Raw genomic sequence first — 57,671 nt, 5'->3', positions numbered from 1 at the left:
GTTTCCATATAAAGGTGTGTTTGATTATCAAAAAGCTCTTGAGGAGGTTAGGTATTTTGTTAAAAATATTTTGAAAATGAGTATTATGGAGCATTGGTTGGTCATCAGAGAAAACACCTATCCTCTTTGTACTAAACGAAATCTTGATCTTGTAAAGGTTCAAATTGAAAAAGCAAGCGCATCAAAAGTTATCCCTATGGGTAGGGCTGGCGTTCACGCATATATTTCAAAGGATACTTGCATAAGAATGGCAAAGGTTATGTACGAAAATTTTGATGATGTTACATCTGCTGATAAAGAGAAAAAACAGAAAGTTTTGTATAAAATGAGAGAAAGGTTAAGTTGATTATGGAAACTAAAAACAATTTACCTATATGGGCAAGTATTGAAATTACAGATATTTGTAATCTAGAATGTCCCACCTGTCCCAGAACTGAAATTATAAAAAGAGGTGATACTTTGACTGGATATTTAACTACCGATAAGTTAGATATAATAAAATCGCAACTACCTGATTTGAAAGAAATAAAATTTCAAGGTTTAGGTGAGCCTTTTCTTACGCCAAAAGCTCATGAAAAATTTCATTACTTGAAAAAGCTTTATCCTAACACGCAAGTTTTGTCAATTACAAATGCAGCTTGGAAAGATAATGTTGAGGTGGAAAAAATTCTACAAAATGTAGATTATCTATATATATCAATCGATGGACATGATTATGAAACATTTGAAAAGTTCAGATTAAAAGCAAGTTTTGAGCAAATGGTGAGAAATGTAAAAAGAATAAAAAAACTAGCTCCTAAAAATTTAAAGATTTCAATAAATTCGACTTTTAATAATGATACTGCTGCGGATTTGTATAAATGCATCATTTTAGCAAAAGCTTTAGGTATTGATAATATTAGGTTTAATTTAATTCAAAATTGGATTACTGAATCGGAAACTGATGCATTGAAATCCAAGAGACGAGATTTTATTAATAATATAAGTTTAAGTAAATTAGAAACCGAAAGCTTAATAGCATCCGTAAGAAGGATGTCGGATTTAGCTAAGTTGTTAAATGTTAAAGCGCAAATTATTGGAAACTCAGATTTTAAGATTTCAGATTGTCATTGGGGAGATAAAATGATGTATATGACACAAAAAGGTGAAATTCTTCCTTGTGGAATGCGTTGTGATCCAAAATATAGTTTTGGAAATATTTTTAAAACCAATATTGAAGAAATTTGGAATTCCGATAAAATGGTTGATTTTCGTGAAATGAAAAAAAGCGACACGCCACCAAAAATTTGTATGGATTGTCCATATTTAGTTAATAGTAAAATTTTAAAGTTATTAAACGATACTACATCTGAGAATTTAAAAAGTGATTTCCTTTACCATAAATTATAAATTATGAACATACAGATTAACGATGTAAAAAAATCTAATATTGAATTCCATGACCAAATACTTGACAGTATCAATGAAGTCATTCTCTCAGGTGAGTATATTGATGGAAAAAATGTTAAAAAAATTGAAAACTCTTTTTCCAGTTTTTGTGGCGCTAAACATGGAATTGGTGTTAATTGTGGAACAGATGCATTGATATTTTCTTTAGATGCATTAAACTTGCCTAAAGGTTCTTGTATTTTAGTTACTTCATTAACTTTTCCAGCTACAATAATGGCAATTTATGCAGTAGGAATGATTCCTGTTTTTGTAGATATCGATGAAACTTTAAATATTTCGGTATTAGATATGAAAAAGAAGTTAAATGCAGACGTGAAAGCTGTTATTCTAGTACATTGGGCAGGGTTATTATGTAATGTTGACGAAATTTTATATATTTGTAAAGAAAATAATCTTTATGTCATTGAAGATGCTGCGCAAGCCCATGGAGCCTCATATAAAAACCAAAATGCTGGATCATTTGGGCATTTAGGTTGTTTTAGTTTTCATGCAACAAAAACAATTTCATCAATTGGAAATGGAGGAATAGTCGTAACAAATGATAATGAATTTGCTGAAAGTATACGACTTTTAAGGAATTTTGGACGCATAGATAGGGAGGAATTTATTACATGGGGAAGAAATTCTGTTTTGGATGAAGTTCAGGCAGCAGTTCTAAATATAAAATTTGAAAATTTAGAGAAGATAAATAATGACCGCATCTCTATTGCTAATAATTATAATGCGTCGCTTGCTGACCTTGTGAAAATACCTGTGGTGCCACAAGATTATAAACATGTGTATCATTTGTATTCGATACGAATTGAAAGAAATAGAGATAAGATAATGTCATATTTAAATGAAAATAATATTGGGGCAGTTCCTCATTACAGTATTCCATGCCATCAACAAAAATTTTTAAAAAAAAGCATAATTAAAAATTTAGATAATACTAATCTTTATTCTGAACAATTGCTCAGTTTACCAGTAACAGTAAGTTTGGAAGAGCAGGAATATGTTATCACAAAGTTAAAAAAAGCATTAAAAAAGTACAATTAATGAAAAATTTCATAGAAGAATTGGAATGGAGAGGTCTAATTCAAGATAAAACAAATCAAACTGATTTTAAGTATTTTAATGATTCTCTAATTGTTGGATATGCTGGTTTCGATCCTACATCTGATTCTTTGCATATTGGAAATTTAGTTCCAATAATGTTATTAACGCATTTACAGAGATGTGGACACAAACCCATTGCACTAATTGGTGGAGCAACTGGTAGGATAGGTGATCCTTCCGGTAAATCAAATGAAAGAATATTGTTGGATAGTAACATAATATCCACTAATATGAAATCAATTAAAGTACAACTATCTAAATTTCTAAGATTTGATGATTCAATAAGTGGGGCGTTGCTATTAGATAATTATTCTTGGATAAAAGAAAAGCTTTTTCTTGATTTTTTAAACGAAATAGGGACTAATATTTCAATTAATTATATGGTTTCAAAGGATTCAGTAAAAAATAGGATTGACCGAGAAGAAGGGGATGGAATTTCATATACTGAGTTTTGCTATCAACTATTTCAGGGATATGATTATTTATATCTAAATAGAAATTACAACTGTAGCCTTCAACTTGGAGGAAGTGATCAATGGGGGAATATTATAACTGGTCTAGATTTAATCAAAAAAATTGACAAGAAAAGTGTTCATGGAGTAACAGCACCTTTAGTGAAAAAAGCAGATGGTTCTAAATTTGGTAAAAGTGAAAAAGGTAATATTTGGCTTGATAGTAAAAAAACAACACACAAGGAGTTTTATAATTATTGGTATAGTTCAAGTGATGAGGAGGCCGAAAAATATATGAAAATATTTACGCTACTTGAAAAAGAAAAAATCGAAGATGTTCTTATGATTCATAAAAGTGATCCAGCCAAAAAAATACTACAGTTAACCCTTGCGAATTATGTAACCTCTTTTGTACATGGTGAAGCAGCGTTAAATTTTAAATAGAAAGCTTATTAGAATGAATCAACAACGATTAATCTATAAATTTCAAGAGAATAACTTCTAACAAATAAAAACCCGTTACGCATCTTGATTTAGTAATTTAAAAAGTCGTGGAAGCTGCTAAAAAGAAGTAAATAGTAGTTACCACACAAACAATTCTATGCACAACTTTACAGCAAATTAAGAGAAAATTTTAGAAATTTTGTATAACATCTCATTAGAAAATATTTTACAATAGCAAAGACGCAGTCCTAAGTTAAAAGATATAGAGGTTGTTAACCTTTGTCTTTCAGTCGAGTACGTAAGTAGTGATAGCGAAAATCATTTGTTTTGATTATTGCTTGATTTTTTAAAGTTGAATGTTAAACTTATTGTATATGACAGAGTGAAGTGTAAGTTTTTTCCTTATTTATAGAGTCTGAGACAATGTTTGTCAAACTGTTTTAATTAATTTGAAGATTGCTTTGTTGTGGACAGTATGTTATTAGAGATATGTAAATTATCACGTTCAACAGAGAGTAAGATTTGTAAAGAATTTTCTTTGGGTCATCCCAATAAAGGATATTTCGCAGTACAATCGAATCGCTATTGTGGGTATAATTTACATGACGTGTATTCTTTTAGAGGAGTAATTAAAAGCCTTGATATTAAACCAGATTCAGTACTTGCATACATTATATTAAAAGATACTAAAGATCAAGTTTAAAACTATATATTATTGGGTGATAGAGGGTATTTGTCATCAGAACAGCAGCTTAAGCTTTTTTAAAATTGCCAAATAAAGCTGGAAGTTCCAATGCGTAGAAATTAGCATAACTATAAAGCACAGCCTTATGTGTTTATAAAATCAATAATAAAAAATAGAAACATTTTTTTCAAAACTATGCGGCCAGTTTATGATACAAAGAAATTATTTAAAATCCTTTGAGGGATATAAAACGAGGACCCTAGTAAAAATAAGTGCTGTAATTTTAGTTCAGTAAATCAACAAATTTATCTTTGAAAGGAATATTAATAATATTAAAATCAGCATTATTTAAAATGCACAACGAGTAAATAAATAAAAAATATATGAACATAGGTTGTAATTTAAGTTTGTACAATGATAATAATAAATCAGATTTTTTATTATATGAGGATTTTTTAAAAATAGCAGTTAAGGTTGAGGATTTGGGTTTTGATTCTATTTGGACAGTGGAACATCACTTTTCAGGGCATTCTCCTGTTCCTAATGGAATTACATTATTGAGCTATCTCGCAGGAGCAACCAAGAAAATTATACTCGGGACATCAGTTATTGTTTTACCTTGGCATAATCCAATTAGAGTCATTGAGGAAATGTTCATGCTTGATATTTTGTCTAAAGGAAGAGTTATTTTTGGGTTTGGGAGAGGAACATCCAGACTGGAGTATGATGGATTTGGAATCAATATGGAGGAGTCAAGATTAAGATTTAAAGAAATTATTGAAATTATAAAAAAAAGTATTCTGAATGAAACTATTCAATATGAAGGGCTATATTACAAAATACCATTACTCTCCATAAGGCCTAGACCTTTTTCAATGAATCTTATCGATAAATTATATGCAGCTGCAGAAAGCCCTGAGTCTGTGGCAATAATGGCAGATTTGGGACTAGGATTATTTATGACACCTAAATTTGATAAGATAAAAGAGCAATCAGAGGTTGTTAAAAATTATAACCATTTGATGATTCAAAAGCATAATAATTTTTCAAGTCCAATTTTAAGAGCATATATATGTATTAATGAGAATCATGAAAAAGCAGTTGAAAACGCAAAAAAATATTCTGAAAAAATGTTTGATATTTTAGATATTCATTATCAATTTTCAAAAAATAATTTAAAAGGTGTGAAATCTTATGAATATTTTGCTAATTCAGTTGTTCCCTATGGTGATGATGTTGATCTTAAAAATAATGCACTGTCAAATTTCTCTAAAAATCATATAATTGGAAATCCTGAAGAATGTGTAAAGCAAATTAAGAAATTATATGATGCTACTCATATGGATCATTTGATACTTGATTTTTGCTATGCAGGCATGGACATTGAAGATTGTATAGAAAGTATGAAATTGTTTTCAGAGAAAGTTCTTCCGATTCTAAAAGATGAAGAAAAATTCTCTTAATTATAAATTTTGATTTTAAAATAGTTTTGAAATAAATTAATAAAAAACGCAATATGCATAGCTTTAAAGAAGAAGTACTAAAATCAGCACAAAAATATCCAGATTCAATAGCTATTCAAGATCAGTCAGAGGAAATAAATTATCGAGAGTTTAAAAAAAAAATCGATTTAGTATCAGGATTTTTAATCAAAAATAAAATAAAGAAAAATGATGCAGTGGTAGTATTTGGAGAAAGGTCCTCAGATCTAATAATAAGTATTTATTCTATTAATTTCATCGGAGCAATTTATGTTCCAATATCAATACAAACACCGATAGAGCGTATAAATAACATTATTAATGATTGCAACCCCAAAATTATACTTGCTGACAAAATAAAAAATACAGAAAAACTTGTGCCACTGAACAATAAAATAAAAATTGTTACTACGGAGATAATTCTCAGAAGCAAGAATGATTCTTTATTTCAATATCCAAAATTAACCAACAAAGAATTTTCGTATATTATATATACATCGGGGACAACTGGTTTGCCAAAAGGTATTTTGATTGATAATTGTTCACTGGTGTCAAAAATAAAATTACTTCAGAAATTATATCCACTAAGAAAAAATGACTGCTTCTTATTTAAGACTAATATTATGTTTGACGTGTCATTAACAGAAGTTTTTGGTTTTATTTTTAACGGTCGTACGTTAGTAGTGCTTCCTGAGAGCAACGAGAAAGATATTAATTATGTAATCGATCATATTAGGATTAATAAAGTTACGCATGTTAATTTTGTCCCAACAATATTTTCAGTATTTATTGAAACATTAGAGATGAATTTAAATACAAAGGAAAAATTAACTTTAAAATTTGTTTTTTTGGCGGGTGAAGAATTAGATGTTAATCTTATCAACAAAGCATTAGAATTAATGCCGAACACAAAGTTTGTAAATTTATATGGACCGACCGAATCAACAATATATGTAAGTGCTAATAATATAAAATCAAAAGTAGAAACTAAACTCGTGCCTATAGGAAGGCCTTTAAAAGGAAGTAAGTTTTATGTTATAAAGGATAATATGCTGCAGCCAATTGGTATTATAGGAGAATTATATATCGGAGGTGAAGGATTAGCAGTAAAGTATTTAAATAAAATAGACCTTACAAATGAGTTTTTTATTCAGAATCCGTTAGGGATTAAGGAGAGAGTATATAAAACAGGAGATTTGGTTCATTGGAATAATAATGGTGAATTGACATTTATTGGAAGAAAGGATAGTCAGGTAAAAATTAACGGTTATCGGGTTGAGCTTTCAGAAATAGAATTTGCTTTAAAACAGCATCCTTTGGTAAGAAAGGCAATTGTAATTTTCAATAAAGAAAAAAATATGATAATTGCTTATTATAACTCAGAAACTGAAATTTTAAGAAATGAATTAGAGCAACATCTGTCTAAAACACTAATGAAATATTCACTTCCACATTATTACATCTTACTAAAAACAATTCCGGTAACTAATTCTGGTAAAATTGATAAATCCATGTTGCCTTCTCCTTTTATAAAACCACGCAAGATAATAAATGTACCAAGCTCTAATTTAGAAAATATGATTAGGGAACTATGGTCAGAGGTTCTAGATATTGATGCGGAAACAATTGGTAACAATGACAGTTTCTTTCTATTAGGGGGGGATTCAATTAAGGCTACTAAATTTATATTAAAATTTAAAAAACTATATGAAGTAGATATCCCGTTTTTGGCGATAATTGAAAAAGAAACAATTACGAATCTTGCTGATTTTATTGATAAAAAAGACCACTAGTGTCCACTTAAAATAATTTGAAAACTAGTTAGTTAATACAAAATCCATTAACATTATTGTAATTTAGTTTCATAAGTGAATTTATTTAGAGGTGTTTTATAGAGTAACTATGCTGATAAAATTTATAGGATTTCATATACTAAACGGTTTGTTTGTAAGCTTTTTGAGACTATTGAATCTAAACAATAGGCTATAATTGCAAATTGATTTGAATGTGAAGGGCATTCTCTGTTGTTTCTCAAAAGGTCTTCACTTTTAGTTTTTTTTTTTTTTATTATTTACTTTTTGAATATACATTCATTTAAAATTTGCATTAGATTTTGCTCTCACTACAAAATAGGTATTAGTGTTTTAGTATTTGTAATTCTAAAAAGTCTGTCATAATCAACGTAAGCACGGTCAAAAATGTAGTATGTGAATGCTTCATAATCTGCATCCATTATATTAACATCTTAAATATTTGGCTCAGTGATGTGAAGAAACACACTGATTATTGGTTTAATATCAAAAAGAGTGTGTAATTTTATTTTTGCTTTTGTTTTTTTAAATGAACTCAATAAAACATACTCAAATATAAGTCTGTTGTAGAAGAATCAAGGTATAAATATTTCCTTTTATTTCAAAAGCATCATTGCGCTTTTTATCTTGAGTATTCATTATTAAGTGAAGAATTATCTAATCAAATATTTTAAAATTACGGTTTTCATTACTGATAGATTAATTGCTACCTACGGGTTACATTTTTTGCAAAACGCAAATGATAAGATTTTCATTGTTTCGTTTTTCAAATTATTTTCAGATTTCTCAAATTTTCTCTTGCTGAAAGTTGACCAAATAGCGTACATAATAATTTATAGCAATAAGTAAAATACTTATGTTATTTATTGCCTGAATATTTAGCTGTTACTCTATCAAAAAACTTTTAAAGGAAGAAAATCAATTAATTGGGAGAAAGTATATTTACCGTGATTCATATTCGTAATGTTGATTTACGAATATTTCGAATCGTCACGCTCAAAAACTACACTTAAATACAATTTTGCAATAATTCAGGAGAACTTTTTGTGTTCTTTAGTGGACACTAGTGAAAAAAGACAAAAAAATAAAAAATGGAAGAATTTATAGAAATCATTGAGGGTTACGTGAAAGAAGATAAAATTTCAGGTACAATTTGCGGAGTTTATAATGGCAATACTGAGTTATTTAACTTCTCGGCTGGATATCAGGATATTGATAGTGGAATTTGTATCAATGAAAATTCTATTTTTTCTCTTGCTTCTTTAAGTAAGCCTTTAACAAGCTTTGCGTTCCTCCTCCTTTGTGAAGAAAAAAATATTCCACTAGATTCAAATGTAAGTGCATATATACCAAAATTTAGTGATCTGAAGATTTTAAATGAAGATGGAAGTTTTTCAAAAATATATAGAGAAATAAATTTTATTGACTTATTAACTCATACTGCTGGTTTTAGTGATTTTGTGTATGTTGACAATTCGATTGATCAAATGTATATTGATCTGTATGTCAATGTAATGCAGTCAAATGAAGAAATTTATTTGAAAGGTTTTGTAGATAAAATTTTAGATTTACCATTGGTTTCCCAACCAGGTGAAAAATGGAGGTATAGTATTTCAATAGATATTATCGGTTTACTTATTGAGATTATTTCAGGATTAAGCCTAGATGAGTTTATGTCGAAAAAGTTTTTTTTACCTCTTAAGATGAATAATACTTACTTTGATTTAACAAAGGCAGATCCAAACTTACTATGCAAAGTATATTTTATAGATACCCAAGAAGGAAAGTTAAGTGGGAAATCTCAAGTTTTACCAAGAGAATCTCCAAAATTATATTCAGGAGGCAATGGTATATACTCTACATTTTCAGATTATAGAAATTTTTCAAAATTACTACTGAATGATGGAGTATTTGAAGGAAAAAGAGTTTGTTCAGAAAATGTGATAAATTTATTCAAAAAAAATTACTTAACTGATAAACACTTGCCATACAAAATTCATAGCTATAATCCTATTGTCGACTATGGATTTGGTTTGGGAGTTCGAGTTAAAATTAGTAAAGGTAGTGAAGAAAAAATATCAGAATATGGATGGTTCAATTCGCTTAATTCTTCATTTTGGATTAATGATAAAGATAAGACAATGGGCCTAATCATGAGTAATTACTCGCCTCCTGCCTATTACAATATAAGCAATATTTTTAAGATCTATTGTGATGAAAATTTCTAATAATATTTTTACGTTTTAACAGGAAAAAAAAATACTAAAATATTTTTTTTATTAAGTAAAATATTATATATTTGGACATCACTAGTGATTTAAGAGATGGCGGTAACCGAAAAGCCTGAATAGAGTAGGTAAAAATTAATAATTTATATTTTATGGATTTTTTAGAAAATTTAAAAAAAGCAGATTTGTCGAATGATGAAAAAGTTTTTACAGAAGTAGTTGGATCTTTAAAAATTTATGAACTTGAAGAATTGAGTATTTCTTCAATCAGTTCGTTGAAAAATGGGGCTTTAAAGGATTTGCTGAATGACGCTTTAACGGATCGTTTAAGGTTTCATATTGGAGGTTCTTATACTACTGCGCCAGACAAAATATAAGATAAGCTAATGGATTTAACCAGAAAAAATTTTCTGGTTAAATTTTAATTGCTTATTTATCTATAATAATCGGAAATATCGTAAAATTCAATGAAGATTAATACATTTATTTTTAAGGTAGCTAGTTTGTGTAATTTGAATTGTAAGTATTGCTATGTTTATAATAAAGGAGACAGTAGTTTTAAAAAACAACCTAAACATATGTCTGCTTTTACTTTTGAATTAGCATTAAACAAAATTATTGCTTATGCTGAAGAAAATAATATAAGCACTGTAAATATTAATTTTCATGGTGGAGAACCATTATTAATGGGGTATGATAGAGCTGAAAAGTTTTTAGATATACTGAGAAAAACTTTTAGTAATTCGAGAGTAAATTACTCGTCAACAATTCAGACAAATGGACTTTTACTCGACGAAAAATTTATAAATCTTTTTATTGATAAAAATATTGGGATTTATATTAGTTCTGATGGGACTTCTGAAATGAACGATAGGTATAGAGTTGATTTTTCAGATATTGGTATAGGAATGAGACTGGAGAATAAGTTAGATCTAATTTCTACGACACCTTTAAATAAAAATTTCAGAGGCTTTTTATGCGTAATTGACCTTCAAAATGATCCAGAAGAAATATATTTTTATTTTAAAAGGTATAATCCTTTTTTAGTTGATTTTTTGCTGCCTCTTAACAACTATAAATCTCCTCCAGCAGAAGAAATAAAGTTCTATGGCGAATGGCTAATAAAATTATTTAATGTATATATGAATGATATTTCAAATAATTTTCGTATTCGCTACTTTGACGACATTATATTAAAAATTTTAAAAAAAAGTGCTTCCCATACTAAGGAGTTACTTATTCCGATAATAATTGAAACCAACGGTCAAATTGAATTAGACGATACTTTAAAAGTAGCAAATGGTGCTGCTTTAAACATGAATATTCAAGAGGAATCTATTAATTCTTTATTAAAGAATGAAAGGTTTAATTTGATAGAAAAAGAGATGACTAATTTGCCAAATGCATGTCAGGCGTGTCCAGTAAATGATATTTGTCATGGAGGGCATATCAGTCACAGATATTCAGATAATAATAACTTTGATAATCCCAGTATTTTCTGTGAAGCATTATATATGCTGATAGAACACGTTAGTGTTCATTTAGAGCAAGTTATTGCTGCTAGTAAAAAAAGTAGTAGTGAAAATTTAGTCTAAAATATTGCTTTCAATGGATTGTGATTTGTCTTAAAAATTCAAGATTTTATCAATCTTGAAAAAGAGTTTTATAAGCAACAATTTATCATCTTAAATTTTTTAAATTACGAAATGAAAAATAAATCTTTCAGATTATGGGATGATGAGTATTGGAGTAGTTCACAAAGGTCAAGATCAAAAGGAAGGGTGGATATTTTTTACCCCGATGAAAAGGCCATGAAATCACAAATCCACCTAGTAATATTTCCTGGAGGAGGTTATGGGACGATTTCTCTAGAAGAGGGCATAAAAACAGCAAATTTTTTTTCAAACCAGGGTATCTATTGTTATGTAGTGTACTATCGTGTCTTACCTGAATTTTACCCAGCCCCCTTAATGGATGCATGTCGCGCAATGTTTTTAATAAAGCAATTTGTACTAGATAATTTTGAGAATGAAAGATCAAAAATAGTTACTTTAGGATATAGTGCGGGAGGGCATTTGTCTGGGTTGCTTTCAGTGTTAAAAAAATTCCCAGATTCGCCTATAGGTAATTATTTCTTAAATTACGATAGTTTTAGGCCAGATGCATTCATTTTGATTTACCCTATATTGTCAATGATTAAGGAATATCATATGACGTCTTTAAAAAATTTCTTAACGAGCATAGATGATTTAGATTTAAGAAACTCACTAAGCATAGAGAAAAATTTACATTCAGGAATCGCCCCATGCTTTATTGTTCAAGCAATTGATGATCGAGTGTCATCATTAAAAGTGTTAAATAAATTTATCAAAGAAGCTAAAAAATACAACATTAATTCTACTGTATTACTCTCATCTCACGGAGGTCATGGATTTAATATTGGTGATACATCTAAAGAGTTTCTATTACATGAGTGGCCAAAAATAGTATTGAATTGGTTGAACTCGCTTTAAATTAATGTAATTCATAGATAAAAAAAAATAAAATATGATGAACGAAGAAAAAATTGTTGTAGAGTATAATGTTGATAGTATGTTTTTAGCAACAATAAGATTCAGTTTAATAATTAGCAGTATATTATTTATCATAAAAAATAATTTAAAATCCTTAAATTCAAATGATGAAGAATTTTTTTCGGACGAGGTAGCTCAGCTGATAGAAAAAAATGCCAATGAGTTTTTTGCTTTCTATGATAAAACAATTACCTCAGAGATACTATCCGATTCATACCTATTTGAGATAGTAAAAAGAATTCCATTACTCACTTCAAGTAAGGCAATATTGCTTATTAGTAAAATTAAAAATTTAGAGCAAGACGGAATTCTGAAATTAAATGCATCAGAGATGAAAATTACTTATTTAATATTGCATTTATCATGTACCTCTTTCAGTTTAAATATAGATGATTTACATCGAAGTCATTTTAAGGCGAACGAGGACTATATAAATAATAGAAAGATAATTTTTATTTCAATGAAATATTTCATGGAAAGTATCTATAGTTTTATGGTTGATGATAAATCATTTATTGATTTTATTAAAAAAATAAAAGAAATTGATTAACAAGTTAAAATAAGTGCAGAAAGTTAATTACTTGATATAACAATATTATAAGTGAATTTTACTGAAAAATCAAAATTTATACAATATACAAGTAAGTATATTGAATCACTAACGGTCGTAGATAGACAAATAGTTGATTGCTTAAATAATGCAGGAGTTGCGGGGGATACAATAATTTATGATCAAAACAATAAGCACAATCTTACAATAAAAAAGCATTTAGAATTCATATATTTCAATTTTTCAATTAAATATTCATCAAACAAATCATTTATTTTATTTGAAGAATTTCTTTTTCAATTTTGGTACTTTAAAGGTATTTATGATACTAATGGCTTGAAGCTGGAAACTAAGTTTAATATCTGTTTTTTGGAATTTTTAATTTCAGAATTAGATGATAAAAATATGACTAAGTTAATTAAAAAAGAATTGTTCCCCCTAATATTTAGCTTTGTATATATACCGAAAAAAGATTCAATTTTTAAAAACTTTTACTACAACGTTAATAAGGATCAAATTCGTGCCTTTTATAACGATATATTTAATGAGACTGAAAGATATTATCCTTTTGGCTTTAATTCTAGATTGACTATTGAAAATAAGGTATTCATTGAAACACTCTATAAACAATCGGGGCTTTACGATAGTCAGATTAGAGCAATTATCTTATGGTTAAAGGAGGCTGCTTTTCTTACAACAAATGAAAAGTTCAAAAAGTTAATTAACTATTTAGTTGAATTTTATGTTACTGGGGATGTAGATTATTTTTTTTTATACATTGAAGAATGGATTGAATCAGAAGAAAAGATAGGCTTTCTGAATGGTTTTATAGAAAATTATTCAGATTTTTTTAACGTAAAGTGCACTTGGGAATCAATTGTTTATGTTGTGAATGATGAGGAAGTTTTAAGAAGTAATATAATTAGGAATAATATTACTTTTTTTCTTGAGAAAGATTTTCTTTTCAAATACTCAAATTTTGATGAATTGAATAAAGCAAAATTATGTCCATGTGATATTATTTCATTTTATGGAGATTGCTTAAGATTTATATCAACAGGTAAAAATTTGCCGAATCAAGAAAATTTAAAAAATAAATTTGGATCTAAATCCTTAATTTATGTAAATGTTATTAAGAGTTATCTGAGATCAGGATTTGTGATAGATATTTATAATGAATTTTGTAATGATAAGAAACAAATAAAATTATTGAGTTACTACGACTATAATTCAGAATTGGTTCACGTTTATTTTCATGAATACTTAGGGCATGGGACGTCACAATTTGAACAAAAAGGAAAAAAATCACTTCTTGAGTTTAAGTCGATTTTAGAAGAAACAAGAGCGGATTTAGCCTCCTTATATTTTCTTTTGGATGATAGTACAATTAAATTAAAGTTGCTTAAGAGCAAAGAAATGGGGCATTCGAAAGTTTTAATTTATTTGTTAGATGGACTCATAGTACAACTGAGGAAAGTAGGCAAAATTAATAATTTGGTAAGTGAGCATATGATAGCAAAACAGTTAATAGCAAACTGGTGTTACTATAAATATGAAAATTTAATAGAAAAAACTGTTATTAACGGTAAGGTTTACTTTAAAATAGATAGCTATCAAAAATTGCAGGTTGCCATTAAAGATCTTTTTGTGTTGGTCGAAAGAATAATGGCATTTTCTAGTTATGAAGAAGCAAAATTGCTTGTTGATACGTATGGTTCAAAAATAGATAAAGCATTGTACAAGGAGGTTAAAAGGCGTCTAAAACGGGATGTGAATTTTTCGTTGATTCCTGTTAATGGAGATATAAATAATGAGAATTTAATAGCCCAACAATTATTTATAAGTCAGAATTTCCCTAAAACTAAATAATTAAAAATGCAACCTAAATACATAAATAAAATAAATATGCTTTGTTTTTCATTTGCTGGTGGTAATAAATATTCTTTTCAAAAAATAGCGAAGAACATTGATAATTTTATTGTTTTAGATTATCCAGGTAGAGGTATGAGAATGAAAGAAAATATAATAATTGATATTGATTTACTCATCGAAGATTTACTTCCAAAAATTAAAAAGGAAATAATTGTTACAGAAGATTATATAATCTATGGTCACAGTATGGGAGCTTTAATTGGATATTTAATCTGTCAAAAAATAGAAGAATTAGGACTTAAAAAACCACAAAAATTAGTGGTAAGTGGTAAGAAATCTCCCTCTATAGGAAGGGAAGTAAAAATAGCTCATTTACCAGATGAAGAATTCTGGGAGGAAGTTATAAAATTAGGTGGTATTCCAGTTGAATTACAAAACCATCCTGAATTAATCGAATTTTACATCCCAATTCTAAAGGCAGATTTTACCGCTATAGAGAATTATCAATATGTAAAGAAAGTAAAATTAACAATCCCCATTGATGTTTTCTATGGTTCAGAAGAAGCGACAGAAGAAGAAATGCAAGATTGGAAAGATGAAACAACAGCTGAAGTTACCTTAACCAAAATGGAAGGCAATCATTTTTTTATTTACAGACATATTGATTTTTTTAGGAATTTGTTTAAAAAAAGTTTTAAAAATTATAATGAATGCAAAGATTTAATATTAAAAGATAGTATTTGAAAACAGCCCGTATCTTTTATTCAAAATTAAAAAAAGAACTTCCAAAGTATTTGTATCAAGACTATTTAAGTAAATTGCCTTTGGAATTGCAAGAAAAAAATCAAAGATTTATAAGATGGCAAGATCGACATGCCAATCTGTTTGGAAAGCTTTTACTACTTGAAGCATTAAATAAAAATGGATATGATACTTTTTCTTTAAGTGATTTAAAATACACTAGTTATAAACGTCCCTACTTCGAACAAGGTTTTGATTTTAACATTTCACATGCTGGCGAATATGTAATTTGTGCTTTTTCCAAAGATGTAAACCTTGGAGTGGATATCGAAAAGATATCTAATATCAATTTTGATCATTTTAGTAAAATCATGACACCTAATCAGTGGAGTAGTATTCATGCCTCAACCAACCCAACCACAACTTTTTTTGATTATTGGACTATGAAAGAAAGTATTATTAAAGCCGATGGACGAGGACTGTCAATTCCTTTGCTTCAGATTCAGGAAAAACATAGGGAGGTTTGTTATGAAAATAAACAATGGTATATACAACATATTGAAATAAACGAAGCCTATAGCACATGTTTAGCTACAAATGTTTCAGATGTTCAAATCTCAAAATGTTATGTCGATTTTTATGAGAATAAATTTAATATTATTTAATACTTTAGAATGATTTCAGCAAAAAATATAGTTATGCAATACCCTATACCCAAAAGGTATATAGAATATATTACAAAACCTTTTAGTACTAATTATTTTAAAGCTTTAAAAGGTGTAGATATAGAAATTAGACCAGGAGATCGTATTGCTTTTTTAGGTGCCAATGGAGCAGGAAAAACAACATTTTTAAAAATTGTTGGAGGTTTACTTTATCCTTCATCAGGAACACTCATGGTAGATACATATGATACTTCTAAAGACAATTTAAAAGCGAGAAAACATGTTGGATTCGTTTTAAATGAAGAACGAAGTTTTTATTGGAGGTTGACAGGAAAAGAAAATTTGTTGTTTTTTGGAGCGTTGGATAATTTACAAGGAAAAGAGCTGTATGTAAAAGTAGAAGAATTAATAAAGATGGTTGGATTAGAGTCATCTAAGAATAAGATTTTTGCAGGATATTCTTCAGGTATGAAACAAAGATTGGCAATAGCCAGAGGCTTATTATCAAACCCGGATATTTTAATTTTGGATGAGCCTACGAGAACATTGGATCCTATTTCAGCCAAAGACATAGCAACTATTATTTCAGAGCGGGTACATGAAAGTAAAGAACGCACCTTATTAATCGCTACACACAGTTTGGCTGAAGCTAAAATTTTATGTGATAAAATATGCTTCATGAAAGATGGGCAAATAATTGATTTTTGTAGTATAAAAGAAACAGAAGTGAAATTTAATTCTCTAGAGAATTATTATAAAATCATGACGAACATTAAAAATAAACAATACCATTTAGCCCAAGTAAAATGATGAGATTATATAAACTACAAGCATTTATAAAAAGAGATTTTACCATTTTTTTAAGTTATAAAATGGCATTGATAACAACGACTTTTGGAACTGTTTTTCCTCTTTTGACCTATTTTTTTATTGCAAAAATGGTTCCATCTAAAACAGAAGCGAGTCTTGCTTTATATGGTGGTGATTATTTTTCATTTACATTAATTGGAATTGCATTTACAACTTATTTTATGATGGCGGTTCAAGAATTTTCAGCAACAACTCGAAGAGATCAAATGGCAGGTTGTTTGGAGGCTTTATTGAGTTCTCAAACAGATACCAAAACGATTATATTTATGTCAGCCATTTTTAAATTTATTCACAATGGTACCGTATTGGTATTTATGTTTATCGTTTCGGCTTTATTTTTGGGTTTTGATATGTCTAATATTAATGTTTTATCCACATTATTGACTTTAATTTTGTCGCTTGGCGTCTTTATTAGCTTAGGGATTTTTTCAGCTGGAGGCACCATTATTTTTAAACAAGGGGAGCCTTTTAGTATTGTTTTTGGTGCTTTGAGTTCTTTGTTGGGAGGGGCTGTGTTTCCAGTAGCAATATTACCTGATGGACTTCAAAAACTTTCCTATCTTGTTCCAATTAAATATTCTTTGGATGCTTTAAGATTGTCAATTTTAAAAGGGTATTCAATTCAAATGTTATCCAATCAATTAATTATTTTGTTTTGTATAGCTATAGTTTTATTTCCTTTAAGTTTGAAATTTTTTGAATGGGCAGTCGAGAAAGGGAAAAAGTCAGGAACATTGATGCAATATTAGTAGCAAAAATCAATCATAAAATTATAAATTGAGAATTATATAGTATGGGAATGGATAAGAAAATTCAAAAAAAATCTTGGATTAGAAGAAATTTAGTATATCTGATTTTAGGTGTATTATTGTTGGTATTTGTTTTTTATAATTTTATCAGCTATGATGATAGTTCTACATTAAACGTAGTAAAGGATAAAGTTTCAATAGCAACTGTAAAGAATGAAGAATTTAAAGATTATATTGCTGTTACAGGTACTGTAGAGCCAATTCAAACTATATATTTAGATGCTACCGAAGGAGGGAGAGTAGAGAAAATATTTATAGAAGAAGGAACAAAAGTAAAAGAAGGTGATGCTATTTTGTTATTGAGTAATGACAAGTTGATGTTGGAAATCTCTAATAATGAAGCTCAGGTAGAACGAGCTATTAATGATTTAGAACAAGCAAGAATGAACTTACAAAATCAAGATATAAATAATAAAAACAGATTAAACGAATTATATTATGGATTGTTTCAGTTAAAAAGAGATTTTAAGAATAATGAAACTTTGTTTAAAGGTGGTTATATTTCCGAAGAAGAGCTTTCTATTTCCAGAGAGAGCTACAAAAAAAATTCTAATGAATATAAACTGTTAAAAGAAAAAACGATTCAAGATTCTGTTTTTAGATTGCACCGAATTTCGTCTTCCAAAAAATCGATAAATAACATGTATGAAAATTTAGATTTAGCAAGGAAACGTTTAGAAAAGCTAACGTTAAAATCTTCTGTAAATGGTGAATTAGCAAGCCTGAATCCTAAAGTAGGAGAAGTCATTAATTACGGAATACGTATTGGAAGTATCAACATATTGGATTCATACAAACTTAAAGTGGACATAGATGAGTTCTATATCGCTAGAGTTTATAAGGGCTTTAAAGGAAACTGTGATTTTTCCGGAAAGAATTATTTAGCAAAAATATCAAAAATTTATCCAGAAGTAATAGAAGGGAAATTTTCTGTAGATATGACTTTTGAAGTAGAAAGGCCTGAAGATATTAGAATAGGACAGACTACACGTATAGGCTTAGAGTTGGGAGAATCGAAAGAAGCTTTATTAATTCCTAATGGAGGATTTTACCAAAGCACAGGCGGACAGTGGGTATATGTTATTGATAGTTCAGGTACATATGCAATCAAAAGAAATATAAAGATAGGAAGACGAAACCCAAAATATTATGAGGTGTTAGAAGGATTGGAAAAAGGAGAAAGAATCATCACATCTAGTTATGATAGCTTTGGAAAAGTAGATAAAATTATGTTAAAGTAATTAAAAATAAGTAGTCTAAATCCTCAATCATTTACATATTTAAATTAAAAAAATGGTCTTATATTTCATAAGACAAAAAGCTAAATTACTTTGTTTTTTGTCAATATTTTTATTTCCTAGTCTGTCTATTTCTCAGGAGAAGGTTTTTACTTACGAAGATATTTTATCTATAGCTGCTGAGCATAATGTTGAAATTAAAAAAGAAAAGAATAATCTTAAAATAAATAAAGCTATTAAAAATCAGGGTGTGGCAAATTTATTTCCAACCCTAAATCTAAATGGAAATGCGTTTAAGACCGAAGGACTCCAATGGTCAGACCAAGATGCAAGATTGTTAAATACTACAATTTCTAGCGTCAACTATGGTATTAATTCTGAACTAACCATTTTTAATGGATTTAAAAAGTTAAGTCAACTTAAGCAAAATAAACAACTATTAATTGCCCAAAAGGAACAAATTGATCAGAGCGTCCAAGATATTCTTTTAGAAACCTCTCAGCAATATTTGCAAATACTACTAGATAAAGAAATGCTAAAATTGGCTGAGACAAATTTTGAAGTACAAAAACAAATCTATGAGCAAATCAAACTGTATGTTAGCTTGGGTAAACGTGCTTCAATTGACTTGCTATCGCAAGAGGCCTTCTATAAACAAAGTGAGGCAAGCTTGATAGAAATGCGAAACAAACTTCAATTAGATAAAGGACAATTATTAAAATCCTTGGTATTGGAGTTAAATGAAGAATTTGATATAGCTCCATTATCTTCGAATGTCAATGAAATAATGGCTATCTCATATGATTTTGACCTTTTGTTAAAAGAAGCACTCAATAATCGTTCTGATTTAAAGAAAATAATTGCAGAAAAAGCAGCTGCTTTTTCTGAGATTAAGATATCAAAGTCCGATAATTCACCTTCTATATCTTTATTTTATAGTTATGGTTCAAATTACTCTTCAAATAGGACAAGAATTGATAAAATAGATAATATTTCTAAAGAGATTTCTTTAGAAGATCAGTTGTTCAAAGAGAATAACTATAGCAGGTATGGTGTAAACTTAAAAATACCTGTTTTTAATGGTTTTCGTAATAGAACCAATATTGTGCGTTCTAAAGTCTTATATGAAAATTTATTATTGTCCCATTTAAATTTAGAGAGAAGTATTTTTATTGATTTACAAAATGCTTTTCAAAACTTTAATTTATTTAGGGAAAATTATATAATAAATGCTTCGAGTGTAGAAGTTTCTCAAAAATCTTTTGAGAAACAACAAGAATTATTTCGATTAGGAAAGGGGAGTTTATTAAACTTAAATATAGAAGCACAAAGAAATCTTCAAGCACATTCTCAACACATTCAAGCACTATACACTTTATTATTTCAAAAAATGGTTGTGGATTATCATCTTGGTAATATAAAACAGCATTTTTAAGGACTCTTTATTTTTCTCGTAATAATATTTCATATATTCTCATACGTACATAATAATAAAATAGTATCATTTCGTACATAATGAAAAGAATCTTAATTATAAGCTCATCTCCTTTTTTTAGTGGTGCTGAAATAAGTTTGGTACAATTACTCGAAAAAATAGATACAAAGTATCAATTAATGTTAATAACAGGAAATATAGATCACTTTGAGCATATAAAAATGACTAAGTATTTAGAGATTGATTCGATTATAGATAAAATCTCATGGTATTCTTTTTTAAGAAAAACATTTGTAATTAATTACAAATGTTTTCATCAGATAGTGAAGTTTAAACCAGAGATTATTTATTTTAATACAACGAATTCTTTTTTGAATTTTCTTTGGTTGGGGATTTTATTTTTTAGAACAAAAAAGATTTGGCACGTAAGAGATAATTTAAAGTGTAAGAAATTTATTAAAAATTTGAAACTTTTTTCAAACTTAATTGTTTGTAATTCAGTATTTATAAATAATCAACTTAATGCTCCCTTTAAGGGAAAGGTCATTTATGGAGGAATTGATATAGATAAGTATAAAAACACAAATAGGCAAAAAAAACTTAAAACAGTAGCGTGTATAGCACAGTTAACATTATGGAAAAATCAAATAGATTTTATAAAGGCATCCCAAATCATACATAAAAAAAATGCTGAAGTTGAATTCCTAATAATTGGAGATATTTTGAATCCCAAGGATGTTAAGTATAAAGAGCTATTAATAGAATATGTTAAAAATCAGGATTTAGTTGATGTCATTAAGTTTGTAGGATTTCAGAATGATGTTATAATGGTTTTATCAGAGATTGATGTTTTAATTCATCCAGCCATTGAAGAACCTTTTGGGAGGGTTCTGATAGAAGCCATGTCTATGGAAATACCTGTTGTAGGGTATAAATCAGGAGGTCCCCAAGAGGTTATAGTTAATAATGAAACAGGGTATTTGGTAGCCCCGTATGATTATGCATTATTAGCAACTAAGACTACAGAATTATTAGAGAATGATGATTTAAGATTAAAATTTGGTCAGCAAGGCAGAAAAAGAGTTTCAGAAAAGTTTTCTATAGAAAAACATGTGAATGATATGGAAAAATTATTTATGTAATTTAATTACGATTATGAAAAAAATTCTTTTAAATGGATTGCAATTAGGGAAACAAAACTCCGGAGTTCAATATTACACAGAATATTTACTTAAAGCATTACAACAAATAAAATCATTGGATTTTGAGTTTGATATTTTAGAAAATAACAGCATTAATGGAAAAGGCGGAAGTAGTTTAAAAAGAATTTTTTTTGAATTTTTTTTATTGAAATTCTACATCAAAAAAAGCCATGTTAATTTATATCATTCACCGCATTATATATTACCCAATAGATTTAAAATACCAGCAATTGTAACCATTCATGATCTTATAACTTTAGATTTCCCGGACTTATGTAAATATCAATCGGTATTTTATTTTAATTTTTTTTTAAAAAAAACAATTCACAATGCAGAAATAATAATAGCTGTATCCCATACAGTCAAAAAGGATATTATACGCCATTTTGATGTTGATGCCCATAAGATTAGAGTCATATATCTTGGTATTGATCCTATTTTTAAAAGAACTATAGATATTCATATACTAAAGAAATATAATTTACCAGAAAAGTATATCCTTTTTGTTGGAAATATTGAAGGGAAAAAAAATTTGACAAGTTTGTTGTTAGCCTTTAATGAACTCATCAATCAAAACAAAATTGAACATAAATTGGTGTTAGTTGGTAAAAAAGGATGGAAAAATAAATCGGTATATAAAACCATTTCTAAATACAATTTAAAACAATACATTTTATTTACAGGGTATGTCCCTAAAAAAGATTTACCCGTTATTTATTCTATGTCTGATTTATTTGTTTTCCCGTCCATTTATGAAGGGTTTGGAATTCCACCTTTAGAAGCCATGGCCTGTGGAATACCAGTAATAGTTTCAAATCAAGGAGCTTCACCAGAGATTTGTGGTGATGCATGTTTGCTAGTCAATCCATACGATACCCACGAAATGGCAAAGAGTATAGAGATGCTGCTTAATAATAAAGAACTTAGACAAAACAAAATTAATTTAGGTCTCGAAAGAGTAAAACAATTCAATTGGGAAAAAACAGCAAAAGAAACATTAAAAGTATATGAAGAAGCAATTAGTATCTAGTTTTTTTAAAAATGACTTACTAAAGTCTTCTTTTGGGCTTTTAGTTATCACACTTATTGTTAAGGCGCTAGGGTATATTGAAAAATTAGTTCTAGCTAATTATTATGGTACAGGCTATGAAGTTGATGTATATACAGTTGTTATTACAATAATTTTAGGTTTTTTCTTTTTTTTTAGAGAAATTATTGAACCTGGTTTTTTACGTGTCTTTTTGGAAGCAAGACAAAAAGAGAAAGTAGAAAATCAAGCTTGGGGTATATTTAATTTGGGAATACGTATTATTTTAGGAATTACTATTACAATAACCATATTCGTAATCTTCTTTTCAGGTAGTTTTCTATCGATTTTTGCTCCTGGATTTGGTGGGAATCAATATGATTTAGGAAAAGGATTAATTCGAATAGGCATACCAGCAGCCATTTTTTTAGCATTGTCTACATTAACAAGCATTATATTAAATGCAGATAAAAAATTTATTTTACCAGCATCTGGAGAAATTGTGTTTAAAGGTGCGATAGTTTTGTCAATGATATTATTATTTGGTAGTTATGGTATTTATGGAGCTATTCTAGGTGTTGTTTTAGGAGCAATAGGGAGATTGGTATTACATCTTAGTAAACTTTATAAAAAAATTAGTTTTAAAAAAGTTGAAGTTAAATCAGTATATAAAAAGCATATATGGGTATTGACCTGGCCTTTGTTGTTAGGAGTAGGATTCTCCCAAATAAGTACATTTATAGATAATGGGTTTGCATCTTATTTACAAGAGGGGGCTATTGCGGCACTTAGTTATTCGAAGAAAGTTGTTGAATTACCGGTTGTTATGTTTCCTTATATATTGAGTATTGTTGTATTTCCTTATTTTTCACAATTGGCAATAGAAAAGAATATAAATAAATTGCAAAACTTATTTGCAAATTGTTTAAAATGGATTTTAATTGTATTCATCCCAATTACTATTTTCTTTTTGGTATATGGTTATTTTATAATAGAAATTATATTTCAGCGAGGTGCATTTGATGTTAATTCAACCCAACTAACAACAAAACCCTTTCTAATCTATTCAATAGGATTGGTTTTTTTTGCAATAGAGACTATCTTGGTTATTTATTATTATGCGATTGCGGATACAAAAACACCTGTTTTTGTTGGGATGGGTTGTGTTGTTCTTAATATTATTCTAACATGGATATTTGTAAATAAAATTGGATATATAGGAATAGCTTGGGCATTTGTAATTCAAAAGATAGTAAAGAATTTTATTTTATTATATCTTTTAAAAAATAGAATTGATTATTGTATAAAAGATGTAGTCTCTTTTGTAATAAAATTATGTGGTGCTACTATTTTATTTGGTTTTCTTATGTATTTTGGGAAAATGTTTGTTTTCGAAAGTAGTAATCACAGCCTACTTTCTAAGATAAGTTTCATGTTATGTAACTTTATAGTTTCAATAGCACTATTTATATTTTTTCTAGTAATTACAGGTTCAATAAGTTTGAATAAAAAGGTGTTTTTTAGACAATTTTTAATTTTTTAAAAATGAATTCTCTAACGAATACATTCTGTTTATTCTTTTGTGAATTTATTCCAATTATCTATATGATAAAGCTTTCTGAGAGCTAACATTTTTCTTAATTATTTCGTAAGAATAGTTGTCACTATTTTTAAGTGACATGGTATTATTTGTGTCAGTTTTAATATATTTAAAAATTTTAAAATCATTTTAAATTAGGCAAAATTTATGTTTTCAAAAATCAAAAAAATCTTAGTTGTATCAATTGGAATAGTAATTTTCATTGAATTGTTCTTGCGGATTTGTTATCATCAAAAATTGGCTACTAGTCATTTTCCAATGATATATGAAAGAGATTCTATATTAGGCTATAAATACATACCTCATGCTCAAGATTACAATCGTAGACCAATTTTTTATAGTGATAATATTAATATCAATAGTTTTGGTTACAATGATTTGGAATTTTCTCATCAAAAGAAGAAAGGGGTTTTTAGAATAATCATAGTTGGTTCCTCTGAAGAATGTGGATTTGAAACAGGTGCACCACAAACTTATGTGAGTTTATTGAGGGAAAAAATGAAAAAAGTCAGTAATAAAATTGAGATTATTAATTGCTCTATTGACGGTATTTATTCAACAACAAATTTGATAAACCGTATAGAAAAGGAAATAATAGGTTATCAACCTGACGTAGTATTATTAACAACTAGTCTAAAACTATATGAAGCTTTATTATATCGTACCCTTTATAAAGACTTTATACTTGTTTACCAAGATTCAAAAGATTTGGTAAATGCTAAAAAATACGTAGATCAACTACATTATCATTTTTCTTATAGTAAATGGTTATATGACTATTTATATTCTTTTCGGGCTATATGTAGATATTATACAAATAATGAAAATGATATTACAGATTTATTATCCAAAATGGATTTATTTCAGGATAAAAAAAGAATAAATGATTATACTACAAACCTGATTAAATATGGAAATTTTAGTCGAATAAACTTTACTTATGAGGAGTCCTTGGAGATTTTTAAGGAATTAAGTGATTCATTAAAGTCTATTAATTCAAAACTTGTTATCTATAATAGATTTAGAAATAGTCATATAGAAAAGGATTTTCTTAAATCCGCTGGAGTAGGGTATTTGGGTATGAATTCTAAATATAATGATCAATGTACATATGGAAAAGAGGATGGTCATTCAACTCAGGTTGGTCATGAAAAGTCAGCAATTGCTTTTTATGATGCATTAATAAAAAGCAACATTATACCTGAAGAATTTCTTAATTTAAAAGATAAACCAGTATTAAGAGAAGAAGATTCAACGAAAGTTTATTTGGATTTATTTGATTTTGAGGGTTTAAAGGCAAGTTTGTTTCATGAAAATTTTATTTTAAAGAAAACGAATGTTACAAAAATAGTCAGTGTTGATTTTAATCCTGTTGAAAATTCAGAAGTTTATTACCAATTATTTAATAAATATTATAAGTTAAGCGGTAATGATATTACTATTGATAGAAAAGAAATGTTGAACATTAAGTCGGTTAAAGAGTTGATTATAAGGCTCAATAATTTAATTATTAATGAACAACCAAGATTGATAGTAACGCCCATACCCATTAGGGTATTGGAGGATTATCCAAAAGAATCCATTGATCTTTTACATAAATTTGAAAGTTATTGCAGAATGAGGGGAATAGATTTCTTGTTTACTTATTTTGGGGAACATCCAGATTTATCAATTCTGGAAAGTATGTTTAAAGAAAGGTCTATGTATTTTGAATCTGTTAATGTGAACACAAATAACTCGATTTTTGAGTCTTTTACAGAAGAAAAACTGGTTAGGGTTGTTGCAATAACAAAAGCTGATTTTTTATATAAGAAAACAAAGGAGTTGCTAAAAAACAAAGGAGAGTTTTTGAAAGAAGGCTTAGATTTAGCGAGAGGGAAATTAGTAAGAGTCTCCAGTTTGATAAAAACAAATAAATTTAATTCTGATTTTATTACGAGTAATCGAAAAGTAGAGGTTTATGGAACTACAGGGTGGCTAAGTGAAACACTAAATGGGTATTCAAATCATAAGGAATGGATTAGTATAGACTTGAATAATATGTTAGAAATAGATAGAGTCATATTGTATCCCATTTATTCTTTAGATATGAACATGGAACCCAATGGTTTTCCGGTAGGGTTTAAAGTTCAAACTTCAAATGATGGAATTATTTGGAAAACTGTTAAAGAAGTGAAAAATCATCCTGTTCCAAAAGTTTATGATCCTCAGGTATTTAACTTTAAAAAATGTTATACTCGTTATGTAAGAATTTTAGGAACTGATCTTCAAAGAAATGATTATGATGAGGGAAGTTTATTTAGAATGGCATTATCTGGAGTTGAGATTTATAATACCCAGATGAAAGATTAATTGTATCCTTTCATTCTTTAGAATTAAACCTAAATAATCCTTTGAGACTTTCTTACATGTTGGATTTGGGTTGTTATTGACTAAATTTTGTTTAATGTATATAATTAAAAAAGACCAATTATTATGATTTTAAATAATGGAAAGCTTATACTGATTATAAGCTTTATTCTATCAGCGATATTTGTTTACTTGTTTTTATAAAGAGACGAAAGAAAAAAAATGTCTCTTGGGAACACTTACTTATAGTGGGTACTTATTCTTTTTGGGAATTATTATTTACGTTTTTTATGCATTATCTTATAATGCGACCATGAATAATTATCCAAATAGGGAATTTACAAAAAAAGAATGGTCAAGTAATAAAGAAAAGCGATATGAACTTTACAGAGATCTCTCAGAAAACAAAAAAGACCTTCTCTTACATAAAAGGGAAAATGAATAATTAACCAATTGGGGCTTTCTCTATTTACTAATGATTCAACGGTCTTCTACTATTTGGGTATTATACCTTTTCTTTTTGCTATAGATCCTGAATTGTTGGTAGTTCAGTTTGATGAAAATAAAATATGTTTTAATTTTTTACAAAAAGGCAAAGTTAACTAACTGATTTTAAGAGCTATTGTTTAGTGTCAGACTAGATGTTAAAAAAGGTTAATCAATTTAATCCATAATAATAGTTAAATAATTTTAAGAAATGTCAGAATATATTAAAGATCTGTAAATATTTAAGCCTTACTTGTTTTCTGCTCACAATATTTCTGGAAGTAGCATTGAGAATAATCCGAAAGGAGACAAGTGTTATAAAGTTTTATAATAAAAAATAATATTTAAAAAAAGTAGTACATTATTAATAATTTCCAGATCTAATTTTGAATAATATTCTAGAATTAGATAAAAAGGAATACAAATTTACCTTCATATATGAAAAAGTTAAAAATAATAAGTTTTGTTATCGTTTTAATTATAGTTTTTGTTGAAATTGGATTAAGAGTTTTTGCATATAAAAAATTAAGAAAATTTGAACATTTAGAGTATGTAGCGAATAAAGAATTGGGCTATACTTATAAGCCTAATTCTGAAGGAATTGTAGTCACAGCTGCATACAAAAATGCCATGAAGATTAATAGCAATGGTTATTGTTGGGATGAATTTGAAGAGACAAAAAAAAAAGATATATATAGAATTATAATTATTGGAGATTCTGATGATACAGGAATTTATACAAATGGACCAAATAGTTATGTAAGGTTATTACAAGAAAAATTTTTAAATAATAGAGATAAAATAGAAATTATTAACTTTTCTATGGATGGTAGTGAGCGAGTATTCGACCGTTCAAATTTAGCTATAAACTGCATCAAATACCAACCCGATTTGATATTATTTAATACCGATTTTCCTATAACCTTACAAAAAAGATATAGGACTACTTATAAAGGATACCAACTTAAATATACTGATTTTGATAACAAATTGACTGGTGTGAAAAAGTATATTGATAATGAATTAAAGGATAATTCAATATTTAATTCAGTATATGGAGTTTCTTATATATTTCGTTATTTATGTAAATTTCATGTTGAAAATCCCAAAAATATTATAAATAAATTCATAAGCAAAAATATAATTGGTAAATATCCTTACATAAAATATTATATAAGAAGACAAATAGATGTTTCAGAAATTTTTTTAAAATATGAAAATACTCTTAAGGGAATTAATGACAAAGTTGTTAAAGATATTTCTGATAGTAACGATAATAATCCATATATAGCAAAAAAGAGACTTAGTGAAACTGAGTCAATAGCTATGTATAAAAGTCTTAGTGATTCACTATTAAAATCAAAAGTAACCCTATTGTTATATAATAAGTATCAACAGGAAAAAAGTTTTGAAGTATTGAGCAGCGTAAATCAACTTAACTATATGCCTTTAAATATAAAATATAGGGACGAATATGGATTTGGTAAAGCTGATGATCATTCCTCTCAACTAGGGCATGAAGTAATAGCGAAAGAGTTTTATAATAAGTTGTATTCTAGTGGGTATATTCCTCGTAAATTCTATGGTTCTAGTAAAGAATAGGAATATTAAGTAATTATATGAAAATAGTTTATATTATAGAGAAGTTTCCTTCTCCTACAGAATATTTTATATTGAATGAAATACTTGAGCTTCAAAGGAGAGGGATAAAATTAGATATTATAGTATTAAGGAAACAGAAACAATTTTTTGATATACCTGCATTAAAGGAATTGAAGTGTTCGCTTTTTTATTTACCCAAAATCTATTTATACCTACCTTTTTTAATTTTTTTTAACGAACCAATTGCTTTTATTAAATCATTAGCGTTGTTCTTTAATGATATTAGTAGAAAACAGTCATTGAAAACATTTAGGGATTATTGCATTTCCATTTATTTCGCATCAAAATTGGAGAAAAATCAAAAATTTCATTTTCATGCACATTTTGCTTTTCTAGCGGTTGATATTGCATCATTATTATCTAAAATAAATAAAACAAAATATAGCCTGACAATGCATGCGCAAGATATTTACACCAATGAGGAAAAATTAAGACGGGTAATTTCTGATTGTAATTTTTTAATTACGTGTACGGAATATAATAAAAAGTATTTAAATGAAATAACATATCACAAATTTGAAAATAAAATTCATCGGATCTATCATGGAATAGATACGTCGAATTGGATATGTAAAAAGGCAAAGCCTCTGGAAAATTCTCCAACTAAAATACTTTGTATTGCTAGATTGGTAGAAAAAAAAGGGTTGGTCTATTTGCTAGAAGCAATGCATAAATTAATTAATGAAGGACTTAATATTCAATGTACTATTATTGGAGAGGGTACTTTAAAAGAAGAGCTCGCTAATTATATTGAAGATAACAATTTAGAAAAATATATTGTCTTATTAGATTTTCAGCCACAAGATATTGTAAAATACATTTTATTAAAATCGGACATCTTTGTTCTTCCAAGTATAATTGCTGAAAATGGAGATAGGGATGGCTTACCCAATGTAATTGTAGAGGCTATGACTTTAGGAATCCCAGTTATTTCAACAGGGATTTCTGCAATTCCAGAAATGATAGAGAATAGACATACCGGATTATTGGTGAAAGACAAAGATGCAAATGCCATTGTAAATGCTATTAAAGAATTAATTAGTGATGAAAACTTATATACTTCAATTGTTGAAAATGCTAAAAAGAAAATAAAGTCTGAATTGGAAATTCGACACTGTACAGACTATCTTATTAATGTTTATCAAAATAACGTAGAGATGTATTAGATGTGTAAGAGGACTAAAATTTTATATGGTATTGAATCAGCTGGCGGAGGTTCATTAAAGCATTTAGTGTATCTAGTAACAAAATTAAGCAAAGAAAAATTTGAAATTACAGTTATTTATTCAGATGCCAGAAATGAAGATATTCAGATTCAATTGGATGATATGAAAAATAGTGGTGTGAATTTAATTCATCATTCCATGTCTAGAAACATCCACCTTTTAAAAGATTTCAAATCCTTATTTTATTTATTAAAATTCATAAATAAATCGAAGTTTGATATTGTACATGCACATAGTTCAAAAGCAGGTTTTTTATTTCGTCTTGCTGCTTATTTAAAAGGAGTTGAAAGAATATTTTATACTCCTCATTGTTTTTACTTCCAAAGTAGAGAAGGAATCAAAAAGTGGGTGTTTATTTTTTTGGAGAAAATTTTAGCTAAGGTATCAACTAAAATAATAGTCTCTGAAAGTGAATATAGAGCCGCTATCGATAATAAAATTACTAATGATTCCAAGCTTGAAGTTATAAATAATGCAATTTCCTTTGAAATGTATAAAAAGAATAACCAGATTAGTCAAACATTAATAAAATATAACATTAATGAGGGGGATTTTATTGTTGGTTCCATAGGAAGGTTATCGCTTCAGAAAGATTGGGAAACTTATATATATACTGCCAATGAAGTTTTGAAAAAATATCCTAGAACGGTTTTTTTGATAGTAGGAAGTGGGGAACAAGAAAAGGAACTCCGAAGACTAATTCTGGAATTAGGTTTAGAATCTAAAATAAAATTAACAGGTTATGTTACTGATATACATAATATATATGGCATAATAGATGTTTTTGTAAGTACTTCTTTGTGGGAAGGTCTTCCTTATGTGTTTTTAGAAGCCATGCAATATAAAAAAGCCATTGTAGCAACTAATTCTACAAATCAAGATATGATTTTTAGCAATGATAATGCATTCCTATGTCCAGTAAAGGATTATAAATTTATTTCGAACAAAATAATTAGTTTGATAGAGAATAAGCAATTGACAAAAAGAATGGGTGAGCAAGGAAGGGAATTATTGGAAAAAAAGTATTCTTTCGAGTTATTTGCCAAAAAACATTCAAAATTATATAACTAAAAGGTATTTGTAAATGAAAGTATTGATAATTGATCCTATAAGTGAAAACACTATATATCGTTTAAAGGAAATAATAGTTTTGGAAATCAATTACTTACCAGGTCTTGATGAAAACGAAATCTTGAAAGAATTAAATGATACTTCAATCTTAATTATGAGGACTTCTTACATTTTTTCTGAAGAATGGTTAAAATATGCACCTAAATTAATTGCGGTTGTTGTGGCGGGAAATGGTACAGAAAATGTTCCAATTAATTTGTTGAAAAGCAATAATATAATTTTCAAAAATGTAAAAGCAGCATCCGTTTCATCAGTTGCTGAATATGTAGTTTGTTTAATGTTGATGGGGCTGCGTAATATAATGGAAGGGATTAGGTCTGTTGAAGAAGGAAAATGGAAAAAACCATCACTTATAGGCAATGAAATTAAAGAAAAGACAATTGGATTAATTGGATTTGGAAATATAGGGAAATCGATTGCTGAATTATTAGATAAGTTTAATGTAAAAATTATCTACAATAATGAATCAGGTCCAGTTGAAAATTCATTATATGAATATGTTGAATTAAAAGAATTAGCAAAAAGATCTGATATTATCAGTATTCAAGTGCCATTAACAAATAGCACTAAACATTTTATCAATAAGGATTTTTTTTCTAACATCAAAAAAGATTGCGTCTTGATTAATGCGTCAAGATATGAAGTGGTAAATATGGATCAACTAATAGATAAGTTAAAACAAGGCTTTTTTAAACATGTTTATATTGACCCTATTGAAATAAGACATTTAAAGGAAATTTCTAAAACAGAAAATCTTCCCATAAGTTTTTTACCTCATTTAGGAGCCAATACTTACGAAGCTCAAGAAAGAATTGGTGGAGAAGTCATAAAAATAGTAATTCAATTAATGACTAAAGGAAGCATAGTTTAATTGTTTTTTATTGATACAAAATTTTAAATGCCTATTCTATATTTTTATTCTTTATTAATATTAGAATTCCACCCTTATAATGTGTAATCTATAAATTTTAATATTTTGAAAAAACTAAAAATTTTATTTTTTGTTCTAATTAGTTTGTTTTTTATGAGTGAAATATATCTTAGGGTATTTCATTATGAAACTTTAAAGAAATTTAAACGTGACCTGGCATATATTCCAGATCCTTTATATGGTTATAGGTATGAGGCTAATTCAGAACAAGAATTTATTTGGCCAGATATAAATAAAAAATTCAAGTTTAATAATCAGGGTTTTTATGGTCCAGATTTTTCAAAAATAAAAAAGTCCGGGAGCTGTAGAATAGCGTTTGTAGGCAACTCAGTAACATTAGGGATAAGAAGCGACGGTGACGATAATTTTGTAATGAAATTACAAAATTTGTTTAATCAAGCTAATTATAATGTTGAGGTAATAAATTGTTCTGTTGATGGAAAGGATAATGATCTTGGTAATTTAAATAGGATTAAATATCAAGTTGCAGAATTCAATCCAGATCTTATTATGTACCAATATGTCTTTCCATTTAAAAAAAGGAAAATAGTGAGAGGGGTTTATAGAGATATTATGCTCAAGTATGATTATGATATGCGAGACTCACTCCCTAAACTTTATTCTGAGCTTGATAAGATATATTCAGCAAATATTTTAATAAAGATATATGATTATTCATACAATGTTAGAGCATTATGTCGTTGGATGCTTAATAATAAGAAAACAAATTTTTCAAAATTTTTTGATAAAAACATTCTTGGAATTAAATGGATTAATACCTATGTTACAAAGGGAAAGAATTGGGGTGATTGGAAAAATAAAGATGAAAGCTTTACGACTAGTGAATCATATAATATGTATTTAGATGTAAAAAGACGTCTTGATAGCTTAAATATACAATTAGCAACCTTTGATTTAGGACCTAAGCCTGAAAAATTTTATCCCATTAATCCAGATTTCAATCTTGATATAAAGTGGAAAAAAGAATTAATCCTTCCAAATGAGGGACATCCAAACGATAAAGCTCAGAAACTTATTGCTAAAAAAATGTTTTATCTTTTGATAAATTCTTCAATTCCTTTTGAAAAATATAAGAGAAATTAGGAGTAAATATTGTTTGATAATGTATTTGAGATGTTTGTAGTTAATTGTTTACAATAATATTTGAATATATTTAACAATTTAGAGTATTATAATATTAAAATAGGCTGTCCCAAAAGTAATTTGCGGGCAGTTTTTTTATAAAATAGTCAAAGTTTATTATTTTTAAAGTATTATTAATAATACAAGCTATTTTCATATCCCTGAATATGCAGATAAAAGTTTTCAAAAAAATCCTCTTGGGTAAATAAAACAATTTGTAATGCAGAAAAATGATTTTATTAATACATCATATTTACAAAAATCAACAGAATGTCTAAAATTATCTGATAAATTATGCTCTTAATTGTATAGAAATCATTTTGAATAAAAAATTGTCAAATTAACTTATGGTTACTATTTAGAAATAGTTTGCTAATAATAGCGGAGAAATAATTATTAGATAATAAGTTGTAGTTATTTTTTTACTTTGTATAACAATAAAATGTGTAAAAATGTGTTAAGTAAGATATATAAGAATTTACAACGCTTTTTTTAAAAAAAATTAAAACTAATGAAATTGTTTTAAGTCTTTATTTTTAAAATTTAATAAAAACATATGATCTTTTAAAGGCCTAGCTTTTAGTATCTCATTTTGGATTCATTTATTAAAAGTACTACTCATCGAGAAAGTTGATTTTGTTTTGTAGGCTATATTTTTATGAGATTAAAAATAAACGTACAATGAAAAATACTTTAAATGATATACTTGTTCAAATAAAGAAGTATGAAAAAAAAGTTTCTGACGAAGCAACTAACTTAATAGATGAATCTTATAAAATAAGTACCTATTTAAGGGAGTTATTATTCGAAATGAAAAATCAAATTTTAAAGGTGGGTTTTGAAGATGATTCTGAAGAGATAAATTTTTTTAAGAATATAAAACCTCAAATACTTGGCAAATTAATTTATTACAATAAAGTATTTCGAATAGAGACTTCTTGTCCGGTAAACGATGGAAAAATGTATCATAATTTCTTTTCTAATGAACTAGAAGAATTAAAGCTAGAATATAAAGAACACATTTGTAACTCAGATTTTCACAGGTATTATCGTTCTGGAAGGACAGATAGAGACAGTGAATATTTTATGTTGGGTAAAATAAATTATCATAATGGACTCAACAGTTTTGTATTTGAAATAGATCCTAGTTTTTCTACCTATTATGATTACAAAGTTGCCCGAATCATTGCTAACGAACTGCTTTATACTTATTTGTTGGAAAAAACAAATCCGGATCAAAATTCAAATTCTATTTTGCAAAATCCGGAATCGGTAAAAGATATTTTTTGGACAGATTCTAAAAATGCGCTAATTGAACTGATTTATGCTTTATATGTTTCAGGAGCTATTTCACATGGGAAAATTGGGATTCGAAAAATTAGTCTTGCTTTTCATATTTTGTTTCGTACTCCTTTAGGAGACATTCATCATGCTTTTCATCGAATGAAAGAAAGAACTGGTTCCAGAACAGTTTTTTTAGATAAACTTAAAGCAGCGTTGGAAGAATATATGGATAAGGATTTATAATTATATTACAACTTAATAATTAAGAACAGCGTTTTTACCACGCTGTTTTTTTATGCCCATAAATACCCATTGGCATACCTAAATATTATCAGTTGTCGGCTTTAAATGTTATCAACAGAATAGTTGCTTTACCACATTTATAAAATTACAAATATTTAAAAAAATCGTCATTTCCACTTGGTACATCTTGGCGGATAATTACACTCATACTTTTCAAATTTGTACAGCTATCATAAGTAATTGTGTAATGTATTAAAATAAAAGTATGAATATAGACAGAATGGAATTTATAGCATGGATGGAGCGAATTATGGATCGTTTTGACATACTGAATGAACATATAAATGATGTTCAAAAACAACGGAATAACATTGATGGAGAAGAATTGTTAGACAATCAGGATCTCCTTCAGATGTTGAAAATTAGTAATCGCTCACTTCAGCGTTACCGATCATCAGGTAAGTTACCGTATTATACAATTAGTGGAAAGCTTTACTATAAATTATCAGACGTTCATCAATTTATACGTGATAGTTTTAGTGCTCCTTTCAAAAAGTAACAGACAAAAAATGTCAAGTAAAGCCATTGAAAGTCATTTAGTATAAGCTGCAATTTCATCTCATTATTTTCGAATATGTAAATTTAAAATGCTATTGTGATGAGCGAGCAATCTATAGATGCACCAAAAGCTGAAGATCAGTTTTCTGATATTTTATTGGTATTCGACAAGAAAAAAAAGAAAATAGAGGTAGTTAAAGGAATTGACAAGAATGGCGAACTAAAAACCATGCCTGCTATCAAGAAAAATGAAAGCCAGTTTATGCGTATCGATAAACATGGTGATTTGTTTTCTAATTTTTTCTCCAATTTTCTCCAGCAATTAAAGAATCCTACACATTTTAATTTTTTTAGAGTAGCTGCTCATGAAGGGATTAATGTAGCCAATAAAATGCAAAAAGAAGTTGATAATCCAACTCAAGAAGGAGAAAAACTATTTAGCCAACACGAGATAAGAATTGATTATAAACAACAAAATAAGAATATTATGGAAACAACACAGTCAACAACGGAAACGAGCGAATACCGCTTTAAATTAGAACAGATTGATTGGAATGCGATGTCTAATCTCGGATTAAGCAAAGAACGACTTGAAAAAATGAAGCTACTTGATCCTTTACTAAAAGGATATAAGACAAATGAATTAGTTCCTATTAGTCTCGATTTAGGAACTTCTATTACTCGTATGGATGCGAGACTTTCTTTGCAGACTAAAGAGGATGGACAAGTGGTTGTTGCTATTCACGGAATCCGGAAAGAACCACAGTTAAATTTTCCATTTTTTGGACACGAATTCACCAAAGAAGACAAAGAAAACTTACTCAAAACAGGTAATATGGGGCGAGTTGTTGATTTGACTAATCCTAAAAATGGGGAAACAATACCTTCGATTATTAGTGTAGATAGGTTGACGAAAGAACTTATTGCTTTGCGTACAGACCGCATTAAAATACCTGATGAAATAAAAGGCGTAAAGTTAGATGAACAACAAAAGCAGACTTTAGCAGAAGGTAAAGCTTTGTACATAGAAGGGATGATTTCTAAAAAAGGAGAACCTTTTAATGCAGCTGTTCAATTTAATGCAGATAAATGTTACGTAGAATTTCTCTTTGACAGAACTAATAATATGCAATCAGTAAGTCAACAACAGGATATACCTCGTGTGTTTAGAGGAAAAGAGCTTGATGAACAACAATATCAAAAGTTCCAAGAGGGGCAAACAGTATATGTAAGTGGTTTGATTGATAAGAAAGGTAAAGAATATCAGGGCTATATCACATTTGATAAAGAAACTTCAAAAACTAATTTTTCTTTCGATAATCCAAATAAAATGAAAGAGAAAGCTCAACCCAAAGAGGAAAGTAAAACACAAGTTGCTGTTAATTCGGAAGGTAAAACAAACGAGGCTACTAAGAACATTAAAGAACCTTTGAAAACGGAACAGAATAATCCAGATAGTAAAAAGCAACAGCAAGAGCAGGAGAAACCTAAAGCAGCTGCTAAATCTAAAGGGAGGAGAATATAACTGTCCTAAAGACTCAATCGATGAAAGTAGTAATTGCAGAAAAACCAAGTGTAGCTAGAGAAATAGCTATATTGTTGGGAGCTAATGAGAAGAAAGAGGGTTACCTGATGGGGAATGGATATCAGGTGACCTGGGCATTCGGACATTTAGTTACCCTGGCAATGCCGGAGGATTATGGTATTAGTGGTTTTCAAAAAGAAGGTTTACCTATAATACCTAATCCTTTCTTATTGACTGCTCGTAAAATCAAGACAAATAATGGCTATGTAACTGATGTAGCCGCATTGAAACAATTGAAAATTATTGATCAGCTTTTAAAAAAATGTGAAAGTATTATTGTAGCGACAGATGCCGGACGTGAGGGGGAATTGATTTTCCGTTATATTTATGAATATCTAAAATGCAACAAACCTTTTGAAAGGTTATGGATAAGCTCATTGACAGAAAAAGCGATTCTCAAGGGATTTGATAAGTTGAAACAAGGAAAGGAATTTGATGGTTTATATTTTGCTGCTCAAGGGAGAAGCCGTGCAGACTGGCTAGTAGGTATCAATGCCTCACAAGCTTTGACAGTAGCAGTCGGAAGTGGAATTTATTCTTTGGGAAGAGTACAAACACCAACACTAGCACTTATTTGTAAAAGGTTTTTAGAAAATAAAGCATATACAATTAAGAAATATTGGCAAATTGAGTTAGAGCATCGAAAGGATTTTATTAATTTCAAGAGCCTTTCTTTAACCAAATGGGATGATAGTAAACAGGCTGATCATGCATTGAAATTCATTCAACGACAAGGAATGGCTACGGTCACAGTTCTTGAAAAGAAGACAGTTAATGAACAATCTCCCTTATTGTTTGACCTTACAGCATTACAAAAGGAGGCCAATATAAAATTGAATCTTTCCGCAGAGGAAACTCTTACTATTGCTCAAAGTCTTTATGAAAAGAAATTTATCAGTTATCCACGTACCGGGAGTAAGTATATTCCCGAAGATATGTGGGGAGAAATTCCCAATTTAATAGGGATATTAGAAGAAATAGATAAGTTTAGAGAAGTAGTGCCTAAAATGAAAAGAGGACGTTTGAATAAACGTATCGTTAACGATTTGAAAGTAACCGATCATCATGGTTTATTGATTACAGATAAGATGCCTTCAGCTTTAGTTGCAAAAGAGAAAGCTATTTATGAAATGATCGCTTATCGTTTACTAGAAGCAGTTTCACCTGTTTGTATTAAAGCGATGACGGATGTTGTATTACAAGCTGTACATTATGATTTTTCACTAAAAGGATGTAAAATTATTGATGCAGGTTGGAGATTCATTAAGGGAAGTTTTATCGATGAAGATAACAATCCCGTTCAGGATTTACCGGAACTAAAAATAGGAGATGAACTAAAAATAAAAGAAGCGAAAGTTTTAGAGAAACAAACAAAAGCACCAGTTCTTTATACCGAGGCCAGTTTATTGGGAGCAATGGAAAATGCAGCTAATCAGATTGAAAGCGAACAAGAGCGAAAGGCTTTGCAAGGAATTGGGATTGGAACTCCGGCAACAAGAGCAGCTATTATTGAAACACTTTTTAAAAGAGAGTATATCAAACGCGATAAGAAATTTTTACTGCCTACAGAAAAAGGATTAAAGGTTTACGAATGGGTAAAAGATAAAAAGATTGCTGATGTTACTATGACAGCAGAGTGGGAACTAGTTTTACAAAAAATCGAAAATAACGAAGCAAATGTCGGAGTATTTCAAAAAGGGATGGAAGATTATACCAAGACTATCACACAAGAAATACTCGCTTTTTCTGTTGAAAAAGATAAACAACCAGAACTGATTTGTCCAAGATGTAAAATTCAGAAATTAGTAATTCGGGATAAATTAATGAAATGTCCAGATGAAAACTGTAATTGGGTTCAGTTCCGAAATATATGCGGCATACAGTTAAGCTTTTTAGACTTGGAAGCTTTAATAACTAAGGGCAAAACCAATCTCCTAAAAGGTATGACCAGTAAATCAGGGAAAAAATTCGACGCTTATATCGAAATGGATGAAAAAGGGGAGACCACTTTTACTTTTCCTGAAAAGAAAAAAAGCAAATAGAGAATTCTTTTGATTTAAAAAAGGCGTTAATTCATTGATTGCTTTCGGTTTTGATCCGAATTATAAAACTTTAAAAAAAATGGCTGTTTCAGAGTAGAGACAGCCATTTTGATTTTATTTTTTAGACTCGTTTAAAGAAGTTTTTCTGAATTCTTTTAAAAGCTTTTCTATTTCCAGAGAAGCTTTACGAGCTCTGGTTCCTGCTGCTTTATTTCCTTTAGAGATTTTTATTTAGAGAAAGAAGTAAAAATAATAATTTCAAATGTAATTTAGTCCAGACAAAAGAAAATTTTATTGAACATTGATTCATAAAGACTTTATCAATGCAGAAAGTATCGAATAAAGAGAAGGTATTAGTGTGTTTTTTCTTATTTTAAATTAACTATCTTTGAAATATATAACCAATAAAATTTTTAAATTATGGCACTTAAACCAGGACCAAAAAGGATAGCAGATTCAACAGGAAAACCTGATCAGCGTCAGCGGGATAACAAAAGTACTCCAGGGAATACGCCCTCGTTGAAACCGTCTAAAAGTACAGTGAAAAAGTAAATCACACTCGTTTTAGTTTGTCCTTAGATTAGGCACTCTTAATAAGTAAAAGGTAAATTGTAGCTTTTTAATGCGGTTAAAATAACAAAAGTCACTTCAATAACTGAGTGACTTTTGGTTTTAAAGAATTTAATCTTCCTGTACCAAATGTTGTAAATCAGGATCATTTTTAATACGTTCCAATTCACTTTCAATAATTAGAAAGATATCTCGCTTTACTTTTCTGTAGTTGGCTTCAATTTCGGATTTCATTTTATCTTCACCATTTTCATCAATGAAAGATAAAATCTCTGGGATCTTTTTATAAGCCTTGGTTTCTGCAGCTACATTTTCATTATCCACTACGATTTCTGCATGAAAAATTTTCTGTTCGATACGTTCGTCAAAGTTATCTGAAACAGCCCCTACAAACATTCCTTGTGTCAATGTGGAAATTTTTGAAGCGGGTATTAGACTGTCCAGTTGCGTGGATATAGAGGTTGATTTATCGTTTCGATTAATGGTCATACTTTGTCTTTTCTGCAACACTTTTCCAAAACGTTCTGACAAGCTTTTGGCGGTTTCTCCTACCACTTGTCCGCTAAAAATATTACCCACCGTATTTTGGATAACCTTACTTTCTTTGTCACCATAATCTCGGGTTAATTGCGAATAATCCTGAAATCCCAAACAAACGGCTACTTTATTGCTTCTGGCAGTGGCGATCAGATTATCCAATCCTCTAAAATATATAGTTGGTAATTCATCAATAATGACTGAACTTTTTAGTTTGCCTTTCTTGTTTATCAGTTTTATAATTCTCGAATTATACAACCCCAATGCAGCCGAATAGATATTCTGCCTATCGGGATTATTACCAACGCAAAGTATTTTCGGTTCATTTGGATTATTGATATCTAATGAGAAGTCATCTCCTGTCATTACCCAATAAAGCTGTGGTGAAATCATTCTTGATAGAGGAATTTTAGCGGAAGCTATCTGTCCTTGCAACTGATCCTGTGCACCACCTTGCCACGCATCCATAAAAGGTGACAAATAATTTTCGAGATCTGAATAAGAAGTAAGGATGGTAAATACATCTGCGTATTTCTTATTGAGCAACTCAATGGCGTGAGGAAATGTACAGTACTTTCCGTTATCATATATTTTTAGAAACCAGATAATGGCGGCTAACAAGATTATCGGAGATTCCACGAAGAAATCTCCCTGCTTTTGTATCCAACTTCGGTTAAGATTTAGCATAATGGTATAAGCCGACTCATAAGCATCTGAAATATCCGTCATGAAATTTGGATTGATGGGATTACAACGGTGGCTTCTTCGTGGGTCATCAAAATTAATCACATAAAATTTTGGTTTTACTTTATACTTATCGGCATGCTTCAACAAATGATTGTAGGCAATGGTTGAAAGGTCATCGAATTTAAAATCATAGATGTACATTGAAAACCCCTTTTCGATATGCTGTTTGATGTAGTTGTTGATAATGGCATAACTTTTACCCGATCCTGGTGTACCCAAAACAATGGAGGCTCTAAAAGGGTTTACTACGTTAATCCAACCCTCATTCCATTTGCCTTTATAATAAAACTTGGTAGCAAGATTAACAGAATATTCATTTTTCATCAATTTGGTTTCTTGCATGAAACTTTCGTTCTCGTTATTGAAGACATCATCCATTAGGTTGGTACGGAGTAAACGACTAATCCATACACCAGCCACCATTAAAGCAATGTAACCTAGTGAAGTTGTCAGAATATATAAAGATGTTGCCATTCCTGAAGATAATCGTAATAATGGAGTATTCAAAAAGAAAAGAACAAAGCCGATGGCTAAGGCAGTATAGATTTTGGCCCAGGTTATCTTTTCATTTTTTACTCCCTTGGTTCCCAAACAACTTAATGCGAGTAAAACTAGGGCAAAGAGTTTAGAATATAAAGTATTGGAAAACAAGCTTGCTGTCCGTTGAAAATTACTTAATATTTTGTTGATTAATTCAAGTGTCCAACCCCGTTCCAAAAAAAAGCCATAACAAAACCAGTAAAAGTGCATTAATACCAGCAGGATGCTGACTGCACGCATAAAAGCCATTATTTTGGCCAGTCCTCTTACATCGTCTTCTCCTTGCATATTTTAATGAATTGAATGTTGCAGGTGAATTTAGAAGAGAAGCAAAACCCTTGACAGAATGAGGAATTAGATGGCTGTCAGTGGCACTATTTGGCTATATGAACATTGAATAGGTGAAAGAGAATCTATTTTTGGTCTCCATTTCTTCTGCGCTTCTTCTTTTTTTTCATTTGGTTAGCAAATGCTTGTTCTTCGTAATCTTCGCCCTGAGCTTGAGGCAATAGCCCTCCAAACGCTTCGGTTAATCCCAAATTGTCATTTGTACATTCAGCTTGATTTTTATTTATAAAGTCAAAAAGTTCGTGAGGTTGTGCTGTTTCTGTTTGAGCATTATCTATTTTTATGGATGATAAATGAATGGAGTCATCCTTCATCATTTCTGGGCGTTTTTCAGTATTTCCATCTTTCCACCAGTCATTAAAAATATTAGCTGAAAGATTTTTGTCTAATTGTGAGCCATTCCAAACGGTACGGGATTCGTGGTCAATAAAAGTCATTCCATAAATACGTCCTTCTTTGTTCCGACGGACAACCATATTAATTCCTTGCTCCAGTAATTGTTTCTTAAATTCAGTTTCGCTGGGAGTTGTATGCATAGCTATTTCAATGGTGTTTTTTAGTACCGTTTTTGCTTGTGACGTTTTCATCTTTTCTTTCGATTTCTCAAAATGTTTTTGTAAATTTTCCAAACCTGCATAGCGACCAAAGCGTGATGCCTTGAACGGATTACTAGCTTTTTCTCCCAGCTCGTTCAATGCAAAATAGACCAATCCCTGTTTAGGCTGACCGTTTACTTCTCCTTTTACTTCCTCAGTGGTAATGTTAAAAAGGGAAAGTAGTGCATTATAAGCTCCCAAACTTTGGTACTCGTAATACTTTGGTAAGTGTCTAACTACCGAAGCTATCTGGCTCTTTACATTAACTTCTTTATAATCTACTGGTCTGAAAATTGCTTCTTTTGGATTGCGCTCTTTTTCCGTTGCCGGTAGTAGTTTATAATCTTGTTCTAATGTACGACAGGCATTCATGGAACGTAATTTTTCATAAGAATCCGATATTTTTTTACCGTTACGATCTACACATGTTGATACAATGTGAATGTGAGTTCGTTCAATGTCGGTATGTTTGAAAACTACATAAGGCTGTTCACCATAACCCATGAGTTCCATATAATCTTTGGCTAGCAGTTTATAGCTTTCATCATTTACCTGATCTCTTGGGTCGGGATTAAGCGATATATGCAAAACAGGCTTTTCCGTTCGCTTGTTTGCAATTAGATAAGGTTCAAATGAACTGTGTAATTGAGCAACGGTATAATTTCCATTGATGGTTTCTCTCATTCGATGCGTTACCAATACCTCCCCTTTTTCCGTATCAACTTTCAGTTGATTATAAGAAAGTGCACCAATCATATTTGCTCCACGATTAATCTTAGCTATCATTTTTTTTCGTTTTTAATCAAATATTTGGTTTCAAACTCCTCAGTCAACTGCGCGATTTCACGGCATAACTTCGCTAATTCCGCTGTTTGTTTTTCCAGTTTAAAGAGATACGCTGCCGCTTTCTTTTCAGAAAAATTGCGATACAATAGTTTTACTATCTGATTGTAATTGACGCCAACAGAACGAAATTGACCATACAAAGTAGTTAATCGCATGTAATAATCCATTGCAGCCATATCTACTTTTACAGTTTTGATTTGCTTTTCAAACAAAATGGAAGTAATAAAATGAGCTTTGTTATCTGCTCTTGAAGCTTCATAAAGAGAAAGAAATTTGGCGTTTTCTTCGTCAGTAAGACGAAAAACGTAACGATGAATACTTGGATTCTTTTTAAGATTCCGACCACCTTTATGCTTTCCATTGTTTTGTTGTCCGTCCATCATATATCCATTTTAATATTTTACAAAACACCGACTTCGGAGGATGTTTTAAGCCCCTGCAAGGGCAAGTTGTTTTGAGGTACGGAATTCATTTCGAGTGCCTCAAAACACAACTTGCTCTGTTCTGGTGAACAGATAATCCGTCCGCCTGTCGGCGGAACCGGATTTAAGATAGCAGGGAAAAACGGCTTTATGCCGTTCCAGTTGTTATCCCAATATTGATTTAATCCTTCCATTGATTGATCTGATTCCTGTTTTTACAAAGTAAATGATTGAATACAGGATTGTTGTGATGTGAAGGTTAGCCAAGAATTGCCAGTAAATGCCAATTACTACCAAGAGAATAAAAGCAAATACATAGCTGTATTTCTTTGTACTTATAAATAGACATAAGGATATAAGTAGGTACGGAGGTAACAACATAATGGCATAGATAGTAACATAGAAAAGTGCAGCTATATGAATTTAAATAGATAAATGAGTAAGTCGTTACTTTTCTGCTTACGGATATAAAGACATATTTAGATAGCTAAACAGTTTGATAAGTACTTGCCTAACTAAATAATGTTGTACAGAGAGATAAACCTATATACAGTAATTAGTAAATAACTGTGTAAATACATAAATAAGTAATTGGAGATATAAATAATTAAAAACCGTTGAAATATGAATACAAAACACAAAACAATATTTATCGCCTTTTCTTCTCAAAAGGGGGGTGTCGGAAAAAGTACATTTACAACACTTATTGCAAGTACGATGCACTATCGATTGGGCTACAATGTTGCGGTATTTGATGCCGATTTTCCACAACACAGTTTAATGAAAATGAAATCCCGTGATCTGGCTATGGTAATGGAAAATGAGCATTTAAAAAAGTTGGCGTACAAACAATTTACCACCATTAACAAAAAAGCCTATCCCATTATGCAACACAAAGCAGAAAGTGTATTGGAAGCGGCTCAGGAATTTTTGAATAGTTCTTCAGTCCCTATTGATGTTATATTTTTTGATCTTCCAGGAACGGTGAACACTCCCGGAATACTCAAAGCATTGGCAGGAATGCACCACATTTTTACGCCTATTACGGCAGATCGTTTGGTAATGGAGAGTACACTCGTTTTTACCCAGCTTTTGCAGGATGTGATTATGAAAAAAGGAGCAACTTCTATAGAGACTATTAATCTGTTTTGGAATCAGGTCGATGGCAGGGAAAGCACTCCCTTATATGATGTTTATAACCAACTTATTGAACAATTGGGATTGAGCCTAATGCAAAGCCAAATCAAGAATAGCACTCGTTTTCGTAAAGAAAGCGAAGAGAATAGCAAAACTGTATTTCGCTCTACAGTTATGCCTCCTGATGAACGTTTGATGAAAGCCTGTCATTTAGATTTATTTGTAAATGAATTTTTAAAAATCATTCAATTATAGTTTATGGAGAAAGATAATAAGAGGAAAACCACTCCTGAAATTAACGAGGAGTTGATGATGAACTTGATGGTCGATGGCGTAAAAAAGGAAGGCTTACAGCTTCCACCAGAACTGATTGAAGAATCACAAAAGGAAGTTCTTAAGTCTAAAGAATTTCCACGGGAGAAATTAGAAATTAAAGAAAAGACTAAAATCAAAAAGACAAGCGAACCAGATTACGAAAGTATTTTTTTCAAAAGACCAGATACCAATGCCCGTGATGGAAAAACGGTGTATATCCGGCCCGATTTTCACGAAAAACTATCCCGAATTGTTCAGGTAATTGGCGAAGACAAAATAACTATTTATGCTTATTTGGATAATTTGTTGAGCTATCATTTTCAGGAATTTGGTGATCAGATAACCAGGAGTTTTAATGATAAGTACAAACCTATTTTATAAGCCATGGAAATAGTAATTGTAATATGTTTACTGATTGTAATTGCTCTGCTTTTGCAAGATAAGATTGTTATCAAGATAGGAGTGGAGCAAAACCCAACGCAGGAAAAAACAAATCCAAAGCTGCCCGATATTATTGGGCAACCCAAAACGCTAAGAAGCCTTTCAGTGTCAAACAATGCTAATGAAAGTCAGAACAAAAAGCAGGAGGATAAAACGGATAATTTTGATGTTGAAATTGATGATCAAGATATCGAGAGTCAAATTCCGCAGGAAGAGCTGGACGAAGTTTCTGGAAATATACCTGATTTTGAGGACGAGGCTGAAGAATGGAATAGTTATGGAATATCCGATGGTGATAACGGTTTTGCCCAAGGCGTTACCTTTGAAGAGCTAAGCTCCGTGGGGATGCTGCTACAAAAAGAAAATTTGGAGCAATCTCAGAAGGAAAAAGCAATTGCTATAGTTCAGAAAATACAAGGAACCGAATTATTCAACCTACTGGAAAATTCTATGGAAAGTGCTTCACGAAAAATAGCTGAGCTATTAGACAGTAGCCTTTCTTCTGAAATAGAAACCAGTTCTTCCACTTTGCGGAAAAATGATTTAAAAGATTTTGATATTGGGGAGTTTGTGTGAGCTCCCCAATGTCAATTTTGAATTAATTAATGAAACCTATACTTTTTCTCTCTCTTGATAAATGCATCTTTACCTCCTTCAACTATATCAGCGATGTGTTGTCGAATTCCCATAGATTTTAATAAATCGGTTTCAGAACTTTTTTTATCAAAAGAATTTTCGATAGCCCCGTTTATATAATCGAACTTAAATACACTTGTTGATTGTTCTTCATTTTGACCTCTTTGATTAGCTACTATAACATTTTCGGCATCAGCATTCACAACAATATTAGCATTATGTGTGACAATAATTATTTGCCTTTCCAGCTTTTTGTTTCTAAGATAGTTAACTAAATCCGTTGTAATTGACCTATTATCAAGATTGTCTTCGGGCTGGTCTATTAAGATGGGGGCTTTAGATTTACTTAGACCTATAATTAGCATTAAGATAACAAAGCTTGCTTTACCTGTTGACATTTCTCCCAGCTTATCATTCTTGTACGTTATATCCCAGTAATCGAAGAAATAATCATCTAAAACAATTTTCGCAGCTGCTTGAACAGTAATTCTATTTGTAAGAACATATTTTTTCGTTATTAAATCATCAAATAACTTTATAACATCCTCTAAAATAGAATTAAAGTCTGCGAAATCAGTTGCTTTTTTGTTAGCTCCTAAAATACTGTACTGATTGTACGAAGCACTTCGACCATCACTTATTGCATAAATTTCTTTCCAAAGTTTTGCGTAATTGAATTGCGCTTTTCCGATAATCCCCAATCCGTCTTTTTCCAATTCAACCGTTCTACCTTTCAACGCTGCGATTATATCAAGATATTGCTGGTAACTATTTTTATAGATGGTAAAAATTTCATCCTTAGTTTCGCTAAGGAACTTTTTCTTGTCCTGTATTTTTTTAGAAAGAGTTTCGATATCTGACAATGATTTTTTGTCGTTTGATATCGATAGATTAAGTGTTTCGATAGATTTTTTTACCTGCTCATCTTTTAGGTACGGTTGAATAGCAGCATTTGTGCTTTTCTGTTCTTCATCAATATCTAAAAGAACATCCCGAAATTTACAATCTTTCGTAAAAGAACGTTTTCCTTGTTCATTTACTTCAATTTCAATTGATGCATTTATTTTATTAATCTTTTCAAGAAGATTATCTAAATTCCCATATTCGACTTGATAAAAATCTTTGATTTCTTGTAGTTGTAATTGCCCAACAATTGCATCCTTTTTCTGTTTAAGGCTTTTAAGATTTTGAGTTAATTCGGTACTAAAGCTTTGAATAGCTGAAAAGTCCTCTTTGAAATTTTGCAGTTTTGAGTTGTTACTTTCTAGTTTAGTTTGTAAAGCATTATATTCAGCAACTTGCTCAGGGGTAAGTCCTGTACTTTTATTTAATTCCTCAACCTTATGGGTGTTTGTTTCAATATTTTTTTCTAAAACGGATTTATTAGATTTAGTTTTCAAATCTATTTCTAAGGTGTCTATTTCATTTTGAGTTTCGAAATACAAGTCAATTTTCGTATTTCTCAATTTATCATTTTGAGAAACTTTAGTAACAAAATCTTGGTACCATTCCTTTGAAGTATCATCCTCTGTAACGAGGTCACGGACAAGTTTATTTAAGGATTTTCCTTTTTTATTAAGTTCCGGTTCGGCAAGCTTTACCAAGTAATTTTGCGGAATATATTTAATCTCTGGTAATATTGAATTTTCATCTTGTGGACGGATAAGTTTTTGGGTAAAACCTCCTTTGGTTATTATTTGAAAATCAAATCCATTCTCAATTTTGTCTAAATCATATTTATTTGTACCATCCTCATTTTGTAACACTGTCTGGTCTGTCGAAAGTGTTTTAGCTATTGCATAAAGCAGAATAGATTTTCCAGAAGATTTTCCTCCTATAATTACATTAAGATTAGGGTTAAGATAAATAGGAACAGTAGAAAATACATTGTTTGAAGAAATAAAAGAAACTTGCTCAATTATTAATTTTTCCTCCTTAAAATCAGGAGCTTCGTTCTGAATTTTAACCCTATGTTCTGGTTCAAAACAAATTTGTCGTAACCCCTCAAAATTCAAATTACTTTTTACCCAGGTAAATTTAGAAAATAAGTCTTCCTCTTTGTGAGCATCACATCCAACTACACAAGGCTTCAATGAACCTCTATGTAGGATAATGTCTTCGACTTCTTTTTTATAAATAGCGTCATTATATACTTCTATATGCTCTAATCTCTTTCCGATAAAGTATTTAATATCTTTTGGGTTTGCAGAAAATATAGCATCTGAAATATAATAAATAGATTTCCTTAAACCATCTAAACTGCCATTTTCATTCTCAAATAAGTCATAATGTTTTTGTGTTCCCGAAGCTCCGTCGTTATTTGAATTGCTTACAATAAGTAACGTATTATCCCTAAATTTTTTATTTGTCGATATAAGCTCTCGTAAAGACTTTAAATCTATAACAAAATTCTCAATACCTTTTTCGTATTGTTTGTGTAGTTCATTAATATTCGGATCTAAAGTTTTGCCATAGTTTGTTATTCCATGTCTATTCATTTTCACCCCATCTTGATTTTCAATATGAGAAAAGAAATCATTGTCCAAATCAGCTACATAGTCAGGGTTAAATAAACAATGGATATTTATTAGACGACCTTTATCTGTAGCTGGTAACATTCTCAATTCAACATTAGGAAAGATAAAAATGTCTTTAATGAATGTAATCTCTTCTGGGCTAAAGAGTTTCTCTCCAGTTGCATTTGCTTTATTTCCGATAGTATTCTTGTATTCAATTGCTTCAAGATATCTTTCAATCGAAAAATAATCAGTTATTGCTATTGCTGAAATTTCATGGTCGTAAGCCTTTTTAAAAAATGCATAAAAAAAATCCTCCATTGTAGTGGATGAAAATTGGTCATTTTTATTAGTTCCCTTAGTATGAATATGAAAATTCCACTTTCTCCATTCAGACCCTATATCTGCCATATTAATTATCTGTTATTTGGTTAAAATTTTATTCAAATCAATGTTTAAGATTTAATACCGCAAATATTAGCTAGATGTATGCAATACAACTGCACAGTATTGAAATTTTTATTTTTAGAACAAACTAACCAATCAAAGCATTTTGATTAACTACTTTTAGTAAATGGATTATTTTATGAATTTTCTCCTCTTCATCTTGGAAAATTCCTATTATTCCATTGTCATTTTGGGTGTTAAAAGGGCTTTGAGTAAGCATTTTGGTATCAAGAATTCCATTTTTATTAAGGTAATCAATAATAGTATTGACGAAGGTAATTTGATTGGCATTCAAATTTTCTTCTTGAATAAATGAAGCAAAATGTTTATTAGCAGCTTCTATATCCAAACCTAATATTTTTCTAATAAACATGCCTAAAGGTTGCTCTTCATATTCTTTGAACAGTCGTTCTTTACTTTCCGCTTCTTGCATCAAGAATTGTTCTAGTAATTCCAATTCTGAAGGTGTGATTGGGATGTTTTTATACAATTTGTCAATGACTAAATGTGTTCTGTTTTTTCGTATAAAGGACTCTACACGATCCTTATAACTTTGTAATCGGGTGTAACTGGCTAAAATATCCGTTTCTTTAACATTCGCTTCAATTAATTCATCGTCAAAATCAGAATAAATGGGTTTCTCTTTGTTGTCGTCTTTCAAGAATTGAATTAATCCTCTTAATTCTGTTCTCAATTGCTCTAATTTATTCAAAGAAATCGTAGACCAATACTCTTCAGTTTTGATTTTATTAATTGTTTCAATATGCTGATTAACTGCTGGTATGTTTCTTTTTACAAATAGCAATTCTCCTATGTTCACCATATTTTGAATCAGTGAAATTTGTCTTTTGGATTGTTTTAGTACCGCCAACTGCAACTGATAAACTAATTTGTCAAATTGCTTCGCAAATTCATCTTTGTCTTCGGTATAAGCAATTAAATGTGATAAATGCGTTTGTATATCCAACACATCCGATTGGTTTAAACTATTCCAATTTTCTCTTTTACTATATTTAAGGACAAATTCCAGATGCTTTTTAACTTCAAATCTACTTTGGTCTAATTCAACTATTTTGTGATGTAAAGCATTGGTGTATTCTTTTGCAATCAAATCATCACTTTCCGTAACATTTTGACTGTTTTGAATGGTAGTTATAATTTCTAATTGAGCTTCAAATAATTGTTGGGATAGCGGTTTGGCTGTTGTTCCTTCATAGCCATTAGGAAATTCTTCAAAAAATTCGAAATTGCCACAAATATCAAAGATTAAAAAGAATTCTTTATCTAACCCTTGACCAAAAATATCGGCGCATTTTCGGGTTCCTCGTCCAATCATTTGCCAATATTTGGAATAAGACTTTACTTCTTTAAAAAAGACCAAATTCAAGACTCTTGGCGCATCAACACCGGTATCCATCATATCTACCGAAACAGCAATCTGTGGTTCTATATCATCACCTTTAAAGAAGCAGAATTTTTCTAATAAGTCTTGTGCTTTGTCTTCGTAATTATCGATGACTCTCAAAAAGCTACCGCCAAATTCAGGATAGTTTTTATTGAAACGTTCCTCTATAAATATGGCATGGGTATGATTTTTTGCAAAAATGATGGTTTTACCTAATTTATCCCCGCTTTCTACACGTAAACCAAAACGCATTAGATAATCTAAAACGGTATCGACAGTGTCGTTATTAAACAAGAACGAATTGATTTTTGTTTTAGCTATTTCGGCTATTCCAGTTTCTTTTTCATCGCCCGGAACGCCGAATAATTCTTCGTAACGTTTTTTGTCTTTTTCGCTTAATTCAGAATATTTAACTCCTTTTCGAGGGAATTTAAGAGGAACTTTATAGGATTTTGGCGGTACCAAATGTTTCTCTGCAACGGCACGATCTAATTCATAAGAAAACGTAGGAACATCATCCTCAATCTCAAAAAGAGTGTAGGTATTTTTATCAATATCTTTTTTAGGTGTTGCTGTAAGTCCAATTAATATGGAATCGAAGTAATCGAATATGGCTTGGTATTTTTGATAAACGGAACGGTGTGCTTCGTCAATGATGATAACATCAAAATGTCCGATACCGTAAAAACGTTCGTCTTCATTTTTTAATGAATCAATTTTATTTAGAATCGTAGGGTAGGTAGAGAACACGACACGAGTTCCGAGTTCTTCTTTTTCTTTAGTCAAATCAACTGCTGACAGATGAGGTAAATGTTCTTTGAAAGCATTTTTTGCTTGGGTTACTAAGGCATTTCGGTCGGCAAGAAATAAGATTCTTTTTGCCCAATTGCATTTGGTAAACATATCCACGATAGCAGCAGCAGTCCGGGTTTTTCCGCTGCCGGTTGCCATTACTAATAATGCTTTTCTGTTTTTACCTCTCAATGTATTGTTTTGTGTTGTGACCAATGTTTCACCTACACGTTTTACAGCTTCTAATTGATAGGGTCTTTCAATAATGCTAGTATTCACTACAAAGTTTCTTATATCCTGACGTTCATAACGGCGTCTGATTAGTACTTGTAGTTCTTCTTTAGTATAAAATCCCTGAACCAATCGATCGGGATAAAATTGATCGTCCCAAAGGTGGGTTTCAAATCCATTAGTATAAAAAATAATAGGACGTTGACCAGTCATTTTTTCTAAACAATCGGCATACAAACTCGCTTGGTGTTTTCCTTTGCGGGCATCATGGAGTGTACTTTTGGCTTCAATCACCGACAAAGGTTTTCCGTTATCATCCCATAGTACGTAATCAACAAATCCTTTTCCAGTAGGATTAGTCGTTAATGGCATTCCAATTACTTCATACTCCAATTCTTTGTGTTCACGAAGATTGTCCCAACCCGCTTCTTTGAGTAATAAATCGATTAAAACTAGTCGGGTTTGGTGTTCGGATGTTAATTCGGGAACGGCTTGCTCAAAAGTAAATTCCTGACTTCTATTCTCTTTACGTTCGGCAATAAGTTGTTTTTGTTCGTCTAGTTGCTTTTTAAGTGATTCGTTTTCTTCGGCTAAGAGTTGCTGTTTTTTTTCTAAACGTTTGGCTTCCTCTCTTTCTTTTTCAATGGCAGTTGCCAATTCTTGTAACTGCTTAGTATTTTTATCATTGCTGTCTCCATAGGGAATATAGCGTTCGTCAAATAAAGCAATATCAGGATTGTTTGCACTATAATATTTGCTTAACCACGATAAAAATCGAAACGTATTTTTTAGTGATTGTAAGGCTTCTAAGGCTCTAACGTTTTTACCATGAGCGGCATTGTTACCATACAAACGTACCACATCCAGTTCTACTAACATACTTGGTTTTAGTATGGCTTTAAAACTGTCATTGTGTAGCAAAGCTCCAAGTTTAGTGTCATAAGGTAACTCTAAATCCTCATCGTTTTTATACAACCAGAATATGGTTTTCTCCAGGGTACTTCTACATAGCAAGGCGGCATAGCGAGGTGCTGTAAAAGTATTTTTTTCGGCTTCCTGTACTTCTTTGAAGATTTCCGGAAACTCTTTTTGAAGAAAACTAAAGTTACTATTCATAACGACTGTAATATTTGCCTCTAAAATACTATATTATTTTATACCAGAAACCAAATTATAAAGTATTTCTCCTTGAATGCTACGTCTGTATTTTTGGTCTTGGTGTGTTGGCTTTTCGGGAATAGTCATTTCTATCCACCCTAAATTAACCAATGGATCTAAATATTTTACTCTGTTATCAGAATGATTTTTTAAACCTATATAATCTAAGATATCTTTTCTTTTTTTAGGTTCATTTAATCCTTCTAAAACGACTATTGTTTTGTCATTTATTTCTCTTTTTATAATTTGAGTAGCTTGGTCACCAGCTTGGTCGTTAGCTTGGTCGCTCCATTGGTTATAAAAATATAAATGTTTGATATTGTTGGCTTTAGCTTGATCGTTCAGGGTTTTTAAAAAGTGACTAAGCTCGTTTAAATTTGTAAAAGGTACTACATTTTTAACAGTGGTTTTCTCTTCATTTGCCAATGAAAGTTTGTGTAATCTGATTGATTTGAGCTTTGGTAGTTGCTTAGTATAGTTTTTTATAATAATGCGTGTATGTAATTGGCAGTATCATCTAAGCCTACTTTCCGCAAACTTTCTAAGACTTCAAATTCGTCCATTTTTGGATTTTTTCTATTTAAAACCATTTCTTTGAATGCTTTTATAGCAATTTCTGGGTTTAGGTCAATTATATCGGTTAAGAAATCATCTGCACTTTTTGCTTTTACTCCAAATGAATTTAAATATTCCTCAGGAAAGTCTTTGAGATTATTGGTTACAATAACATTCGCATTTGATTTTATTGCAGCTGCAAGCACATGTCTGTCTTTTATATCTGGCAGCTCTAGTGAATCTATTAATTTCTCATAGTTATTTACTAAAGCATCCGGAAAAGCATGGTTTGCTTTTTGGGTTCTTTTGCTTGCTTCTTCAGGAGACAACCCCTTTCTGGTCATCACCTCATACCATTCTTCAAAAATAGTAGTACTCCATTTAGGCGTGTATAATTCATAATACGCAAACCAAAATAGCAAATCACGAATGACAATTGGGAAAATGACATTCGTATCTAAAACGGCTTTGAATTTTACACTATGAATCATATAAGCCTAATTCTTCATCTTGGTTCATCATCTCAATAATATGTTTCTTTTGCTCTTCTTTCATTTTTTGTTTGTATTTGATTACATCTTCAAACAATATTCTTCGGTGTTTGCCTACTTTAACAAAATCAATTTCACCTTCCTCTAATAGTTTCACTAGGTGTGGACGTGAGCATCCTAGTATTTCAGCTGCTTTTTGTGTAGTTACTTCAGTTGCAATTGGTACAATAGAAATAGGTTTTCCTTCACTCATGGCTTTTAAAATATCCCCCAAAAGCATTAATGCTCTTGATGGAATAATAATTTTATCATGCGTTTCTTCTATTTCTATTTCCGTTTCTACCTCTTTAATATGAGTTAAAGCCGCCGCTAAAGCTGCATAAGATTTTATAGCTGCTTTCTGTTCTACTTTTGTAGGCCTTTTTATGTTTTCAATGAGTTCCATAACTAAATTTATTAGACTACAAATATACAAAATAAATGAAATAAACGAAACAAACGAAAATACATTTATAACAGTTTTATTTATCCATATTAATCATCTCCAAAACGGAAAAAACTACTTTACTTCAATTCTGATCAATAATGTTTGAGTCTACAGTAATTATGGCTAAACTGAGCCATTTTTCAAATTTAAAAAATCTTCGCAAATACAAAACCAATATCAAATAAGTTTAAAAGCCCGCTTGATTGAAGTATATTTAAGACAATGTTATCTTACACTTTTTAATTCATAATATCTTTTATCAATTTCTATCAAAAGTTTGCTCATAAAAGTTTCAATATTCTGTAGTAAATTTTTAATAAATATTATTTCACTAATTTCAATTTGAAATTCATCTCCAATTTTGTTTAAAATTAAACCTTCTTGTGAAACTATTTTTTCTCTAGTCATTCCATTTTGATGAGCAATAGCATTTCTTATATTTCTATAGTCATCAAGTTCAGTGAACAATTTTTCTATGTCATCACTTTTAATTTCAAATACTTCATTTAAATAAATCCAATATTTATTTAAAGTACTTCCGTAATTATTAATCTTTTTTATTTTTACTTTAAGTTCAAATTCACTTTCTATTAATTCACAGATCATTTTTAGTCTTGATTCATAAAAAGAAAAAATTGATAAAATGGAAGAATATCTTTGGATTAACTGAAGTTCGTTTATTATAACTTCGTCCCAATAATATTTTTGATTAACATAAGATTCTTGCTCCTCCTTCGAAAGTAATTCTAAGCTTTTTTGGAAATCCTCTATGTTTTTATCAAGTGCAACTTTAGATTCACTAAGCGATTTTTCTTGATTCAGATTTAAATTTTTGAGAGCATCAAATGCAATTTGATTTTCAAATTCAAAATAATTTAAATCTGCCCATTTAAAAATGTTAATGTTATTAAAGTCAAGTTTCATTTTTTTAGGATTCTTAAAATTGTGGTCTCAATTAATTGTCTCTAACTAAACTCATCAAACTTAGCTTTCATTGTAGGATTACCATGCGTTAGCTTTTTGATGAAAATTATAAATACAATGATTATTGTTTTCTTTTATGATTTACCATGTAATGTTTTTCTTTTTCTGAATACGAAGATATATATCCTTTATGCTTAATTATAAATAATAATTTATTATGGTCTTCTGACTTTACAAGTTTTGCTTTTAAACTTGTATTTGTAATATCAGCGTAATCACCTCCCAGACTTTTAAGGAATGAATCTATAAATGCGTTGTCGTACTTAGAGGAATATTTTATAAAAATTTTGATTCTGTTATCAGTTGGAACACTCCCGTTAATGAGTATAGATTTTATGATTTCATCATCTACAGTAAAAGAAGCATCATTTAATAAAATAGAAGCTATTAACTGTAAGTTTGCATTAGTTTTGATTGTGTCAATAGAGCAAGTATTTATAATTTTTAATTTCTCAGGATTTTCTAAAGCCCTTGAAAGTAGGACTAATTTTAAATCTCTGCTGTCGAAAGTTAATTCATTGAGAATTTTGAAATAATCTGTTTTACGTTTTTCAAACAATGTTATATTGAGACCATCAAAGTATTCTTTTAGTTTATCATAACTTTCTTTTGTAGGTTTAATACATGTGTTTTTTATTAGTGTTTTTATTTTTTCTTGAGATAGTTCTTCAAATTTCAAATCACTGTACCACCAATGACCACTTGTTGTAATTAAATCGTAACTATCATTATCTATTTCATTTGCATTGAGTATTTTTTTCCAAAATCCATTATATATTTCTGTTTCTTTAGGAATTTTAGTGTTAGAAAGTTGCTGTGCGTTATCAAGGATGTTTATAAAGTTTATGATGGAATTGAAAATTTCTTTTTCTTCTTCATTTTCGGTAAGTTCCTGGCTGTTGTAGGCGAATAACAGATTCTCCCATGTTGCAATTATTTTATTATTGTCTAATAGTATTTCATATAAATTATCGTCAGTTATATTTGAGAGTTTGTTTATCTTGGTGTTAACTTGTGAAATAATCAATTCTTTATTGCGAATTTTTAATGTTGGATGATTCAGTAATTCAATATATGAATCTAACTTTTCATTACAGTTAGTTGGAATTTTTAGATAAATATTTTCAATATATTTTTCAAAATTCAGCTCTATGTGTTGTATTAAACGTTGGGCTTCAGAATTTTTTATTGCATAGTAATTTGAGTTGTCGAAATCTATCTGATTAAATACACCAAACGTTTTAATTATTGGAGCTATTAGTTGAATATCAATATCGTGTAGATTATTTTGATAAATATAAGTTAACATTTCATCATTAGAGTTTTCAAAGTCAATTTTTGAAAAGGATAAGTTCAATTGCTCTATGATATTTTTGAGTTTGTTAGTGTTTTCAATGCTATTTAAAAATAAGGAATCGGATAAAATTTTTGTTTTGAAAGAAGATTGCTGCGCAATTTTTTTAATAGTATCCAATTCCGCAAATTCAAGTATACTTTTGAAAATACGTGTTCTTAATTTATCTGAATAATCCGGACTCGATGCTATAAAGTCCCAAATATTAGGCCATTTACCACACAGTTTTTGTATAAATTTTTCAAGATTTGGCGTTATTTCATAATATCCTTTAATAAAATCGGATGTAATTTTAGATTCGTCTTTAAGCCTAGTAAAAACTGAATTTATTTGTATATTATAATTACCGGAATTTAAGAGTAAATAATCCAATAAATCGTAATTCAGTGTATATTCTGTTTGAAAATCGTAAGCACTAATCCTAGCTGTTAATTTTTCAAGTTTTGACAGTTTGTATTCAAATGGTTGCCTGTTTTTATTTTTTATATTTATCAGGAACTGATAATCTGTACGTGTAATACTTTCTTCATGAAATAACGAAATATAATCGGTGTAATCTTCGGCGATATAACCATTTCTTAATAAAATCAACATAAGATCTTTATTAAGATTTTCACTAATCTGAATTTCAGATAATTGATTAGATAGTATTAGTTCTGATAATTTATAGTTCCTCGCTTTTTGTTTTTGAAGTTCTAGTTCCTGTACATTATTTTTTAAAGCACTGATTTTACCATTTTTAATTTCAGTAATCTCCTTTTCTCTTTCTAAGTATAATTTTGAAGGATGAACTAATTTCTCAATTGTTGCAAATTTGAAATTTGGCTGTTTTATTTGGGTAATCTCTCTACCATAAGCATCATATCTCATTTGATTATATGAAAAATTAATAGACTTTATGTATTCAAAGTTTTCATTAGTTATTGCAGAACTAATGTCAACAGCAACACTATTGATTACAAAAGAAATAAATCCAGGTAATTGAGAAATTATTTGTGCTAGGTATAATTTGCGTAAGTCCGTTGTATTGTCAAAAAATATTTCTTCGAGATTAGTAATCTGTCCTTTATAGTCTTCTATTTTGAGATCAGTATTGGTAACAATTTCTTTTATGTAATCAGATTTGGCTGAGAATATATGGTAGAGTTCGCCTTCATTCTGACTTAACTTCATAAAATCATTTGGATAAATGTTTTTATACGTGATTATCCCGAATAATTTATTTGGTATTAAATTTTGATTAAGC

The 57,671-nt window shown here is 29.7% G+C and carries 45 protein-coding genes and 2 pseudogenes (2 of these 47 cut by a window edge); 35 read left to right on the top strand and 12 right to left on the bottom strand.

Going from position 1 to position 57,671, the window contains the following annotated elements:
* The 32 genes and pseudogenes from H599_RS0107200 to H599_RS0107035 form a co-directional block, all read left to right on the top strand.
* Positions 1-346: the end of an FAD-dependent oxidoreductase gene (locus H599_RS0107200; RefSeq protein WP_155960757.1), read on the top strand. The gene continues 893 nt to the left of window position 1, outside the view; only the last 346 of its 1,239 coding nucleotides appear in the window; its start codon lies beyond the left edge, outside the window; the stop codon is at positions 344-346.
* Between the two features lie 2 nt (positions 347-348).
* The gene (locus H599_RS0107195) at positions 349-1,389 is read left to right on the top strand and encodes a radical SAM/SPASM domain-containing protein (protein ID WP_026713509.1); all 1,041 of its coding nucleotides are present in this window, start codon (positions 349-351) and stop codon (positions 1,387-1,389) included.
* 3 nt (positions 1,390-1,392) lie between these two features.
* Positions 1,393-2,487 carry a DegT/DnrJ/EryC1/StrS family aminotransferase gene (locus H599_RS0107190; RefSeq protein WP_026713508.1) on the top strand — a complete coding sequence of 365 codons (1,095 nt, stop codon included), beginning with the start codon at positions 1,393-1,395 and terminating at the stop codon, positions 2,485-2,487.
* Positions 2,487-3,443, top strand: a complete 957-nt coding sequence (tyrS, locus tag H599_RS19340; protein ID WP_051590671.1) for a tyrosine--tRNA ligase — start codon at positions 2,487-2,489, stop codon at positions 3,441-3,443. The genes H599_RS0107190 and tyrS overlap by 1 nt, the downstream gene beginning before the upstream one ends.
* 187 nt (positions 3,444-3,630) lie before the next feature.
* A pseudogene (locus H599_RS21470) lies at positions 3,631-4,423 on the top strand (IS982 family transposase).
* Between the two features lie 88 nt (positions 4,424-4,511).
* Positions 4,512-5,591, top strand: a complete 1,080-nt coding sequence (locus H599_RS0107175) for an LLM class flavin-dependent oxidoreductase (protein ID WP_026713506.1) — start codon at positions 4,512-4,514, stop codon at positions 5,589-5,591.
* A 53-nt stretch (positions 5,592-5,644) separates the two neighbouring features.
* Complete coding sequence (locus H599_RS0107170) at positions 5,645-7,402, top strand: non-ribosomal peptide synthetase (protein WP_026713505.1); 1,758 nt, start codon at positions 5,645-5,647, stop codon at positions 7,400-7,402.
* A gap of 1,109 nt (positions 7,403-8,511) precedes the next feature.
* Positions 8,512-9,648 carry a serine hydrolase domain-containing protein gene (locus H599_RS0107160; RefSeq protein WP_026713504.1) on the top strand — a complete coding sequence of 379 codons (1,137 nt, stop codon included), beginning with the start codon at positions 8,512-8,514 and terminating at the stop codon, positions 9,646-9,648.
* Between the two features lie 152 nt (positions 9,649-9,800).
* On the top strand, positions 9,801-10,025 hold the full coding sequence (locus H599_RS0107155; RefSeq protein ID WP_026713503.1) for a hypothetical protein: 225 nt from the start codon (positions 9,801-9,803) through the stop codon (positions 10,023-10,025).
* A 90-nt stretch (positions 10,026-10,115) separates the two neighbouring features.
* Positions 10,116-11,243: a radical SAM protein gene (locus tag H599_RS0107150; RefSeq protein ID WP_026713502.1), complete on the top strand. Its 1,128-nt coding sequence runs from the start codon at positions 10,116-10,118 to the stop codon at positions 11,241-11,243.
* 111 nt (positions 11,244-11,354) lie between these two features.
* Positions 11,355-12,161: an alpha/beta hydrolase gene (locus H599_RS0107145; RefSeq protein ID WP_026713501.1), complete on the top strand. Its 807-nt coding sequence runs from the start codon at positions 11,355-11,357 to the stop codon at positions 12,159-12,161.
* Between the two features lie 34 nt (positions 12,162-12,195).
* On the top strand, positions 12,196-12,771 hold the full coding sequence (locus H599_RS0107140; RefSeq protein WP_026713500.1) for a hypothetical protein: 576 nt from the start codon (positions 12,196-12,198) through the stop codon (positions 12,769-12,771).
* Positions 12,772-12,822: 51 nt separating this feature from the next.
* Positions 12,823-14,640: a dipeptidyl-peptidase 3 family protein gene (locus H599_RS0107135; RefSeq protein ID WP_026713499.1), complete on the top strand. Its 1,818-nt coding sequence runs from the start codon at positions 12,823-12,825 to the stop codon at positions 14,638-14,640.
* A 6-nt stretch (positions 14,641-14,646) separates the two neighbouring features.
* Entirely contained in the window at positions 14,647-15,387 is a 741-nt protein-coding gene (locus tag H599_RS19330) for a thioesterase II family protein (RefSeq protein WP_051590670.1), read from the top strand.
* On the top strand, positions 15,384-16,049 hold the full coding sequence (locus H599_RS0107125) for a 4'-phosphopantetheinyl transferase family protein (RefSeq protein WP_026713498.1): 666 nt from the start codon (positions 15,384-15,386) through the stop codon (positions 16,047-16,049). The genes H599_RS19330 and H599_RS0107125 overlap by 4 nt, the downstream gene beginning before the upstream one ends.
* Before the next feature lie 9 nt (positions 16,050-16,058).
* On the top strand, positions 16,059-16,859 hold the full coding sequence (locus H599_RS19325; protein WP_051590669.1) for an ABC transporter ATP-binding protein: 801 nt from the start codon (positions 16,059-16,061) through the stop codon (positions 16,857-16,859).
* Positions 16,859-17,668, top strand: a complete 810-nt coding sequence (locus H599_RS0107115; protein WP_026713497.1) for an ABC transporter permease — start codon at positions 16,859-16,861, stop codon at positions 17,666-17,668. Before H599_RS19325 ends, H599_RS0107115 begins: the two co-directional genes overlap by 1 nt.
* A gap of 50 nt (positions 17,669-17,718) precedes the next feature.
* On the top strand, positions 17,719-18,969 hold the full coding sequence (locus H599_RS0107110; protein WP_026713496.1) for an efflux RND transporter periplasmic adaptor subunit: 1,251 nt from the start codon (positions 17,719-17,721) through the stop codon (positions 18,967-18,969).
* 52 nt (positions 18,970-19,021) lie between these two features.
* A complete protein-coding gene (locus H599_RS0107105; protein ID WP_026713495.1) occupies positions 19,022-20,401 on the top strand; it encodes a TolC family protein in 1,380 nt (459 codons plus the stop codon).
* An 80-nt stretch (positions 20,402-20,481) separates the two neighbouring features.
* Positions 20,482-21,543, top strand: a complete 1,062-nt coding sequence (locus H599_RS0107100) for a glycosyltransferase family 4 protein (protein ID WP_026713494.1) — start codon at positions 20,482-20,484, stop codon at positions 21,541-21,543.
* Positions 21,544-21,556: 13 nt separating this feature from the next.
* Complete coding sequence (locus tag H599_RS0107095; RefSeq protein ID WP_035141291.1) at positions 21,557-22,633, top strand: glycosyltransferase family 4 protein; 1,077 nt, start codon at positions 21,557-21,559, stop codon at positions 22,631-22,633.
* Entirely contained in the window at positions 22,611-24,173 is a 1,563-nt protein-coding gene (gene murJ / locus H599_RS0107090; RefSeq protein WP_026713492.1) for a murein biosynthesis integral membrane protein MurJ, read from the top strand. The genes H599_RS0107095 and murJ overlap by 23 nt, the downstream gene beginning before the upstream one ends.
* A gap of 204 nt (positions 24,174-24,377) precedes the next feature.
* Positions 24,378-26,582: a discoidin domain-containing protein gene (locus tag H599_RS0107085; RefSeq protein WP_026713491.1), complete on the top strand. Its 2,205-nt coding sequence runs from the start codon at positions 24,378-24,380 to the stop codon at positions 26,580-26,582.
* A 921-nt stretch (positions 26,583-27,503) separates the two neighbouring features.
* Positions 27,504-28,667, top strand: coding sequence for a hypothetical protein (locus H599_RS0107075; protein WP_026713490.1), 1,164 nt, complete (start codon positions 27,504-27,506; stop codon positions 28,665-28,667).
* A gap of 17 nt (positions 28,668-28,684) precedes the next feature.
* Complete coding sequence (locus H599_RS0107070; protein WP_026713489.1) at positions 28,685-29,893, top strand: glycosyltransferase family 4 protein; 1,209 nt, start codon at positions 28,685-28,687, stop codon at positions 29,891-29,893.
* A complete protein-coding gene (locus tag H599_RS0107065; protein WP_026713488.1) occupies positions 29,894-31,024 on the top strand; it encodes a glycosyltransferase family 4 protein in 1,131 nt (376 codons plus the stop codon).
* Positions 31,025-31,037: 13 nt separating this feature from the next.
* Entirely contained in the window at positions 31,038-31,955 is a 918-nt protein-coding gene (locus H599_RS0107060; RefSeq protein WP_026713487.1) for an NAD(P)-dependent oxidoreductase, read from the top strand.
* Between the two features lie 105 nt (positions 31,956-32,060).
* A complete protein-coding gene (locus H599_RS0107055) occupies positions 32,061-33,119 on the top strand; it encodes an SGNH/GDSL hydrolase family protein (protein ID WP_155960756.1) in 1,059 nt (352 codons plus the stop codon).
* 720 nt (positions 33,120-33,839) lie between these two features.
* Positions 33,840-34,685, top strand: a complete 846-nt coding sequence (locus H599_RS0107050) for an RteC domain-containing protein (protein ID WP_026713485.1) — start codon at positions 33,840-33,842, stop codon at positions 34,683-34,685.
* Between the two features lie 265 nt (positions 34,686-34,950).
* Entirely contained in the window at positions 34,951-35,244 is a 294-nt protein-coding gene (locus tag H599_RS0107045) for a helix-turn-helix domain-containing protein (RefSeq protein WP_026713484.1), read from the top strand.
* A 99-nt stretch (positions 35,245-35,343) separates the two neighbouring features.
* Positions 35,344-36,768: a DUF3945 domain-containing protein gene (locus H599_RS0107040; RefSeq protein ID WP_026713483.1), complete on the top strand. Its 1,425-nt coding sequence runs from the start codon at positions 35,344-35,346 to the stop codon at positions 36,766-36,768.
* A 20-nt stretch (positions 36,769-36,788) separates the two neighbouring features.
* The gene (locus H599_RS0107035; protein ID WP_026713482.1) at positions 36,789-38,870 is read left to right on the top strand and encodes a type IA DNA topoisomerase; all 2,082 of its coding nucleotides are present in this window, start codon (positions 36,789-36,791) and stop codon (positions 38,868-38,870) included.
* Positions 38,871-38,984: 114 nt separating this feature from the next.
* On the opposite strand, the pseudogene H599_RS20535 reads toward H599_RS0107035, so the two are convergent.
* The 5 genes and pseudogenes from H599_RS20535 to H599_RS0107010 form a co-directional block, all read right to left on the bottom strand.
* Positions 38,985-39,089, bottom strand: a pseudogene (locus H599_RS20535) (histone H1); the annotation flags it as partial.
* A 462-nt stretch (positions 39,090-39,551) separates the two neighbouring features.
* Positions 39,552-41,552: a conjugal transfer protein MobC gene (gene mobC / locus H599_RS0107025; RefSeq protein WP_026713481.1), complete on the bottom strand. Its 2,001-nt coding sequence runs from the start codon at positions 41,550-41,552 to the stop codon at positions 39,552-39,554.
* Between the two features lie 125 nt (positions 41,553-41,677).
* The gene (mobB, locus tag H599_RS0107020; RefSeq protein ID WP_026713480.1) at positions 41,678-42,994 is read right to left on the bottom strand and encodes a conjugal transfer protein MobB; all 1,317 of its coding nucleotides are present in this window, start codon (positions 42,992-42,994) and stop codon (positions 41,678-41,680) included.
* The gene (gene mobA / locus H599_RS0107015) at positions 42,991-43,434 is read right to left on the bottom strand and encodes a conjugal transfer protein MobA (RefSeq protein ID WP_026713479.1); all 444 of its coding nucleotides are present in this window, start codon (positions 43,432-43,434) and stop codon (positions 42,991-42,993) included. The genes mobB and mobA overlap by 4 nt, the downstream gene beginning before the upstream one ends.
* Positions 43,435-43,454: 20 nt before the next feature.
* The gene (locus H599_RS0107010) at positions 43,455-43,670 is read right to left on the bottom strand and encodes a hypothetical protein (protein WP_026713478.1); all 216 of its coding nucleotides are present in this window, start codon (positions 43,668-43,670) and stop codon (positions 43,455-43,457) included.
* Positions 43,671-44,100: 430 nt separating this feature from the next.
* On the opposite strand from H599_RS0107010, the gene H599_RS0107005 reads away from it, so the two are divergent.
* The 3 genes from H599_RS0107005 to H599_RS0106995 are packed head-to-tail and all read left to right on the top strand — an operon-like array spanning position 44,101 to position 45,945.
* Complete coding sequence (locus H599_RS0107005; protein WP_026713477.1) at positions 44,101-44,868, top strand: ParA family protein; 768 nt, start codon at positions 44,101-44,103, stop codon at positions 44,866-44,868.
* Positions 44,869-44,871: 3 nt separating this feature from the next.
* Entirely contained in the window at positions 44,872-45,309 is a 438-nt protein-coding gene (locus H599_RS0107000; RefSeq protein WP_026713476.1) for a DUF3408 domain-containing protein, read from the top strand.
* Positions 45,310-45,312: 3 nt separating this feature from the next.
* Positions 45,313-45,945 (top strand): hypothetical protein, encoded by a 633-nt coding sequence (locus tag H599_RS0106995; protein ID WP_026713475.1) that lies wholly within the window; start codon positions 45,313-45,315, stop codon positions 45,943-45,945.
* A 26-nt stretch (positions 45,946-45,971) separates the two neighbouring features.
* Here H599_RS0106995 and H599_RS0106990 read toward each other — a convergent pair whose 3' ends face one another.
* The 7 genes from H599_RS0106990 to H599_RS0106960 form a co-directional block, all read right to left on the bottom strand.
* Entirely contained in the window at positions 45,972-48,932 is a 2,961-nt protein-coding gene (locus H599_RS0106990; protein ID WP_026713474.1) for a TrlF family AAA-like ATPase, read from the bottom strand.
* A 124-nt stretch (positions 48,933-49,056) separates the two neighbouring features.
* A complete protein-coding gene (locus H599_RS0106985; RefSeq protein WP_026713473.1) occupies positions 49,057-52,512 on the bottom strand; it encodes a DEAD/DEAH box helicase family protein in 3,456 nt (1,151 codons plus the stop codon).
* 33 nt (positions 52,513-52,545) lie between these two features.
* Complete coding sequence (locus H599_RS0106980) at positions 52,546-52,980, bottom strand: Fic family protein (RefSeq protein WP_026713472.1); 435 nt, start codon at positions 52,978-52,980, stop codon at positions 52,546-52,548.
* A 56-nt stretch (positions 52,981-53,036) separates the two neighbouring features.
* On the bottom strand, positions 53,037-53,600 hold the full coding sequence (locus H599_RS0106975; protein ID WP_026713471.1) for a PIN domain-containing protein: 564 nt from the start codon (positions 53,598-53,600) through the stop codon (positions 53,037-53,039).
* Positions 53,590-54,045 (bottom strand): excisionase family DNA-binding protein, encoded by a 456-nt coding sequence (locus H599_RS20995; protein WP_026713470.1) that lies wholly within the window; start codon positions 54,043-54,045, stop codon positions 53,590-53,592. The genes H599_RS0106975 and H599_RS20995 overlap by 11 nt, the downstream gene beginning before the upstream one ends.
* Positions 54,046-54,312: 267 nt before the next feature.
* Entirely contained in the window at positions 54,313-55,011 is a 699-nt protein-coding gene (locus H599_RS0106965) for a hypothetical protein (protein ID WP_026713469.1), read from the bottom strand.
* Between the two features lie 121 nt (positions 55,012-55,132).
* On the bottom strand, positions 55,133-57,671 hold the 3' portion of the coding sequence (locus H599_RS0106960; protein WP_026713468.1) for a YobI family P-loop NTPase. Its footprint extends 1,256 nt past the window's final position; only the last 2,539 of its 3,795 coding nucleotides appear in the window; the start codon falls outside the window, past its right edge; the stop codon is at positions 55,133-55,135.

It is taken from the genome of Flavobacterium daejeonense DSM 17708 (assembly GCF_000425425.1).
GTDB classification, from domain to species: domain Bacteria; phylum Bacteroidota; class Bacteroidia; order Flavobacteriales; family Flavobacteriaceae; genus Flavobacterium; species Flavobacterium daejeonense.
This window is presented reverse-complemented; position numbering and strand designations above follow the sequence as displayed.

Excerpts from the sequence above, each read along its gene's own strand:
- murJ (WP_026713492.1), top strand. The coding sequence starts at position 22,611 with ATGAAGAAGCAATTAGTATCTAGTTTTTTTAAAAATGACTTACTAAAG.
- H599_RS0107040 (WP_026713483.1), top strand. The coding sequence starts at position 35,344 with ATGAGCGAGCAATCTATAGATGCACCAAAAGCTGAAGATCAGTTTTCT.
- H599_RS0107170 (WP_026713505.1), top strand. The coding sequence starts at position 5,645 with ATGCATAGCTTTAAAGAAGAAGTACTAAAATCAGCACAAAAATATCCA.
- H599_RS0106995 (WP_026713475.1), top strand. The coding sequence starts at position 45,313 with ATGGAAATAGTAATTGTAATATGTTTACTGATTGTAATTGCTCTGCTT.
- H599_RS0107115 (WP_026713497.1), top strand. The coding sequence starts at position 16,859 with ATGAGATTATATAAACTACAAGCATTTATAAAAAGAGATTTTACCATT.
- H599_RS0107145 (WP_026713501.1), top strand. The coding sequence starts at position 11,355 with ATGAAAAATAAATCTTTCAGATTATGGGATGATGAGTATTGGAGTAGT.
- H599_RS0107085 (WP_026713491.1), top strand. The coding sequence starts at position 24,378 with ATGTTTTCAAAAATCAAAAAAATCTTAGTTGTATCAATTGGAATAGTA.
- H599_RS0107095 (WP_035141291.1), top strand. The coding sequence starts at position 21,557 with ATGAAAAAAATTCTTTTAAATGGATTGCAATTAGGGAAACAAAACTCC.
- mobC (WP_026713481.1), bottom strand. The coding sequence starts at position 41,552 with ATGCAAGGAGAAGACGATGTAAGAGGACTGGCCAAAATAATGGCTTTT.
- H599_RS0107110 (WP_026713496.1), top strand. The coding sequence starts at position 17,719 with ATGGATAAGAAAATTCAAAAAAAATCTTGGATTAGAAGAAATTTAGTA.
- H599_RS19325 (WP_051590669.1), top strand. The coding sequence starts at position 16,059 with ATGATTTCAGCAAAAAATATAGTTATGCAATACCCTATACCCAAAAGG.
- H599_RS0106985 (WP_026713473.1), bottom strand. The coding sequence starts at position 52,512 with ATGAATAGTAACTTTAGTTTTCTTCAAAAAGAGTTTCCGGAAATCTTC.
- H599_RS0107160 (WP_026713504.1), top strand. The coding sequence starts at position 8,512 with ATGGAAGAATTTATAGAAATCATTGAGGGTTACGTGAAAGAAGATAAA.
- H599_RS0106990 (WP_026713474.1), bottom strand. The coding sequence starts at position 48,932 with ATGGCAGATATAGGGTCTGAATGGAGAAAGTGGAATTTTCATATTCAT.
- H599_RS0107100 (WP_026713494.1), top strand. The coding sequence starts at position 20,482 with ATGAAAAGAATCTTAATTATAAGCTCATCTCCTTTTTTTAGTGGTGCT.
- H599_RS0107065 (WP_026713488.1), top strand. The coding sequence starts at position 29,894 with ATGTGTAAGAGGACTAAAATTTTATATGGTATTGAATCAGCTGGCGGA.
- mobB (WP_026713480.1), bottom strand. The coding sequence starts at position 42,994 with ATGATAGCTAAGATTAATCGTGGAGCAAATATGATTGGTGCACTTTCT.
- H599_RS0107140 (WP_026713500.1), top strand. The coding sequence starts at position 12,196 with ATGATGAACGAAGAAAAAATTGTTGTAGAGTATAATGTTGATAGTATG.
- H599_RS0107150 (WP_026713502.1), top strand. The coding sequence starts at position 10,116 with ATGAAGATTAATACATTTATTTTTAAGGTAGCTAGTTTGTGTAATTTG.
- H599_RS0107105 (WP_026713495.1), top strand. The coding sequence starts at position 19,022 with ATGGTCTTATATTTCATAAGACAAAAAGCTAAATTACTTTGTTTTTTG.
- mobA (WP_026713479.1), bottom strand. The coding sequence starts at position 43,434 with ATGGACGGACAACAAAACAATGGAAAGCATAAAGGTGGTCGGAATCTT.
- H599_RS0107050 (WP_026713485.1), top strand. The coding sequence starts at position 33,840 with ATGAAAAATACTTTAAATGATATACTTGTTCAAATAAAGAAGTATGAA.
- H599_RS0106965 (WP_026713469.1), bottom strand. The coding sequence starts at position 55,011 with ATGAAACTTGACTTTAATAACATTAACATTTTTAAATGGGCAGATTTA.
- H599_RS0107195 (WP_026713509.1), top strand. The coding sequence starts at position 349 with ATGGAAACTAAAAACAATTTACCTATATGGGCAAGTATTGAAATTACA.
- tyrS (WP_051590671.1), top strand. The coding sequence starts at position 2,487 with ATGAAAAATTTCATAGAAGAATTGGAATGGAGAGGTCTAATTCAAGAT.
- H599_RS20995 (WP_026713470.1), bottom strand. The coding sequence starts at position 54,045 with ATGGAACTCATTGAAAACATAAAAAGGCCTACAAAAGTAGAACAGAAA.
- H599_RS0107000 (WP_026713476.1), top strand. The coding sequence starts at position 44,872 with ATGGAGAAAGATAATAAGAGGAAAACCACTCCTGAAATTAACGAGGAG.
- H599_RS0107035 (WP_026713482.1), top strand. The coding sequence starts at position 36,789 with ATGAAAGTAGTAATTGCAGAAAAACCAAGTGTAGCTAGAGAAATAGCT.
- H599_RS0107075 (WP_026713490.1), top strand. The coding sequence starts at position 27,504 with ATGAAAAAGTTAAAAATAATAAGTTTTGTTATCGTTTTAATTATAGTT.
- H599_RS0107175 (WP_026713506.1), top strand. The coding sequence starts at position 4,512 with ATGAACATAGGTTGTAATTTAAGTTTGTACAATGATAATAATAAATCA.
- H599_RS0107005 (WP_026713477.1), top strand. The coding sequence starts at position 44,101 with ATGAATACAAAACACAAAACAATATTTATCGCCTTTTCTTCTCAAAAG.
- H599_RS0106975 (WP_026713471.1), bottom strand. The coding sequence starts at position 53,600 with ATGATTCATAGTGTAAAATTCAAAGCCGTTTTAGATACGAATGTCATT.
- H599_RS19330 (WP_051590670.1), top strand. The coding sequence starts at position 14,647 with ATGCAACCTAAATACATAAATAAAATAAATATGCTTTGTTTTTCATTT.
- H599_RS0107070 (WP_026713489.1), top strand. The coding sequence starts at position 28,685 with ATGAAAATAGTTTATATTATAGAGAAGTTTCCTTCTCCTACAGAATAT.
- H599_RS0107155 (WP_026713503.1), top strand. The coding sequence starts at position 9,801 with ATGGATTTTTTAGAAAATTTAAAAAAAGCAGATTTGTCGAATGATGAA.
- H599_RS0107190 (WP_026713508.1), top strand. The coding sequence starts at position 1,393 with ATGAACATACAGATTAACGATGTAAAAAAATCTAATATTGAATTCCAT.
- H599_RS0107060 (WP_026713487.1), top strand. The coding sequence starts at position 31,038 with ATGAAAGTATTGATAATTGATCCTATAAGTGAAAACACTATATATCGT.
- H599_RS0107045 (WP_026713484.1), top strand. The coding sequence starts at position 34,951 with ATGAATATAGACAGAATGGAATTTATAGCATGGATGGAGCGAATTATG.
- H599_RS0107010 (WP_026713478.1), bottom strand. The coding sequence starts at position 43,670 with ATGGAAGGATTAAATCAATATTGGGATAACAACTGGAACGGCATAAAG.